General features: G+C 71.3%; 51 protein-coding genes, 4 tRNA genes and 2 pseudogenes (2 of these 57 running past the window's edge). 29 read left to right on the top strand and 28 right to left on the bottom strand.

Annotation, left to right across the window (positions count from 1 at the left end):
* Positions 1–428 carry the 5' end (the start) of a Nif3-like dinuclear metal center hexameric protein gene (locus tag ACFSL2_RS25460; RefSeq protein ID WP_377200515.1) on the bottom strand. It extends 538 nt beyond the left edge of the window, so only the first 428 of its 966 coding nucleotides appear in the window; its start codon is at positions 426–428; its stop codon lies off the left edge, out of view.
* Between the two features lie 69 nt (positions 429–497).
* On the opposite strand from ACFSL2_RS25460, the pseudogene ACFSL2_RS25455 reads away from it, so the two are divergent.
* Positions 498–947 (top strand): annotated as a pseudogene (locus tag ACFSL2_RS25455) (S-ribosylhomocysteine lyase); the annotation flags it as partial.
* Between the two features lie 92 nt (positions 948–1,039).
* On the top strand, positions 1,040–1,780 hold the full coding sequence (gene mtnN / locus ACFSL2_RS25450; RefSeq protein ID WP_377200514.1) for a 5'-methylthioadenosine/S-adenosylhomocysteine nucleosidase: 741 nt from the start codon (positions 1,040–1,042) through the stop codon (positions 1,778–1,780).
* A gap of 74 nt (positions 1,781–1,854) precedes the next feature.
* On the opposite strand, the gene ACFSL2_RS25445 is transcribed toward mtnN, so the two are convergent.
* A complete protein-coding gene (locus ACFSL2_RS25445; RefSeq protein ID WP_377200513.1) occupies positions 1,855–2,769 on the bottom strand; it encodes a LysR family transcriptional regulator in 915 nt (304 codons plus the stop codon).
* Between the two features lie 131 nt (positions 2,770–2,900).
* Here ACFSL2_RS25445 and ACFSL2_RS25440 point away from each other — a divergent pair, with 131 nt between their 5' ends.
* The gene (locus ACFSL2_RS25440) at positions 2,901–4,217 is read left to right on the top strand and encodes an aspartate aminotransferase family protein (RefSeq protein ID WP_377200512.1); all 1,317 of its coding nucleotides are present in this window, start codon (positions 2,901–2,903) and stop codon (positions 4,215–4,217) included.
* On the opposite strand, the gene ACFSL2_RS25435 is transcribed toward ACFSL2_RS25440, so the two are convergent.
* Entirely contained in the window at positions 4,196–6,100 is a 1,905-nt protein-coding gene (locus ACFSL2_RS25435) for a bifunctional 3'-5' exonuclease/DNA polymerase (protein ID WP_377200511.1), read from the bottom strand. The two genes, ACFSL2_RS25440 and ACFSL2_RS25435, sit on opposite strands and share 22 nt — an antisense overlap.
* 76 nt (positions 6,101–6,176) lie before the next feature.
* Here ACFSL2_RS25435 and ACFSL2_RS25430 point away from each other — a divergent pair, with 76 nt between their 5' ends.
* Entirely contained in the window at positions 6,177–6,683 is a 507-nt protein-coding gene (locus ACFSL2_RS25430) for a GNAT family N-acetyltransferase (protein WP_377200894.1), read from the top strand.
* Positions 6,684–6,823: 140 nt separating this feature from the next.
* On the opposite strand, the pseudogene aspS reads toward ACFSL2_RS25430, so the two are convergent.
* The 5 genes and pseudogenes from aspS to ACFSL2_RS25405 all read right to left on the bottom strand — a co-directional run bounded on the left by aspS (position 6,824) and on the right by ACFSL2_RS25405 (position 11,071).
* Positions 6,824–8,250, bottom strand: a pseudogene (gene aspS / locus ACFSL2_RS25425) (aspartate--tRNA(Asn) ligase).
* A gap of 299 nt (positions 8,251–8,549) precedes the next feature.
* Entirely contained in the window at positions 8,550–9,053 is a 504-nt protein-coding gene (locus ACFSL2_RS25420) for a hypothetical protein (protein ID WP_377200510.1), read from the bottom strand.
* A gap of 128 nt (positions 9,054–9,181) precedes the next feature.
* Positions 9,182–9,769 (bottom strand): NADPH-dependent F420 reductase, encoded by a 588-nt coding sequence (locus ACFSL2_RS25415; RefSeq protein WP_377200509.1) that lies wholly within the window; start codon positions 9,767–9,769, stop codon positions 9,182–9,184.
* A gap of 25 nt (positions 9,770–9,794) precedes the next feature.
* Entirely contained in the window at positions 9,795–10,691 is an 897-nt protein-coding gene (locus ACFSL2_RS25410; RefSeq protein WP_377200508.1) for an alpha/beta fold hydrolase, read from the bottom strand.
* A 50-nt stretch (positions 10,692–10,741) separates the two neighbouring features.
* The gene (locus ACFSL2_RS25405; RefSeq protein ID WP_377200507.1) at positions 10,742–11,071 is read right to left on the bottom strand and encodes an ArsR/SmtB family transcription factor; all 330 of its coding nucleotides are present in this window, start codon (positions 11,069–11,071) and stop codon (positions 10,742–10,744) included.
* Between the two features lie 113 nt (positions 11,072–11,184).
* Between ACFSL2_RS25405 and ACFSL2_RS25400 the strand changes: the two genes are divergently transcribed.
* Complete coding sequence (locus tag ACFSL2_RS25400) at positions 11,185–11,835, top strand: biliverdin-producing heme oxygenase (RefSeq protein WP_377200506.1); 651 nt, start codon at positions 11,185–11,187, stop codon at positions 11,833–11,835.
* 169 nt (positions 11,836–12,004) lie between these two features.
* Entirely contained in the window at positions 12,005–12,397 is a 393-nt protein-coding gene (locus tag ACFSL2_RS25395; RefSeq protein ID WP_377200505.1) for a DUF6223 family protein, read from the top strand.
* A 16-nt stretch (positions 12,398–12,413) separates the two neighbouring features.
* On the opposite strand, the gene ACFSL2_RS25390 is transcribed toward ACFSL2_RS25395, so the two are convergent.
* Together ACFSL2_RS25390 and ACFSL2_RS25385 are read right to left on the bottom strand one after the other, a co-directional pair.
* Positions 12,414–13,076, bottom strand: coding sequence for a response regulator (locus ACFSL2_RS25390; protein ID WP_377200504.1), 663 nt, complete (start codon positions 13,074–13,076; stop codon positions 12,414–12,416).
* Complete coding sequence (locus ACFSL2_RS25385; RefSeq protein WP_377200503.1) at positions 13,073–14,242, bottom strand: sensor histidine kinase; 1,170 nt, start codon at positions 14,240–14,242, stop codon at positions 13,073–13,075. The genes ACFSL2_RS25390 and ACFSL2_RS25385 overlap by 4 nt, the downstream gene beginning before the upstream one ends.
* Before the next feature lie 72 nt (positions 14,243–14,314).
* On the opposite strand from ACFSL2_RS25385, the gene ACFSL2_RS25380 reads away from it, so the two are divergent.
* Complete coding sequence (locus ACFSL2_RS25380) at positions 14,315–15,079, top strand: SDR family NAD(P)-dependent oxidoreductase (RefSeq protein ID WP_377200502.1); 765 nt, start codon at positions 14,315–14,317, stop codon at positions 15,077–15,079.
* A gap of 88 nt (positions 15,080–15,167) precedes the next feature.
* Positions 15,168–16,898 (top strand): L-aspartate oxidase, encoded by a 1,731-nt coding sequence (locus tag ACFSL2_RS25375; RefSeq protein WP_377200501.1) that lies wholly within the window; start codon positions 15,168–15,170, stop codon positions 16,896–16,898.
* A 52-nt stretch (positions 16,899–16,950) separates the two neighbouring features.
* Here the strand turns inward: ACFSL2_RS25375 and ACFSL2_RS25370 are convergent, their stop codons facing one another.
* A complete protein-coding gene (locus ACFSL2_RS25370) occupies positions 16,951–17,172 on the bottom strand; it encodes a hypothetical protein (RefSeq protein ID WP_377200500.1) in 222 nt (73 codons plus the stop codon).
* Between the two features lie 221 nt (positions 17,173–17,393).
* Here ACFSL2_RS25370 and gdhA point away from each other — a divergent pair, with 221 nt between their 5' ends.
* The gene (gene gdhA / locus ACFSL2_RS25365) at positions 17,394–18,731 is read left to right on the top strand and encodes an NADP-specific glutamate dehydrogenase (RefSeq protein WP_465264547.1); all 1,338 of its coding nucleotides are present in this window, start codon (positions 17,394–17,396) and stop codon (positions 18,729–18,731) included.
* A 181-nt stretch (positions 18,732–18,912) separates the two neighbouring features.
* Here gdhA and ACFSL2_RS25360 read toward each other — a convergent pair whose 3' ends face one another.
* A complete protein-coding gene (locus ACFSL2_RS25360; protein ID WP_377200498.1) occupies positions 18,913–19,905 on the bottom strand; it encodes a squalene cyclase in 993 nt (330 codons plus the stop codon).
* A gap of 97 nt (positions 19,906–20,002) precedes the next feature.
* Between ACFSL2_RS25360 and ACFSL2_RS25355 the strand changes: the two genes are divergently transcribed.
* From ACFSL2_RS25355 to ACFSL2_RS25345, 3 genes are all read left to right on the top strand, one after another.
* Positions 20,003–20,620 (top strand): VOC family protein, encoded by a 618-nt coding sequence (locus ACFSL2_RS25355; RefSeq protein WP_377200497.1) that lies wholly within the window; start codon positions 20,003–20,005, stop codon positions 20,618–20,620.
* Between the two features lie 105 nt (positions 20,621–20,725).
* Positions 20,726–21,106 (top strand): hypothetical protein, encoded by a 381-nt coding sequence (locus ACFSL2_RS25350; protein WP_377200496.1) that lies wholly within the window; start codon positions 20,726–20,728, stop codon positions 21,104–21,106.
* Positions 21,103–21,435: a hypothetical protein gene (locus ACFSL2_RS25345; protein WP_377200495.1), complete on the top strand. Its 333-nt coding sequence runs from the start codon at positions 21,103–21,105 to the stop codon at positions 21,433–21,435. The genes ACFSL2_RS25350 and ACFSL2_RS25345 overlap by 4 nt, the downstream gene beginning before the upstream one ends.
* 63 nt (positions 21,436–21,498) lie before the next feature.
* Here the strand turns inward: ACFSL2_RS25345 and ACFSL2_RS25340 are convergent, their stop codons facing one another.
* Positions 21,499–22,089 (bottom strand): uracil-DNA glycosylase family protein, encoded by a 591-nt coding sequence (locus tag ACFSL2_RS25340; RefSeq protein ID WP_377200494.1) that lies wholly within the window; start codon positions 22,087–22,089, stop codon positions 21,499–21,501.
* 178 nt (positions 22,090–22,267) lie between these two features.
* On the opposite strand from ACFSL2_RS25340, the gene ACFSL2_RS25335 reads away from it, so the two are divergent.
* Genes ACFSL2_RS25335 through ACFSL2_RS25325 form a run of 3 tightly spaced genes read left to right on the top strand, consistent with a single transcriptional unit; the run spans position 22,268 to position 24,926 of the window.
* Positions 22,268–23,101, top strand: coding sequence for a CPBP family intramembrane glutamic endopeptidase (locus ACFSL2_RS25335; protein WP_377200493.1), 834 nt, complete (start codon positions 22,268–22,270; stop codon positions 23,099–23,101).
* Entirely contained in the window at positions 23,098–24,273 is a 1,176-nt protein-coding gene (locus ACFSL2_RS25330) for a sensor histidine kinase (protein ID WP_377200492.1), read from the top strand. The genes ACFSL2_RS25335 and ACFSL2_RS25330 overlap by 4 nt, the downstream gene beginning before the upstream one ends.
* Before the next feature lie 2 nt (positions 24,274–24,275).
* Positions 24,276–24,926: a response regulator gene (locus ACFSL2_RS25325; protein ID WP_377200893.1), complete on the top strand. Its 651-nt coding sequence runs from the start codon at positions 24,276–24,278 to the stop codon at positions 24,924–24,926.
* A gap of 91 nt (positions 24,927–25,017) precedes the next feature.
* On the opposite strand, the gene ACFSL2_RS25320 is transcribed toward ACFSL2_RS25325, so the two are convergent.
* The 7 genes from ACFSL2_RS25320 to ACFSL2_RS25290 form a co-directional block, all read right to left on the bottom strand.
* Positions 25,018–26,247 (bottom strand): aminotransferase class V-fold PLP-dependent enzyme, encoded by a 1,230-nt coding sequence (locus tag ACFSL2_RS25320; RefSeq protein ID WP_377200491.1) that lies wholly within the window; start codon positions 26,245–26,247, stop codon positions 25,018–25,020.
* A 99-nt stretch (positions 26,248–26,346) separates the two neighbouring features.
* The gene (locus ACFSL2_RS25315; RefSeq protein WP_377200490.1) at positions 26,347–27,048 is read right to left on the bottom strand and encodes a LuxR C-terminal-related transcriptional regulator; all 702 of its coding nucleotides are present in this window, start codon (positions 27,046–27,048) and stop codon (positions 26,347–26,349) included.
* The gene (locus ACFSL2_RS25310) at positions 27,045–28,442 is read right to left on the bottom strand and encodes a sensor histidine kinase (RefSeq protein WP_377200489.1); all 1,398 of its coding nucleotides are present in this window, start codon (positions 28,440–28,442) and stop codon (positions 27,045–27,047) included. The genes ACFSL2_RS25315 and ACFSL2_RS25310 overlap by 4 nt, the downstream gene beginning before the upstream one ends.
* Before the next feature lie 104 nt (positions 28,443–28,546).
* Positions 28,547–29,782 carry an FAD-dependent monooxygenase gene (locus tag ACFSL2_RS25305; protein WP_377200488.1) on the bottom strand — a complete coding sequence of 412 codons (1,236 nt, stop codon included), beginning with the start codon at positions 29,780–29,782 and terminating at the stop codon, positions 28,547–28,549.
* Entirely contained in the window at positions 29,779–31,308 is a 1,530-nt protein-coding gene (locus ACFSL2_RS25300) for an MFS transporter (protein WP_377200487.1), read from the bottom strand. Before ACFSL2_RS25300 ends, ACFSL2_RS25305 begins: the two co-directional genes overlap by 4 nt.
* Before the next feature lie 166 nt (positions 31,309–31,474).
* A complete protein-coding gene (locus ACFSL2_RS25295; RefSeq protein ID WP_377200486.1) occupies positions 31,475–32,653 on the bottom strand; it encodes an NUDIX hydrolase in 1,179 nt (392 codons plus the stop codon).
* 163 nt (positions 32,654–32,816) lie between these two features.
* A tRNA-Met gene (locus ACFSL2_RS25290) sits at positions 32,817–32,890 on the bottom strand.
* Between the two features lie 180 nt (positions 32,891–33,070).
* Here ACFSL2_RS25290 and ACFSL2_RS25285 point away from each other — a divergent pair.
* Together ACFSL2_RS25285 and ACFSL2_RS25280 are read left to right on the top strand one after the other, a co-directional pair.
* Complete coding sequence (locus tag ACFSL2_RS25285; protein ID WP_377200485.1) at positions 33,071–33,658, top strand: N-acetyltransferase; 588 nt, start codon at positions 33,071–33,073, stop codon at positions 33,656–33,658.
* A 65-nt stretch (positions 33,659–33,723) separates the two neighbouring features.
* On the top strand, positions 33,724–36,546 hold the full coding sequence (locus ACFSL2_RS25280; protein ID WP_377200484.1) for a hypothetical protein: 2,823 nt from the start codon (positions 33,724–33,726) through the stop codon (positions 36,544–36,546).
* A 107-nt stretch (positions 36,547–36,653) separates the two neighbouring features.
* Here ACFSL2_RS25280 and ACFSL2_RS25275 read toward each other — a convergent pair.
* From ACFSL2_RS25275 to ACFSL2_RS25265, 3 genes are all read right to left on the bottom strand, one after another.
* A tRNA-Val gene (locus tag ACFSL2_RS25275) sits at positions 36,654–36,730 on the bottom strand.
* 77 nt (positions 36,731–36,807) lie between these two features.
* Positions 36,808–37,299: a peroxiredoxin gene (locus ACFSL2_RS25270; RefSeq protein ID WP_377200483.1), complete on the bottom strand. Its 492-nt coding sequence runs from the start codon at positions 37,297–37,299 to the stop codon at positions 36,808–36,810.
* 22 nt (positions 37,300–37,321) lie between these two features.
* The gene (locus ACFSL2_RS25265; protein WP_377200482.1) at positions 37,322–37,729 is read right to left on the bottom strand and encodes a DUF3052 domain-containing protein; all 408 of its coding nucleotides are present in this window, start codon (positions 37,727–37,729) and stop codon (positions 37,322–37,324) included.
* A 438-nt stretch (positions 37,730–38,167) separates the two neighbouring features.
* On the opposite strand from ACFSL2_RS25265, the gene aceE reads away from it, so the two are divergent.
* Positions 38,168–40,915: a pyruvate dehydrogenase (acetyl-transferring), homodimeric type gene (aceE, locus tag ACFSL2_RS25260; RefSeq protein ID WP_377200481.1), complete on the top strand. Its 2,748-nt coding sequence runs from the start codon at positions 38,168–38,170 to the stop codon at positions 40,913–40,915.
* 102 nt (positions 40,916–41,017) lie between these two features.
* On the opposite strand, the gene ACFSL2_RS25255 is transcribed toward aceE, so the two are convergent.
* A complete protein-coding gene (locus ACFSL2_RS25255; protein ID WP_377200480.1) occupies positions 41,018–41,710 on the bottom strand; it encodes a hypothetical protein in 693 nt (230 codons plus the stop codon).
* 99 nt (positions 41,711–41,809) lie between these two features.
* Here ACFSL2_RS25255 and ACFSL2_RS25250 point away from each other — a divergent pair, with 99 nt between their 5' ends.
* From ACFSL2_RS25250 to ACFSL2_RS25220, 7 genes are all read left to right on the top strand, one after another.
* Positions 41,810–43,159, top strand: a complete 1,350-nt coding sequence (locus ACFSL2_RS25250; protein ID WP_377200479.1) for a PucR family transcriptional regulator — start codon at positions 41,810–41,812, stop codon at positions 43,157–43,159.
* Positions 43,160–43,278: 119 nt separating this feature from the next.
* Positions 43,279–44,265 (top strand): ACP S-malonyltransferase, encoded by a 987-nt coding sequence (locus ACFSL2_RS25245; protein WP_377200478.1) that lies wholly within the window; start codon positions 43,279–43,281, stop codon positions 44,263–44,265.
* On the top strand, positions 44,262–45,263 hold the full coding sequence (locus ACFSL2_RS25240) for a beta-ketoacyl-ACP synthase III (RefSeq protein ID WP_377200477.1): 1,002 nt from the start codon (positions 44,262–44,264) through the stop codon (positions 45,261–45,263). Before ACFSL2_RS25245 ends, ACFSL2_RS25240 begins: the two co-directional genes overlap by 4 nt.
* 128 nt (positions 45,264–45,391) lie before the next feature.
* Positions 45,392–45,640 carry an acyl carrier protein gene (locus ACFSL2_RS25235; RefSeq protein WP_377200476.1) on the top strand — a complete coding sequence of 83 codons (249 nt, stop codon included), beginning with the start codon at positions 45,392–45,394 and terminating at the stop codon, positions 45,638–45,640.
* Positions 45,641–45,770: 130 nt separating this feature from the next.
* Positions 45,771–47,015, top strand: coding sequence for a beta-ketoacyl-ACP synthase II (gene fabF, locus ACFSL2_RS25230; protein WP_377200475.1), 1,245 nt, complete (start codon positions 45,771–45,773; stop codon positions 47,013–47,015).
* Positions 47,016–47,140: 125 nt separating this feature from the next.
* Positions 47,141–47,626 (top strand): peptide deformylase, encoded by a 486-nt coding sequence (gene def, locus ACFSL2_RS25225; RefSeq protein ID WP_377200474.1) that lies wholly within the window; start codon positions 47,141–47,143, stop codon positions 47,624–47,626.
* Between the two features lie 277 nt (positions 47,627–47,903).
* On the top strand, positions 47,904–48,401 hold the full coding sequence (locus ACFSL2_RS25220) for a DUF3145 domain-containing protein (protein ID WP_377200473.1): 498 nt from the start codon (positions 47,904–47,906) through the stop codon (positions 48,399–48,401).
* Between the two features lie 125 nt (positions 48,402–48,526).
* Here the strand turns inward: ACFSL2_RS25220 and ACFSL2_RS25215 are convergent, their stop codons facing one another.
* On the bottom strand, positions 48,527–49,765 hold the full coding sequence (locus ACFSL2_RS25215; RefSeq protein ID WP_377200472.1) for an RtcB family protein: 1,239 nt from the start codon (positions 49,763–49,765) through the stop codon (positions 48,527–48,529).
* A gap of 160 nt (positions 49,766–49,925) precedes the next feature.
* Here ACFSL2_RS25215 and ACFSL2_RS25210 point away from each other — a divergent pair.
* Positions 49,926–50,002 (top strand) — tRNA-Ile (locus ACFSL2_RS25210).
* A 129-nt stretch (positions 50,003–50,131) separates the two neighbouring features.
* On the opposite strand, the gene ACFSL2_RS25205 is transcribed toward ACFSL2_RS25210, so the two are convergent.
* Together ACFSL2_RS25205 and ACFSL2_RS25200 are read right to left on the bottom strand one after the other, a co-directional pair.
* Positions 50,132–52,855, bottom strand: coding sequence for a pectate lyase family protein (locus tag ACFSL2_RS25205; protein WP_377200471.1), 2,724 nt, complete (start codon positions 52,853–52,855; stop codon positions 50,132–50,134).
* Positions 52,856–53,112: 257 nt separating this feature from the next.
* A complete protein-coding gene (locus tag ACFSL2_RS25200; protein WP_377200470.1) occupies positions 53,113–54,234 on the bottom strand; it encodes a M15 family metallopeptidase in 1,122 nt (373 codons plus the stop codon).
* 215 nt (positions 54,235–54,449) lie between these two features.
* Between ACFSL2_RS25200 and ACFSL2_RS25195 the strand changes: the two genes are divergently transcribed.
* The 3 genes from ACFSL2_RS25195 (at position 54,450) to ACFSL2_RS25185 (ending at position 55,889) form a co-directional block, all read left to right on the top strand.
* On the top strand, positions 54,450–55,019 hold the full coding sequence (locus ACFSL2_RS25195; RefSeq protein ID WP_377200469.1) for a hypothetical protein: 570 nt from the start codon (positions 54,450–54,452) through the stop codon (positions 55,017–55,019).
* Between the two features lie 53 nt (positions 55,020–55,072).
* Positions 55,073–55,145: transfer RNA gene (locus ACFSL2_RS25190), tRNA-Asn, on the top strand.
* Between the two features lie 189 nt (positions 55,146–55,334).
* Positions 55,335–55,889, top strand: coding sequence for a GNAT family N-acetyltransferase (locus tag ACFSL2_RS25185; protein WP_377200468.1), 555 nt, complete (start codon positions 55,335–55,337; stop codon positions 55,887–55,889).
* Between the two features lie 42 nt (positions 55,890–55,931).
* Here ACFSL2_RS25185 and ACFSL2_RS25180 read toward each other — a convergent pair whose 3' ends face one another.
* A protein-coding gene (locus ACFSL2_RS25180; protein WP_377200467.1) for a hypothetical protein crosses the window boundary here: on the bottom strand, positions 55,932–56,191 show its 3' portion. Its footprint extends 25 nt past the window's final position; 260 of the gene's 285 nt are visible here — the last part of the coding sequence; the start codon falls outside the window, past its right edge — the gene reads right to left on this strand; its stop codon occupies positions 55,932–55,934.

The following is a 56,191-nucleotide window of genomic DNA, read 5'->3' as shown; positions in this document are numbered from 1 at the left end:
GTGATGCCGACGAGGTCGGCGAGGGCGTCCGCCACCCCGCGAGGGGCGGCGTCCGCGTTGGTGTGCGCGACGTGGAGCGCGCACCCGGCGGTCAGGAGCCGGTGCACCACCGAACCCTTGAACGTCGTGGCGGCCACGGAGCTCACGCCGCGCAGGAACAGCGGGTGGTGGGTGACCAGCAGGTCGGCGCCCCAGTCCAGGGCCTGGTCGACGACGGCGGTCACCGGGTCCACCGCGAACAGCACCTTGCGCACGGGTGCGGCCGGGTCGCCCGCCACCAGGCCGACGGCGTCCCAACCCTCCGCCGTCGACGGCGGGTAGAGGCGGTCGAGCGCGCCGACCACCTGCGCCAGCGTGGGGTGCGCGGCGGCATCGTGCGAGGCATCGTGCGGCGAGGTGTCGGGCGCGGGGGTGTCGCTGCTGCTCACGCGTTGCAGCGTAGTACGCGGGGCCGGTGGACGGCATAGGCTCGTACCGTGACCGAGTCAGCCCCCCGCATGAACGTCGAGTCGTTCAACCTGGACCACCGCGCCGTCGCCGCCCCGTACGTGCGGCTTGCCGACCGCAAGCAGCTCGCGGGCGGGGACGTGATCGTCAAGTACGACGTGCGGCTCACGCAGCCCAACGTCGCGCACCTGGAGATGCCGACGGTGCACTCCCTGGAGCACCTGTTCGCCGAGCACTCCCGCAACCATTCCGACGCCGTCCTGGACTTCTCCCCCATGGGCTGCCAGACCGGCTTCTACCTGATGCTGCAGGGCGAACCCGCCTACGAGGACGTGCTCCAGCTCGTCGAGGCGACGATGCGTGACATCGTCACGGCGGGCGAGGTGCCCGCCGCCAACGAGGTGCAGTGTGGCTGGGGCGCCAACCACACGCTGGTCGGCGCCCAGGAGGCGGCGTCCGTGTTCCTCTCGGCGCGCGGCGTGTGGTCCCAGGTGTACGCCGACGGAGCGCCGGGCGAGGCGTCCGCCAGCGACGCAGCGGCACGCGACGAAGCGGCACGCGACGCGGCAGCACGCGACGCGGCGTCCGAGCTGTGAGCGACCTGAGGCCCGTCGCCGTCGTGCTCGTCGCGATGGACGACGAGGCCGCGCCGTTCCTCGACCTGGCGTCCGAGGTGGGCGAGCCGGAACATGTCGGCCTCGCCGCCCACCGGCACGTCACGCTCGGGGGCCGGCCCGCCGTGCTGGTGCGCAGCGGTATCGGCTTCGTCAACGCGAGCGCCGCGGGAGCGAGCGCGATCCTGCGCTATGGCACGGACGTGCCGTTGATCAGCGCGGGCAGCGCCGGCGGGCTCGCGACGGGCATCGCGGTGGGCGACGTCGTGCTGGGCGTGCGCCTCGTGAACGCGGACGCCGACGCCCGCGCCTTCGGGTACGTGCTCGGTCAGGTCCCGGGCATGCCCGCGGCGTACGACGCGACCGGCGCGCTCACCGACGCCGTCCGGCAGGCAGCGGGCGAGGTCGAGGCGCGTGCGTCCGCCGACGGGTGGGAGCCCTGGGTGCTGCGCGAGGGCACCATCGGTTCCGGCGAGAAGTTCGCCACCAGTGACCTGGCGCTCCGGCTCCGCGCGGACTTCCCCGAGATGCTCGCGGTCGACATGGAGTCCGCGGCCCTGGCGCAGCTCTGCCACAACTTCGGCTCCGCGTTCGTGTCGGTGCGGGCCGTCTCGGACCTGTGCGCGCCCGACGGCACCGAGTTCCTCACCCATGTCGACGACGCGGCGCAGCGTTCGGCGCAGGTCGTCACGGCGGCGATCGGGCTCCTGGCGCGCTGAGCCGCTGGTCTGCCGGCCGGCTGCCTGCGAGCTCAGTCCCGCGGCCCAGTCCGGCGAGCCCCGTCCCGCGGGCCCTACGCGAGCATGCCGGACTCGTCGGCGCTGGCCCGCAGCTGCTCCACGGCGCACCTGACCAGCGCTGCCCGATGCCGGTCCCTGTTGGCGTAGGCGACGATGCGGCGCGAGACTCCGGGACGAACCAGGGGCTTCGCGACGGCCCCCGGGGGCAGGGACAGCCCGGAGACGGCCAGCCGCGGCAGCACGGTGACTCCGATCCCCGCTGCCACGAGCCGCAGCGCCGCCCGGTGGTCGTCGAGCCGGGCGGCGTAGCGCGGGGCGAACCCGGCAGCGCCGCACGCGCTCAGGACGATCCGCCCGATCGGGCTGTCATAGATGTCGTGGTCGACCCAGGGCTCTTCTGCCAGGTCGCGGAGACCGACCTCGGGCAGGCCGGCCAGCGGGTGCGCCGCAGGGAGCACGGCCACGAGGTCCTCGACGAGGAGCTCATGACGCGAGTAGCCGTCGAGGTGGAGGCCGACGCCGTCGGCCGGTTCGGTACGGATGTCGAGGTCCGGCTGCCGGCGTCCGCGACCGTCGACCGGTTCGTTGAGGCTGATCTCGACCGTGAGGTTCGGCTGGAGCCGCCGGACGGCCCGCACGACCGCCGGCATCCACTGCTCGGCCGCTGAGGCGAAGCAGGCGACAGCCAGGTGCTGCCCCTGTCCGGCCCGCAGGTCCGCCACTGCCCGTTCGAGGCGTCCGAAGTCGGCCAGGAGCACCTGTGCCTGGCCGGCCAGCTCCCGGGCGGCGTCGGTGGCCGTGATCCCGCGACCCTGCCTCTCGAAGAGGACCAGCCCGGTCTCCCGCGCGAGCGCGGCCATGTGCTGGCTGATCGTGGCAGGCGAATAGCTGAGGTTCCGGGCCGCGCCGTTGATCGACCCGGCGGCCAGCACCGCGCGCAAGATCTCGAGCCGTCGTGGGTTGAGCATGACGCCGACCGTAGGGCAGGCATGACCGTATGGCATCAGCGAACGGTCGACCGCTTTTGTGTGCTTGTCCTGACTCTTCCGGCCGGTCCAGGATGGCCGTGTCCGCAGTGTTTCCGCAGGGAGGGATGACCATGGACACGACGTTCTGGGACGATGCCGACCGGCTCCTGATCCGCTACGGACCGAGCTTCACTCCGCGGGTCATCGAGCGGGCCTCCGGCGCGTACGTCTTCGACCGCCAGGGGACGCCGATCCTCGACTTCACGTCGGGGCAGATGAGCTCCATCCTCGGCCACGCACACCCGGACATCGTGTCGACGGTCTCGTCGGCGGTGGCGTCGCTGGACCACCTCTTCAGCGGGATGCTCAGCGCTCCGGTGCTCGGGCTGGCCGGGCGGCTCGCCGAGACGCTACCGGCGCCGCTGGGCAAGACCATGCTGCTGAGCACGGGCGCCGAGGCGAACGAAGCAGCGATCAAGCTGGCCAAGCTCTTCACCGGCCGCTACGAGATCGTCTCGTTCGACCGCTCCTGGCACGGCATGACCCAGGGCGCGGCGTCGGCCACGTTCTCCGCCGGACGGCGGGGCTACGGCCCGCCCACGCCGGGCAATCTCGCCCTGCCGTCGCCCAACGCGTACCGGTCGCCGTTCCGGGCACCTGACGGGTCCTACGACTGGGAGGCCGAGCTGGCGTACGGCTTCGCGCTCGTCGACCAGCAGTCCGCGGGCAGCCTCGCCGCCTGCCTCGTCGAGCCGATCCTGTCCTCCGGCGGGATCCTCGAGCTGCCGCCCGGGTATCTGCGGCGGCTCAAGGAGATGTGCGAGGAGCGCGGGATGCTGCTCATCCTCGACGAGGCGCAGACGGGCCTCGGGCGTACCGGGGACATGTACGCGTTCGAACGGGACGGCGTCACCCCGGACATCCTGACCCTGTCGAAGACCCTCGGTGCCGGGCTGCCGTTGGCGGCGGTCGTCACCAGTGCCGAGATCGAGCAGATCTGCCACGACCGCGGATTCCTCTTCTACACGACGCACGTCTCGGACCCGCTGGCGGCTGCGGTCGGGCTGACCGTCCTCGACGTCATCGAGCGAGAGCGCCTCGTCGCGCGTGCGGCGCGGCTGGGCGCTCAGCTCACCGAGCGGCTGATGGCGCTCCGCGACAGCTACGACGTCGTCGGCGACATTCGCGGTCGCGGCCTTCTCCAAGGGCTCGAGCTCGTCACGGACAAGGAGACCAAGGCTCCCGCCGACGCGCTGGGCAACGCCGTCACCGCGGCCTGCCTCGAACGGGGCCTGCACATGAACATCGTGCAGCTGCCGGGGATGGGCGGCATCTTCCGCATCGCACCGCCGCTCACGATCGGCGAGGACGACCTGCACGCGGGGGTGGACATCCTGGAGGCGTCCCTCAAGGCGGTGCTGGACGGTCAGTCCTTCGCGTCCGCGTAGCTCTCCGTCACGGCGACGCTGAGCGGAAAGTCCACCGGGAAGTCGCCGAAGAGCAGGCGCCCGGCCTCCTCCGCGGCGGCCCGCACCTCCTGCGCGACGGCCTCCGCGAACGCCGCGGGGGCATGCACCACCACCTCGTCGTGCAGGAAGAACACCAGGTGCGGCCGCCGGTCGAACGGCGCCGGCGCCAGGCCGGGCGTGGAGCCGGTATCGATCTCGCCCAGCGCCCACAGCCGACGGCGGATGGACGCGATCCAGCACAGTGCCCACTCCGCGGCGGTGCCCTGGACGACGAAGTTCCGGGTGAACCGCCCCCACGACCGGGTCTGACTGCGGGCGCGTGACTGGACGTCCGCCCCGGCGTCCTCGTCGAACGCGGAACCCTGCGTGGCGGCCCACGACTCGCCCGGCAGCGGCGAGCTCCGGCCCAGGCGGGTGGTGACCTTCTCGCCCCGCTCCCCGGCACGGGCCGCCCGCTCGACCAGGTCGATGGCCTGCGGGAACGCACGGGCGAGCCGCGGCAGCACCTGTGCGCTGACACCCGTGGTGCCGCCGTACATGGCGCCGAGCATGCCCACCTTCGCGTGCTCTCGGGAGTCGACGGCGCCCGTCGCGACGATCCCGGCGTACATGTCGGTGTTCGCGCCGTCTTTGCTGCGGCCCGCCGCGGCCATACGTTCGTCGCGGGCCAGGGCGGCCAGCACGCGCGGCTCGAGCTGGGCGGCGTCGGCGACGACGAACGTCCAGCCCGGGTCCGCGACGACCGCGCGCCGGACGTTGTGGGGAAGCTGCAGGGCGCCGCCTCCGGTGCTCGCCCATCGCCCCGTCACCACGCCGCCCACCACGTACTCCATGCGGAACCGGCCGTCCGGTGCCCAGGTGTCGAGCCAGTTCCAGCCGTTGGCGGTGTAGAGGCGGTAGAGCCCCTTGTACTCCAGGAGCGGGGCGATCACCGGGTGGTCGAGCTTCTCCAGCTCCCACTTGCGCAGGCTGCGCGCGCCCACGCCCGCGTACTCCATGGCGCGGAGCAGATCCGGATGGGAGTCGGGGTTGAGAGTTGGCGGAGCGTCGATGGCGGCCCGGATCCGGTGGGCCAGGTCCTCGAGCTTCGCCGGCCGGGCGCCGGGCCGGGGCCGTGGGCCGAGCGCGTCGGTGAGGATCTGGTCGTGGATGTCGCCGCGCCACGGGAGCCCGGCGTGATGCATCTCGGCGGCCGCGAGCGCCCCGGCGGACTCGGCTGCGAGCAGGAGCCGGAGACGGCCGGGGCCGGTGCTGTCCTTGATCGCGAGCAGCTGGGCGGTCAGCTCCGCGGCGGGGTCGAGGTCGCCGGCGCCGAGGTACTCGTCGTCGCGGCCATGGTCGTGCCGGCCGCCGGGCTGGTCGTAGCCGTCGCTCTCGTCCGTCCTCCGCTCGCTGCCCGGGCCCGCGTCAGGGCGCCGGCGGTTCCCCGCGGCCCGGCCGGACGTCGTGGGCGCGGCGACCTCGCCGAGGTCGAAGAGAGGCTCGGAGCCCGGGTGCCGGTCGGGGCGGACCAGCGCGGCCGCCGTCGGGCCGCCCGGGGGCGGGACCGGGGCCAGGCGGTCCCAGGCTGTGAGGCCCGCCTCGGCGAGCGCGGTGCGGGCCGAGAGGACCGACGCGCGCAGGACCGCGTGCGCCAGCCGCAGGTCGTGTGCCCGGTCGACCCGGACGCCGTCAGCGAGGAGCGCCGGGTACCAGTTGTTGGTGTCGTCCCAGGCCCAGCGGACGTGAGTCGCCTCGTCGGCGGCCACCTCGCGGGCCAGGCCGGACGCCTCGACGACGCGCTGCTCCCCCGCCGGCGCGCCGGAGTCGGACACCGACCGTAGGCCGATGCCCGATCCCTCTGCTGAGACGACCGTGTGCATGGGCTCATCCTGCCGTGGACCACTGACACTGCGGTGCACGGCCTACCTCGGTCGTTACGCTGCCTCGGTGGCCAAGATGACCAAGGTGACTCCCGGTCCGACCGAACGCCTCCGCTTCCGCGAGATGCACGACGGCGATCTCGACGACCTTGCGGCCCTCCTCGGCGACCCCGAGGTGATGCGCTACTACTCCTCGCCCAAGACCCGCGAGCAGGCACAGGGTTGGATCGACTGGAACCTGCGCAACTATGCGGAGCATGGTTTCGGGCTGTGGATCGTCGAGACCCATGACGGCGAGTTCGTCGGGGACTGCGGCCTCACCTGGCAGGAGGTGGACGGTGTACGCGACGTCGAGGTCGGTTACCACGTGCGCACCGCACTGCAGGGTCAGGGGTTCGCGACCGAGGCCGCCGCGGCCTGCCGCGACGCCGCCCGGGAGGCCGGCGTCGAGCGACTGACCGCGAACGTCCGCGCGGACAACATCGCGTCGCAACGGGTGGCGCAGAAGATCGGGCTCACCGAGTGGACCCGCAGCACCGGGCACGGTGTGGACGTGGTGGTCTTCGGCGCCGCGCTGGCCTGACGATCTCGCCGGACCGATCACCATCGGGCGCGGCAGCGTGTGGTCGGCAAGAGGCCGGGTGGTCGGTAGAACGTCAGGTGATCGGCAACCCGAGTTGCCGACCACCTGACGTTCTACCGACCACCTACCGAGCTACCGCCCTACGGCACCAGGCGGTGCAGGTCTCGGGGGAACGGCGTCACCTCGCGAACGTTCGCCGCTCCCACCAGGCGCGCCACCCAGCGCTCCAGGCCGATCGCGAACCCGCCGTGCGGCGGCATCCCGTGCCGGAACGCCGCCAGGTACGACGCGTACGACGCCGGGTCCTCGCCCCGCGCCTCGATCGCCGACACGTAGTCGGCGTACCGGTGCAGGCGCTGTCCGCCCGTGACCAGCTCGAGCCCGCGGAACAGCAGGTCGAAGCTGTTGCTCCACCGCTCACCGCCCGGGCCTGGCCCGCCCGGGGCCGAGCCCGGCTCGGGGTGCGTGTAGAACGGCCGCTTCGCCATGGGGTAGCCCTCTACGGCGACGAGGTCGGACCCGTGCTCGGCCATCGCCCACTCCCCCAGCGCCCGTTCGTGCTCGGGCGCGAGGTCCGGCTCGTCCGGGGCCGCCCCGACCAGTGCGAGGGCGTCGGCGAAGTGGATCGCGGGGATCTCCGCCGGGATCTCCGGCACCTCGAGACCCAGCCGTTCCACGGCTGCCGAACCCCGCACCGCGTCAGCCATCCCGGCGAGCACGTCGCGCAGCACCGCCAGCACGTCACGATGGTCGCGCACGAACCCGAGCTCGACGTCGAGGGAGCGGTACTCCGCCAGGTGCCGCACCGTGTCGTGCGGTTCGGCCCGAACACCGGGCCTACCTCGTAGACCCGCTCGAACACGCCGACCATCTGCTGCTTGTAGAACTGGGGCGACTGCGCCAGGTAGGCGGGCCGGCCGAAGTAGTCCACCGAGAACACGTTGGCCCCCGACTCGGTAGCGGTGCCGACGAGCTTGGGCGTACAGATCTCGGTGAACCCCGCGGCGTCCAGCGTCGCGCGGAACCCGCGCAGGCTCGCCGCTGCGACCTCCCAGCGCGCCTTCTGCGCGGGGTGCCGCCAGGCGATCGCGGCATGGTCCAGCAGCGTCGGCAGGGCCGCCGTCAGGGTAGGCCGCCACAGCTCGACGGGCGGTGTCTCGGCTGCGTCCGTGAGCGGCGTGATCACGGGCTCGGTGACCTCCACCCCGCCTGGGGCCTGCGGGTTGGCGGTGACCGTGCCGGTCACCGCCACGGTGGTCTCCTCGGGCGGCACCTGCGGCGACGCCGGAGGCGGAGCCTGTCCGACGCCGGGGCCCGTGCGCACCACTACCTGGGCGAGGCCGGTGCGGTCGCGCAGCACCAGGAACGTCACCGTCGCGAGCTCACGCCGACGGTTGACCCAGCCCTGCAGCCGCACGACCGACCCGGGTGGAACGGCAGGAAGGTCGTGCGCCAGGGTTCGGACGGGGGCACCAGCCGGCCCCTCGGGCAGCGCGCCCGGCGGCGTGCTGGTCGTGGTCGGAGATGCGGCCGGAGATGTGGCCGGCGATTGCGAAGGTGGTCTCATCAGTCCTCCAGAGAGCGAAGGCCCTGGAGGAGCGGGCGGGGGCTAGGTCGCGGTGCCACCACTCCTTCGCCGGGAGACTCCGGCCTCTCGTCGGTACGCCGTACGCGCGGGCAGGGCGCTCGCCCGGTCGTCCGGGCCGAGGGTCGTCACGCCTCACGCTCGCCACCACCCACGGTATGCCCGACGCCGGGAGGGCCGCCACAGCATTTCCCGGAACCGGACCAGGAGGCACGGTGGACACGACGGCGGGGCCCCGGCCCTCGGTCAGGACCCCGCCGATCGTGCAGCCGTCGGGCCGCTCAGCCCCACCCCTGCTCGTTCTGCTGGTCATCACCCTGCTGCTGCGAGCCGTACTGGCCGCCCTGTCCTTCGGTGCCGAACTCGGACCCGGGCTCCGTGGTGCCCTCCGACTGCTCACCGGACTGTCCGTAGGACGAGCCCTCGCCCTGCCCGTACGACTCGCCCTGCGAGCCCTGCTGCTGCCCCTGCTGCGACTCGCCGTACGACGCACCCTGCGACTCCTCGCCCTGGCCGTAGGACGAACCCTGCGGCTCCCCGCCCTGGCCGTACGACTCCGTCGAACCGGACTGCCCGTACGACTCACCCTGCGAACCCTGCTGCCCCTGCTGCGACTCGCCGTAGGACGAACCCTCGCTGCTCTGCGACTGGCCCTGCGACCCGAAGTCCTCCGACTCCTCCTGCGAGCCGTAGCCCTCGGAGGTGTTCTCGCTCGAGCCGAACTCCGACGTCGGCTCCTGCCCGTACTGGCCGCCCTGCTCCGGCTGCCCATAGTTCTCGGTCATGACTGCTCCTCGCGTGCGCGCTGCGCGGAGGTGCCGAATTGCATCCCCCTGCGGGGCCGGGTGAAAAACCCGCACCCACAAGCAACGTACCCAGGCCGCTGGAGACACGCCACAGATGCCCGGACGAGTCAGCGCACCAGCGTGAAACCGCCGGTCCACGGCACGACGTCGCCCATCGCGAGGCTGAGCTGCAGGTATCCGGTGGCTTCCAGCTCCTCGGCGCGGGCCAGGGGGCCGACGTCGATCCCCTGCGCTCCCGAGGCGTCGACGGCGTCGATCAGGGCGGTCTTCGCGTCGGCGTCGTCCCCGGCGACGAGCACGGTCACGGGGACGGGCGGCGCCCCGTCCGCGGCCAGCTCACCGGAGGCGAGCGTGGCGGCGAACGTGGTGTTGAACGCCTTGAGCACCCGCGACTGCGGCAGGCGCGTGCTGAGCTCGGCGGCGGCGCTCCCCGCCTTGATCTCGCGGCGGCGCCCCTCCGGCAGGTCGACGGGGTTCGTGATGTCCACGACGATCTTGCCGGCCAGCTGGTCGGTGAACTGCGCGGCGACCTCGCCGAGCGCCTCGTACGGCACAGCGAGCACGACGACGTCCCCGGTGAAGGCGTCGACGTCGTCGCCGTGCGCCACGTTCTGCACCGGGACGCCGCCGCGCTCCGCCAGAGCCGTGATCGCGCCGCCCATGTTTCCCGTACCGATGATCGTGAAGCCGCTCATGCTCCCAGGCTCACACGCGAGGCCGTCACCCGCAGCCGTGCGCGGCGTCGTCGACCAGACCGTCGAGCCACTGCCGTACGGCCTGCCCGACGGCGGCGGTGTCCTCCAGGGGTGCGAGGTGTCCGCGCCCCTCGAACGCCACCACTTCTGGGTCGCCGGGGAGCACCGCCCGGAGACGCGCCGCCTGCTCGAACGGGATCCACGGGTCCTCGACGCCCCAGCCGATGCGGACCGGGCAGCGCACCTGGCCGAGCCGGTCCACGATCGGAGCGGTGTGGGTGGGTGAGAGTTGAGCGATCTGCCGGTAGAACGCGGCTTGTCCGGCCTGGTCGAGCCACGGTTCGGCGAGCGCCTCGACGGCGTCGTCGGCCAGGTGGTGGTTGGCTGCGCCGGCGATGTACTCGCGGACGAGGGCCGCGTGCAGCGGGCCGGGCACCGCCGCGAAGACCGGCTCGTGCTCGGCCACGAGCCGGAAGAACGGTGATCCCCACGGGTCCAGCGTCACGATGTCGAGCAGGAAGAGGCTCGCCATGTCGACGTCCTCCAGGAGGTGCGCGCCCAGCGCCACCGCTCCACCGATGTCGTGGGCGAGCACGTGCGGCCGGTCGAGCGACCAGTGCCGCAGCAGGGCCGCGAACCGATGCCGCTGGGCGACGAGGTCGACCGGGTACGCACGGTCCTTCGGCGATGCGCCGTATCCCGGCATGTCCCAGAGGAACACGCGGTGGTCCTGGCTCAGGGTCTGCGCCACCGGCGCCCACACGCGTGCCGACCACGGCGTGCCGTGGCAGAGCACCACGTCACCGACCGGCGTGCGCCCCTCCGGCTCGAGCAGGTAGGTGGCGACCGGAGCCCCGCCGACGTCGACGAGGACGGGGGCCGGCAGGACGGGCACGGCGGCTGGCGACCGATGAGCAGGCATGCGCCGACGGTAGGTGCGCCGGCCCCGCGGGTCCACCCTGGTGCGCGCGGCTACTTGAGACCTACCGGTGTCGCGTCCGCGGGCGCGGCACTGAGCAGCGCGGCGAGGAGCCCCGGAAAACACTCCTCCAGGTCGTCGGCCCGCAGACGTACGTAGCATCGCGTGCCCTCGTCGCGGGTCCGGGTCACGCCGGCGCTGCGGAGGGTCTTCATGTGGTGGCTCAGCGTCGACTTCGAGACAGGCGCGTCGAGCTCGCCCCACTGGCGTTCCTCACCGTCCGCCAGGAGGTAGACCACACCGAGGCGAAGCGGGTCGGCCAGGGCGGACAGCACCTTGGCCAGCTTCATCTCGCTGACACCAGGGTGGTCGGCGTTCCGCATGGCGCCATCGTAACCAGTCGGCAGTACCAGGTTAGGCCCACCTAACCCGGTTGCTATGCTCACCTCGTGATGACACATTGTCAGCACGTTGCGCCTGCGTCGGAGGAGAGTTCATGAGCCTGGCCGTCGAGGAAGACATCCCGCTGTCCGCCCTGCTCCGGGAGGGCACCCGCGCCGACCACGGTGCCGCCAACTCCGAGGACTTCATCGAGCAGCTCCTGTCCGGCGCACTGAACCGGGCGGCGTACGCGGACCTCTCGGCCCAGCTGCTCCTGGTCTACGAGGCGCTCGAAGCGGCGAGCGCCACGGTGCGCGACGACGAGCGCGGGGCCGGTCTCGTGTTCAACGAGCTCACGCGCGTTCCGGCGATCGAGCAGGACCTTGCCTACCTCTACGGACCGTCCTGGCGCGACGAGATCGAGACCCTGCCCGCGACCCGCGACTACGCGGACCGCATCCGGGCGGTCAGCGGCAGCCTTCCGCACTATGCCGCGCACTCGTACACGCGCTACCTGGGCGACCTGTCGGGCGGGCAGATCGTGCGGCGCATGATGAAGCAGCACTACGGACTGGACGGCGACGGAGTGGCCTTCTACACGTTCCCGGACATCCCGAAGATCAAGGTGTTCAAGGACGCGTACCGCAACCGGCTCGACAGCCTGGCCCTGGACCAGGACGAGGTGGACACCACGCTCACGGAGGCACACCACGCGTTCCACCTGAACCGCGTGGTCTTCACCGCGCTCGCCGAGATCCACTGCTGACGCCCTGACCGGGCTGACGCTCTGATCAGAGCCGACCCCGGTGGTACGACGCCGCGCGCCCGTACCACCGGGGTGGGTACCCCTGTCGCAACTCCGGTCCGACGACGGGAGGCCGCGCCGGTACCTAGCGTGCAGCGTGTACTCGTCACGCGAACGAAGGGAAACCATCATGCCCGTCCATCACCTGCTCGCAGGCGCCGTCCCAGCGGTCGCGCACGTCACGCTCGCGGCCCAGGGCGCCGACTCGTACGCCCTGACCTCCGGCCGCCTCTGGAGCATCGTGGCGATCGGGCTCGCGCTCGTCGGCGTGGTCATCGGCGGGCTGACACTGGCCCGCCCGGGCAGTCGGATCGGTACCGACACCGGTCGGCTCGGCGCCGTACTCACACTGGGCGCCGGACTGGCCGGCGCCGTCGCCGGCGCCCTGGTCGTGGCCACCTCCGGCGGTCAGCTCGGCACCGGCGGCGGGCTGGCCGGGGGCGTCATCGCCATCATGATCGGGCTGGTCGGTGCCGCCGTCGGCGGGCTGGCCCTGGCACGTGCCGGCCGCAGCACGACCTGACCGGCCCGACAGCCGGTCAGGATTCGGCGAGCCAGCCGGGGACCGTCAACCCGGACTCGTACGCGAGGATCACCAGCTGCGAGCGGTCCCGAACCTGAGCCTTGGTCATGATGCGGCTGACGTGCGTCTTCGCGGTGGCCGGGCTCAGCACCAGCCGCGCGGCGATCTCGGAGTTGGACAGGCCCTCCGCGACCAGCACCATCACCTCGCGCTCCCGCTGGGTGAGCGCGCTCAGCCGAGGCCTGGGATCGGGGTGCGTGACCCGGGCGGCGAACTCGGCGATCAGCCGTCGCGTGATCGCCGGCGCGATCAACGCGTCTCCCCGGGCCACGACCCGCACGCCGTGGATCAGCTCCGCCGGCTCGCTGTCCTTGACCAGGAACCCGCTGGCACCGGCCCGCAGTGCGCCGTAGACGTACTCGTCCAGGTCGAACGTGGTCAGAATGATCACGCGGACCCGGGTGTTCGCGGCGATCTCCCGGGTAGCGGCGAGGCCGTCCACCCCAGGCATCCGGATGTCCATCAGGACGACGTCCGGGCAGTGCTGCCGGGCAAGTCGGGCCGCCTCACCGCCGTCGGCCGCCTCGCCGACCACCTCGATACCCTCCTCGCCCTCCAGGATGGACCGGAACCCGGCGCGGACCAGCGCCTGGTCGTCCGCGAGCAGCACCCGGATCATGCCGGGCCGCCGGTCGCCGGCGCCGGGCCGGACGACGTCGGACCGGGCGACACCATGCCCTGCGCCGGCAGCCGGGCGTGCACCCGGAAGCCGCCGTCCCTCCGCGGGCCCGTGTCCAGCGACCCGCCCAGCGCCCGGGCGCGTTCCGCCATGCCGAGAATGCCGTTGCCCGGTTCACCCGGAGTGGCGGTGCCGTCGTCCTCGACCTGCACGAGCAGGTCGCCCGCGTCGGGCACGACCCGGACGACGGCGCCCGACGCCGCGGCGTGCCGGACCACGTTGGTGAGCGCCTCCTGGACGATCCGGTACGCCGCCGGTCCGGTCTCCGGCGGCAGCTGCCGGACCTCGGCGAACTCGGTGCGCACCCGCAGCCCAGAGGCTTCGGCGACGGCCACCAGGCCGCCGAGCTGCGCAAGGCCTGGCGCAGGAGCGGTCGACGGCTCTCCGTCCTGCCGCAGCACGCCGAGCGTCGCACGCAGCTCGCGCAGCGTCTCCTTGCTGGCCCGCTTGATCGCGATCAGCGCCTGCTCGGAACGCTCTGGGTCCGGACGGTGCAGCGCGGCGCTGGCCTGCACATTGATCAGCGAGAGGTGGTGGCCGAGCACGTCGTGCACCTCGCGCGCAATGCGCAGCCGTTCCTCGGTGGCCCGACGCAGGGCCTCCTCCTCGACACGCCGCTCGGCGGCGAGCGCCCGGGCCGCCGCCTCGGCGAGGTAGGCGCGGCGGTTGCGGGTCACACCGACGATCACCGCGATCAACCAGCCGGCGTGCAACAGCGTCGCACCGTTCGACCTCTCCCGGTCGAAGCCGTCCGCGAGTGCGAACGCGACGACGGACGCGACACCGAGCCCGATGGCGGTCGTGAGGTATCCCTCGTCGACGACCGTGTAGAGCGCGACGACGAACACCAGCATGATCGGGCCGGGCTGCTGCAGGAGCACTCCGTACGCGCTGACTGCGGCCAACGCCACCACACCCACCGGCACCGGGTACCGTCGGCGGACGTACAGCGCGGCCGAGGACGCCAGCACCACCACCAGCGCCGTCCACTCCCTACCGGTGCTGATGCTGCCTGCCTGCACCAGCAGGCCGATGACGGCCACCACGCCGACGGTGAGCACGAGACTCACCTCCGCCGTCCGGCCACGCCACCGCCACCTCGACATGCGGGAAGCCTACGTCCAGCTCATGCATGGTAATTTGTTCGATGTTCTACGAACATCGAACAAGGAGACGTGTTGACATCCCAGCTCTCTGAGGACCTTGCCGGCAAGGTAGTCATCGTCACCGGTGCCGGGTCAGGCATCGGCCGAGCGACCGCCCGCTCCTTCTCTCGCGCCGGAGCGCACGTGCTCGGCGTCGGACGCCGTGCACCTGCCCTGGCGGAGACGGCCGGCGGGCACCCGGGGATCGCCACGCTCTCGACCGACCTGCGCGCGCCGGAAGCGCCCCGGCAGGTCGTCGACGCCGCGACGGAGCGCTGGGGCCGCCTGGACGCGCTGGTCAACAACGCGGGCGCCACCGCGATGATGTCGCTGGCCGACACCACCACCGAGGGCATCGACGGGCTGTTCAGCCTCAACGTCACCGCGCCCAGCCTGCTCGCGAGCGCCGCCCTGCCGCACCTGCTCCGGTCCAAGGGGTCGATCGTCAACGTCTCCAGCACCTACGGGCACCGGCCGCTGCCCGGCGCCGCCCACTACGCGGCGTCCAAGGCCGCCCTCGAACAGCTGACCCGCAGCTGGGCGCTGGAGCTGGCCCCCGACGGCGTCCGTGTCAACGCCGTGGCACCCGGCCCTACCGAGAGCCAGGCGCTCACCGCCGCCGGGCTGCCCGCTGCCACCGTCGAGCAGATCAAGCGCGACGAGGCCGCCCGTATCCCGCTCGGCCGACGGGGCGAACCCGACGAGGTCGCCACCTGGATCGTGCGGCTGGCCGACCCGGCGGCGACCTGGCTCACCGGCCAGGTCCTCGCGGTCGACGGCGGCCTGCACCTCACCTGACGGCCTCCCTGATGACTCATCTCACATGTTGAGAATCCTCACAGCCTGAACCTGTCACGAATCCCGGCCGCCGGTGGTCGGATTGAGTATGAACACCACCGAACGTCGGATCTCAACGACAGTGCTGGTCATCGGAACGGGCGGGTCCGGTCTACGCGCCGCGATCGAGCTCGCGGAACAGGGCGTCGACGTGCTGGCCCTCGGCAAGCGGCCGCGCATGGACACCCACACCTCGCTCGCGGCAGGCGGGATCAATGCCGCACTCGGCACCATGGACGTGGAGGACAGCTGGCAGCAGCACGCCGCCGACACGATCAAGGAGAGCTACTTCCTGGCCAACCCCCACACGGCCGAGATCGTCGCCCAGGGCGCTGCCGGCGGCATCGCCGACCTCGAGCGGTACGGCATGGCCTTCGCCCGCGAGGACGACGGGCGCATCTCCCAGCGCTTCTTCGGCGCACACACCTACCGGCGCACAGCGTTCGCCGGCGACTACACCGGGCTCGAGATCCAGCGCTCCCTGGTCAACCGGGCGGCGCAGCTCGACATCCCGGTCCTCGACTCGGTCTACGTCACCCGCATCCTCACCCGCGACGGCGCGGTCTTCGGCGCCTACGGGTTCGACCTGACCGACGGGACGCCCTACCTGATCCACGCCGACGCCGTGATCCTCGCGGCGGGCGGGCACAACCGGATCTGGCGCCGCACGTCGTCCCGGCGCGACGAGAACACCGGCGACTCGTTCCGGCTGGCCGTCGAGGCCGGTGCACGGCTGCGCGACCCCGAGCTGGTCCAGTTCCACCCGTCCGGCATCCTCGAGCCCGAGAACGCGGCCGGCACCCTCGTCTCCGAGGCGGCGCGCGGTGAGGGCGGCATCCTGCGCAACGCGCTGGGCGAGCGGTTCATGGAGCGCTACGACCCCGAGCGGATGGAGCTGTCGACCCGCGACCGGGTTGCGCTCGCCGCGTACACGGAGATCAAGGAGGGCCGGGGCACCGAGAAGGGCGGCGTCTGGCTCGACGTGTCGCACCTGCCGCGGGAGACGATCATGTCCCGCCTGCCGCGCGTCTACCAGACGATGCTCGAGCTGCAGATGCTCGACATCACGGCCGAGCCCATCGAGATCGCACCGACCGCGCACTACTCGATGGGCGGAGTGTGGGTACGGCCCGAGGACCACAGCACCGAGGTCGACGGCCTCTACGCGATCGGCGAGGCGTCCAGCGGCCTGCACGGCGCCAACCGCCTCGGCGGCAACTCCCTGATCGAGCTGCTGGTCTTCGGCCGCATCGTCGGCCGGGCGGCCGCCGCCTACTCCGCCGGCCTGGAGGCGCAGCACCGGTCGCACGACGCCGAGGCGCAGGCCCGCGCGGAGGTGGCGGACCTGCTGGGCGCCGACGGGCACGAGAACGTGCGCGCCCTGCAGCGGGCCGTGCGCAACACGATGACCGAGCACGCCGGCGTCGTGCGCGACGAGCAGGGTCTGGTCGCAGGTCTGCGCGAGCTGGACGAGATCGAGGCCCGGACCCAGAACACCGGGGTGCACCCGGACATCGCGGGGTTCCAGGACCTGGCGCACGCCTTCGACCTCAAGGCCTCGCTCATCGCCGCCCGGGCCACGCTGGAGGCCGCACTCGAGCGCCGCGAGACCCGCGGGTGCCACAACCGTTCGGACTACCCGGACCTCGACCCCGCCCTGCAGGTGAACCTGGTCTGGTCCCCGCGCACCGGCGTGGTGCGTGAGGAGATCCCGCCGGTCCCGGACGAGCTCGCGGAGCTCGTCCAGGAGGTCTCCACGGCAGGCAAGCTGGTCGAGTAGCGGCGCGCGCGGGTCGCACCCGACCGGTCGGGTGCGGGGAGCCTCCTACTGTTCAGGACACGTCGGCGCGCGCCGTGCCGCTCCCCGCACCACCGGCCCCGACGTTCGTGGTGACCTCGACGTTCCCCGGGCCGGCGTCGCCGCGGCTGTAGCCGCCGCCACCGCCACCACCGTCTCCGCCTCCACCACAGCTCGTCGCGAGGAGCAGGACGGTCAGTCCCGCTCCGGCGACGAGCTTCGCTCCTCGTGAGATGGATCCTCGTAGTCCGGACATGGTCCCTCCTCGTGCTGGTTCGTACCATTCAAGTAAGCCAGACGCGTTCGGCGTCGGCACGGCGGGTGCACCAGCACGAACCCGACGAAGGCCGGACCCTGACCGTCGCCGGAGCTCCGCGCTGACGGCCGCACCGTGGGACGCCGGGGCCGCCGGCGGACGCCGGTGCGTATCGTGTCGCTGCCCCTGCACCGCCTGAACGGAGAAATCGCGTGCCCCACCTGGACGAGCGCCTCATCCCGGTCTTCGACGAGGTCATCACCCGCAACCCTGGGGAGACCGAGTTCCACCAGGCCGTTCGCGAGGTGCTGGAGAGTCTGGGCCCGGTCGTGGCCAAGCACCCCCAGTACACCGACGCTGAGGTGATCCGCCGGCTGTGCGAGCCGGAGCGGCAGATCATCTTCCGGGTGCCGTGGACCGACGACGCCGGGCGGGTGCAGCTGAACCGCGGCTTCCGGGTCGAGTTCAACTCGGCGCTCGGCCCGTACAAGGGCGGCCTGCGCTTCCACCCGTCCGTGTACCTGGGGATTGTGAAGTTCCTCGGCTTCGAGCAGATCTTCAAGAACTCCCTGAGCGGCCTGCCGATCGGCGGGGCCAAGGGCGGCAGCGACTTCGACCCCAAGGGGCGCAGCGAGGCCGAGATCATGCGGTTCTGCCAGTCGTTCATGACGGAGCTGTACCGGCACCTCGGTGAGTACACCGACGTCCCGGCCGGCGACATCGGCGTCGGCGAGCGCGAGGTCGGCTTCCTCTTCGGGCAGTACAAGCGCATCACCAACCGGTACGAGTCCGGCGTGCTCACCGGCAAGGGCCTGAGCTGGGGCGGGTCCCAGGTGCGCACGGAGGCCACCGGCTACGGCACGGTCTTCTTCGTCAACGAGATGCTGGCCCACACCGGGCAGTCCTTCGACGGCAAGCAGGTGGTCGTGTCGGGCTCCGGCAACGTCGCGATCTACGCGATCGAGAAGGCGCACCAGCTCGGCGCCCGGGTGATCGCGTGCTCGGACTCCGACGGCTACGTCGTGGACGAGGCCGGTATCGACCTCGAGCTGCTCAAGGAGATCAAGAACGGTCACCGCGGCCGGGTCGCCGACTACGCGGAACGGCGCAGCGGCGCGCGGTACGTCGCGGGCGGATCGATCTGGCAGGTGCCCTGCGACATCGCGCTGCCGTGCGCCACGCAGAACGAGCTGGACGGCACCGACGCGAAGAGCCTCGTCGAGAACGGCTGCCTGATCGTCGCGGAGGGCGCCAACATGCCGACCACGCCCGACGCGATCCGGTCCCTCCGGGAGGCAGGCGTGCGGTTCGCTCCCGGCAAGGCCGCGAACGCCGGCGGCGTCGCCACCAGCGCACTGGAGATGCAGCAGAACGCCTCGCGCGACTCGTGGACCTTCGAGCACACGGAGGCGCGTCTCGCCGAGATCATGCGCTCGGTCCACCACCGGACGCTGGCGACCGCCGACGAGTACGACGTGCCGGGCGACTACGTGGCCGGCGCGAACATCGCCGGCTTCATCCGCGTCGCGGACGCCATGCTCCACCTCGGGCTCATCTGACGCCGCGGACGACGACGCAGGCGACGCTGCCGGGCACCCGAGCTGGCCGGCGACGCCTGCAGACTTCGTCGCGGCCCCGCGCGTCGACTGCAGACTTCGTCGCGGCTCCCCGGCCCCTCACCGCAACCAGCTCTGCAGTCGGCACCAGCAGCCGCGACTGACGGCGGGCCGCGCCCACATCTCAGCCGGAAGATCCGCCCCGGATGCCGAGCCTGGACGGCTCGCCACCTGCGCGGTCCCACCAGTCGAGCACGCGGGTGCCGTAGAAGGTGAGCCACCTGGACGGATCCCCCTCCGGCACGTCCACCTCGAACCAGACCCGACCCGGGTGGCGGCCCTCCTGCACCCAGCTGCCGTCGGGTCGGCGGGCGGCGCGCACCACGTCGACGGCGTCGGAGAGCCGGGGATCGGGCTCGACGCCGTCGTGCAGGGCCGCCGCACGAAAGTAGTCCAGGGCGTTGAGCACGCTGAAGCCCCAGCGGAACGGGTAGCGAAACCGCGTCGCCCACGGGCCGACGAGCTCGCCCGTCGACAGGCTCCGGAGCAGCCGGCGCTCCAGGAGGTACTCCTCGCCGCTCCGCCGGGCGGCACGCAGCTCGTCGCTGCCGCCGGTGACGGCCTCGTGGTAGAGGAGTCCCTTCAGGACATTGAGCGTCGAGTGGAAGGAGGACCGGGTGGAGCCCTCGACCCACTCGCAGTTCCAGCCGCCGTCGGGCAGGCGGTGGTCCAGGAACCACCGTGCGATGACTGAGACGTCCACACCCAGCCATGCCCCGTTCGCGAGCGTGTAGCTGTTGATGCAGCAGTCGACCTCCCCGCCCCAGTAGGGCAGGTCGTCGTACTCCCAGCGGCTGTTCCCGGCGAGCAGCTCTGCCGTGCCGGCCAGCGCGGTGGCGTCGAGCCCCCAGTCCCGGAGGGTCGTGAGCGTCCAGGTGGTCGCGGTCCAGGGCTGACCGTCCTCGTCCCCCTGGAAGTCGGCCGGGAAGTAGGCGCCGCCGGCCCACTGCCCGTCGGGATCCTGCTCCGCGAGCAGCTCGGCCCCGAACCCCTCCGTGGCGACACGGGCCCGGGTGGCGCGCCAGACGCCCTCGGGCACACCCGCGAGGTCCCGTTCGACCTGCCAGCGCAGCGCTGGATCAGAGTCGAGCAGCCAGTCGAGCAGCCCCGGTGCCACAGGACCAGGCTACTTTTCGGCAGACCTGTCCGCGAGGGCGTCGGAGTGGTCAGGAATCGAGAAGCGGTCCGGAACCGCGGAATCTAGCGTGCTGGTTATGGCACACATCGACTCCGTCACCCTCGAGGTGAACGACCTCAGCACCGCGCGTTCCTTCTACGACGCCGCGTTCGACCTGGTCGACCGGCTCCACCTCCGCGAGACCGACGCGCCCACCAGCGGGTTCCGCGGGTATCACCTGTCCCTCATCTCTTCCCAGCCGGGGGACGTCAACGCTCTGTTCGACGCCGCGGTCGCGGCCGGGGCCACCGTGCTCAAGCCCGTGACCAAGTCCCTGTGGGGCCACGGCGGCGTGGTCCAGGCACCCGACGGCGCCATCTGGAAGCTCGCGACGTCCGCCAAGAAGGACTCCGCGCCGGTCTCTCACAAGATCGACGAGATCGTGCTCCTCATCGGGTCCGACGACGTGTCCGCGAGCAAGAAGTTCTACGTCGAGCGCGGCCTGACGGTTGGCAAGAGCTTCGGCTCGTACGTCGACTTCAAGATGGGCTCCAGCCCGATCGGGTTCGGCCTGTACAAGCGGTCCGCACTGGCCAAGGACGGCGGGGTGGCTCCGGAGGGAACCGGATCGCACCGGATCGCAGTGCACAGCGACCTCGGGGAGTTCACGGACCCGGACGGGTTCGCCTGGGAGCCGGCTCCGGTGAGCCGGTAGCGCGCGGGCTCATCCGTCGATTGACCGAGAAGCCGTCCAAGGGAAAACGGCTGGACCTGTCGGCCAGCCTTCCGGCCTGCGAGACAATGTAGTAGTTTCTACTACGTGAGCGACAGCGAGGAGACCAGTCCGGCGGAACCGGACTGGAAGCACCGAGGTGACTACATCCGGACCAGATCAGCCCGGAAGGAGTCCACTGGGGAGACGAACATCGAACCGGAGTGGGCGAACGAGGCGTTCGCCGATCCGGCTGCCGTTGTGTTTTCCCCGGACCCAGCAGCGAAAATGGGCTTGTCGGATCGAACTATCGGTTGGTCGGAGACCGCCGGGCTCCTCATTACGGTGATCACCGTGCGCGAAGGTGACACCCTCTGGGGCGCGAACGCGTGGAAGTCCAACGACGTCGACCAGCGCCATTACCAGCGCGCAGAACAGACCACCGGTGAGGACCAAGCCAGTGGCGATCGGAAGGACAAGAAGCCATGAACGAGAAGAGCATCGAAGAGCTGCTGACCGAGGTCTCGCAGGAGTCCGAGGCTCGACGCCATGACCCGCTGCCGGACGACGCCGTGGGCACCCGGCGAGATGACAAGCCCGCTCCAAAGGTCCTGTCCGTACGCTTGACTGCCGACCAGTACGACCGTCTGGCCACGATCGCCGCCGCCCGAGACCTGCCGGTCTCGACCATGGCACGCCTGGCGATCCTGGAGGCGCTCGACCAGCACGCACGACCGGCCTCGGGACCAATCGATCTGAACACCATGACCGCCGCACTGCGCGAGGTCATCCGCCCTGAATTCCTCAAGGCCGGCTGACCCTGGCAGACCATCGCGCTGCCGATCAGCACCTCTGACGTGCCTGACCAGGCCGGCTCGCCATCATGCTCCGTCCAGCGCCCCGGCCACCAGCGAGCGCAGCGCCGGTACCACCTCGTCCTCGAACCACGGGTTCTTGGCCTGCCAGCGGAAGTTCAGCGGCGAGGGATGCACCAGCGGGATCATCGCCGGCAGGTACTCCGTGTACGCGCGCACGGTCTCGGTCAGGCTCGGCCTCGCCCGGCCCGCCAGGTAGTACTTCTGGGCGTAGCCGCCCACCAGGACCGTGAGCCGGAGGTCCGGCAGCTCGGCCAGGATCCGCTGGTGCCACAGCCCGGCGAAGTCCTTGCGCGGCGGCAGGTCACCGGAGGCACCCTTGCCCGGGTAGTAGAAGTCCATCGGGAGCAGCGCGATCACGTTCGGGTCGTAGAACTGCTCGTCGTCGACACCGAGCCAGGACCGCAGCTTCACACCGCTGGCGTCGTTCCACGGCACGCCGCTCTCCTGGGCCTTCCGGCCGGGCGCTTGTCCGACGACGGCGATCCGGGCGCCCGGCGCGGCGGTGTAGAGCGGCTCGTAGCCGAGGTCACGCGCCCAGGCATTGGACTGGTGCGCGGTGATCTCGGCCCGGATCTGGTCGAGAGTGCTGGGCACGGCTCTCCTTCACGTCTGCTGAAGCTCGGGCAGGGCTGCCCCGTGCGGTCCAGTCTGTCCCCCGTGCGAGCTACCCACGAGTGTCCACCCCGCGGTGACGATTCCGGACACCAGGCTCCATAGCGTTCGGGGTAGCCCGCGGCGCTCCGGCCGCGGCTTCTCGAACAAAGGAGTCATCGTGCGTCTGGTGTGGCAGCTCATAGCGGTAATGGCGGTCGCCTTCGCCGGCAACCAGGGTTCCATGGCGGTCCAGGGCAACCACTGGCTGGAGCTCGTCGTCGGTGTGGCCACGGCCGTGCTCGCGTTGCTCGTCTACGCCTGGGTGGTGCGGCGGACCGAGCGCCGCGCGCCGGTGGAGGTGGAGCTCAAGGGCGCCGCCCCCGGCATCAGCTGGGGCACGCTGCTCGGCATCGGCCTGTTCGGCGCCGTCATCCTGAACATCACCTTCCTCGGGGACTACACGGTCAACGGGCTCGGCACGACGTCGGGCGCGATCGGCCTGCTCGGCTTCATGGCCGCGGCCGCCGTCACGGAGGAGCTGATCTTCCGCGGCGTCCTGTTCCGCATCATCGAGGGCTGGACCGGCACCTGGATCGCCCTGACGCTGACCAGCGTGCTGTTCGGTGCTGCGCACCTCTTCAACCCCCACGCCACCCTGTGGGGCGCGCTCGCCATCGCCATCGAGGCCGGCGGCATGCTCACGGCCGCTTACGTCGCGACCCGCAAGCTGTGGGTGCCGATCGGTCTGCACTTCGGCTGGAACATCGCGGGGAGCGCGATCTTCAGCACCGAGGTCTCCGGCAACGACACCCCGCAGGGCCTGCTGGACGCCACGATGTCGGGCCCGATGCTGGTCACCGGCGGGGACTTCGGCCCAGAGGGAAGCGTGTACGCCGTGGGGTTCTGCGTGCTGGCGGCCGGGGTGTTCATGTGGCTGGCCCACCGGCGTGGCCACCTGGTCCCCCTCCGGCGCAGCGCGCGGTCGGGCATGGCCGCTACGCTCCCCCGGTGATCGATCTCCAGCAGGTCCTGGACCGGTGGCACCGGCTCGACGTCACGGTCCGGGACCTGCCGCTCGCGCTCGGGCTGGCCGGTGCGGCCTTCATGCCGATGCTGCGGGACTACGGGACGCAGGTCGGTGAGCTGCCCGCTCGTCCCCTCGACGGGTGGGCGGTCCTGGTGATCGCGCTCGAATGCCTTCCGCTCGCGGTGCGCCGGAGATGGCCGGCCGTGTGCATCGTGCTGGTGTCGCTCGGCTTCGCTGCCGGCCAGGTCCTGGGGTACCACACGTTCGCCGGTAACGCGCTGGGGATAACCCTGGTCAGCACCGGCGCCCACCTGGCGCAGCGGCGACGGCTGTTCGCCGTAGTCCTCTCCGTGGCCTACGTGGCGCTGGCGGTGGCGCTGGACCGGCTGGGCGGGGCCGAGCGGGTGGACGAGTACGTGACGTTCTTCCTGGCGATGGCTCTCGCCTGGGGTATCGGCTCGTGGCTGCGCTCCACCCGCGCGGCCGAGGCCGAACGCCGGCTCCGGGTCGCCGAGGAGACGCGCACCGCCGAGCGCACGCGGATCGCCCGCGAGCTGCACGACGTGGTGACCCACCACGTGACGGCGATGGTGGTGCAGACGGAGTCCGCCCGCTATCTGACCGGCGCTCCGGACCGCCTCGACGAGACCCTCGGTGCGGTCGCCGACACGGGCCGGCGGGCCATCGGCGACCTGCGACACCTCCTGGACCTGCTGGATCCCGGACATGACGACGCCGCCGTCGGCACGCCGTCCCTCCGGGAGCTGCGCACGCTCGTCGAGCAGAGCCGGCGGTCCGGGCAGCCCGTCGAGCTCACGGAGGAGGGCACGCCGTCGGAGTCGGCCGGGAGCGCCGAGCTGGTCGCGCACCGGGTGGTGCAGGAGGCCCTCACGAACGCGCTCAAGCATGCGCACGGCAGCCCGACGGCGGTGGGCGTGCGCTACGACGAACGGGAGATCACCGTGGAGGTCACGACGGCCGGGGCGGCGGCTGGACAGCAGGCGGGGCGCCCCGCGCCCGCGCCCGGCGGCAGCGGCCGGGGACTCGTAGGTCTCCGCGACCGGGTGGACGCTCTGGGCGGTGAGTTCGGCACGGACCACCGGGCCGACGGCGGGTTCGTCGTCCGGGCGCGCATCCCGACCGGGGGCACGACGTGAGCCTGGCGACCCGGGTCCTGGTGTGCGACGACCAGGCGCTGATCCGTACCGGGTTCGCGACGATCATCGATGCCCAGCCCGACCTCGAGGTGGTGGGCGAGTGCGGCGACGGGCGAGCCGCCGTCGACCTCGCCGGCCGGCTGGACCCCGACGTCGTGGTGATGGACGTCCGGATGCCCGTGCTCGACGGCATCGAGGCGACGCGCCTGCTCGCCGGCGCCGGCGTGGAGCACCCCGTCAAGGTGCTCGTGGTGACGACGTTCAACCTGGACGAGTACGTCTACGAGGCGCTGCGCGCGGGGGCCAGCGGGTTCCTGCTCAAGGACGCTCCGGCGGGGCAGCTGTTGCACGGCATCCGCACCGTCGCGGCCGGGGCCGCGCTGCTGGCGCCCGAGGTGACCAGGCAGCTCGTCGGCAGGTACGCGGCGCGGATCCGACCCACCGGACACCACGTCGACACCGCGCTGACGCCGCGGGAGCTGGAGGTGCTGCGCCTGATCGCCAACGGCCTGTCGAACGGTGAGATCGCCGCGACCCTGGTGATCAGCCAGGAGACGGTCAAGACGTACGTGTCCCGGCTCCTGGCCAAGCTCAACCTGCGGGACCGCGTGCAGGCGGTGGTCTACGCCTACCGCAACGGTCTGGTGACCTGAGACCGGTGCCGCTCGGCCGGCTGCCGCTCCTCAGGGCCGCGGCGCCCGGTCAGCGGCGCCCGGTCAGCGGCGCCCGGTCAGCGGCGCCCGGTCAGCGGCGCCGGCGTTCGTCGGCGAACGCGAGGATCTGGGGAACCGCCCGCTCGACGAACGCGTCGAAGTCGCGCGGCTCGGTGTACAGGTGCACCGACAGGCGCAGGTAGCCCACGCCCCCGATGCTCGTGAAGGCCGACTCGACGCCGGCCAGGTCGAGCAGGCGCCGGCGTAGCTCGTCGGCGTCCCTGCGGTCCCGGCCGAGCCCCTCGGGCAGGCGCAGCAGCCGCATCGACACGACGGGCAGGCCGACGTCGGTGGCGACCGGGGCGTCCACGTGGGGCTGAAGGGCCGCGCCGATGACGGCGGCGCCGTGGTCGGCGAGCGCTGCCATGGTCTCGCGTGTCCGCGCCCAGCCGTACTCCCGCTCGATGAACTCGATCGCGCGCGGGGAGGCGATGTAGCTGGTCGTGTCCAGGGTGCCCTGGCGGTCGAACCGCTCGGGGTAGCGCTCCTCGGCACCCCAGGAGTCGATGAGCGGCCACAGGTCGTCGCGGTCGGTGGCCTCGGTGACGAGCAGCGCGGTGCCGCGGGGCGCACAGGGCCACTTGTGCAGGTTGCCGAACCACCAGTCCGCGCCCGCGACGGCCGCGGCGTCCTCGACGAGGCCCGCGGCGTGCGCGCCGTCCACCAGCACGCGGGCGCCGCGCTCGTGCGCGAGCTCGGTGATCCGTGCGGTGGGGAGCAGGCGCGCCGTGGGCGAGGTGATCTGGTCGACGACGACCAGGCGCACGGCGTCGGTCAGCTCGGCCCGGAACTGGTCGACCACCTCGTCGGCCGTGGCGGCGAGCGGGACGGAGACCGTGCGCACCCGGGCGCCGAAGCGGCGCGCGAGCCGGTGGGCGCCCATGGTGATGGCGCCGTACCCGTGGTCGCTGACGAGGATCTCGTCGCCGGGCTCCAGGCGCAGCGCGTTGAGCACCACCGTCGCTGCCGCCGAGGCGTTCGGCACGAAGGCCGTGTGCTCGGCCCGGGCGCCGACGAAGGGTGCCACCTCGTGCCGGGCGGCGGCGACGAGCTCGGGAGCACGGGGGAACCACGCCACGGGGCTCAGGTCCGCCTGCCGGCGCAGCTCGTCCTGGTGGCGCACCACCTCGGTGGGCACCGCACCGAACGAGCCGTGGTTGAGGTGCACGATCTTCTGGTCCAGCGGCCAGGCGTCGCGGGCCGGCCCGCCGGATGCCAGGCGTACGGGCAGTGGGACCGGCGCCGTGCGGGTCGGATCCATCAACGCTCCTTCGGTGGTCGTCGGACAACCATGGCAGGTGACCGTACCGGGAGCCCCGCACGTCTCACGGCTGCCGCGCACACCGCTCACGCAGGCGCCTCACGCGCGTCCGTCCGCCGGTCCCAGGTAGCGGAGCACGGCCAGCACCCGGCGGTGGTCCGCGGCGTCATGCGGCAGCCCCAGCTTCTGGAAGATCGCGGCGACGTTCTTCTCCACCGTCTTCTGGGAGAGGAACAGCGTCTCCGCGATGCCGCCGTTGGAGCGGCCCTGCGCCATGAGGGCGAGCACCTCCCGCTCCCGGGACGTCAGCCGTGCCGGCCCGGTGTGCCGGTCCGCCGCGCCCATGAGCTGCGAGACCACCTCCGGGTCGAGCACCGTCTCGCCCCCCGCCACCCGGGCGAGCGCCACGGTGAACTCCCCCACGTCGACCACCCGGTCCTTGAGCAGGTAGCCCACGCCGCGGGCATCGCCGGCGAGCAGCACGTTGACGTACCTCGTCTCCACGTACTGGGAGAACAGCAGCACGGGCAGCCGCGGGTACCGGTCCCGCAGGGCGACCGCCGACCGCAGGCCCTCGTCGGTGAACGTCGGCGGCATGCGGATGTCCGCCACGACGATGTCGGGCGGCGTCTCCTGCCCCGTGAGGCGCTCGACCTCGCGCTCCAGGCTCTCGCCGTCCGCCACCGCGGTCACCTCGTGCCCGCGTCGCCCCAGCAGCGCGGCGAGCCCGTCGCGCAGGATCGCGGAGTCCTCCGCGAGCACCACCCGCAGGCCGCCCGCCGCCGCGTCCGACCCGGTCATGCGGTGACGCCGCGGTCGGTGGACGTGGTCGTCGCACCGGTCGCCGGAGCGGTACGGGCGCGGGACGCCCGGGTCGCCGGCAGCGTGATGGTCACGAGGGTCGGGCCACCGGGAGGGCTGGACAGGTCGAGCGTGCCGTCGACCGACCGGACCCGCTCGGTCAGACCGGTCAGGCCGGAGCGCAGCCCGGAACCGTCGGGCGGCACCACGGACGCGCCACCGCGGCCGTCGTCGCGCACGCGGATCCGCAGCACCCCGGTCTCACCACGGGTGCCCGTGTCGACCTGCACCTCGACACCCGAGGCGCGGGAGTGCTTGGCCGCGTTGGTGACCAGCTCGGCGATCGAGAAGTAGACGATCGACTCGATCGCCGGTGCGAGGCGGCCCGGCGCCTCCACACCCGGGTCGACCTGCACCCTGACCGGCAGCGGAGCCCGTGCGGCGAGGGTCTCCAGCGCCACCACCAGACCGCTGTCCAGGGCCGGCGGGTGGATACCGCGCGCCAGCTCACGGAGCTCGGCCAGCGCGTCCTTGGTCGAGGAGTGCGCGACCTCGAGCAGCTCGGCGACCGCGTCCGTCCCACCGCTGACCAGCTGCTCGCGCGCCTCGCCGAGCTGCATGCCGACGGCGACCAGGCGGGCCTGCGTGCCGTCGTGCAGGTCCCGTTCGATACGGCGCAGGCGGGCGTCGGCGTCCTCCACCGCGCCCGCGCGGGAACCCTCCAGCTCCGCGATCCGCAGGCTCGCCGACGTCGGCCCGAGCAGCGCCGTGGCCAGGATCTTCAGCAGGGTGACGGACAGCCACTGCACCCACGGCCACAGGAGCAGGCCGAGCAGGCCGCCGCCCGCGACCAGGACGAGGCCGGGCAGGGTGTGCCAGAAGTCGTCCATGGCCAGCTCCGCCGGCAGGAGGCGGAACCACGACCAGTACGTCACGCTGCCGAGCCCCAGGACCAGGAACGCGGTGCTCGCGACGAGCCCGGCGAGCGACACCGGGAGCGACACGACCATGAACAGCAGAGCTCGCCAGCCCGCGGCGTCGCCGAGGAGACCGCCGAGCGTGCGCCAGAAGCCGCTGTGCGACCGGCGGGGCAGTGGCGCGCGCACGTCGGTGTCGAGGAGGTCGCGCAGCAGCCCACGGTAGGTGGCGCCCCAGCTGCGCCCGCCCACCACGAGCCAGCCGGCGCTGAACAGCCCGACGACGGTCACCGCCGTCACCGCCGTGAAGGCGATGGTGAAGAGCACGTACGCGAACGCGAAGGGCGCCAGCAGCAGCATGAGCCACAGGTAGCCGTAGGCGCGCCACGTGGCGGACGAGAGCGGCGCGGTCAGGAGCCACGTCCTGCCCGGAGGGACGCCGTGCCGTGAGGACCGGTCGAGGGTCATGGTCGTCATGGTGCCAGGCTCCCCGCTGCCGCGCCGTCGGACCAGGGTGTTCACCCTCCCCGGCGGTAGGGCTGTCCCCCGTACCGCCCCGGAGGGCGGTACGGGGGCGGCGGTCAGCTCCCGACGTGCGGAGGCAGGGTGAGAGCGGTGTGCGCCGGGCGACCGGTCCTCGGGGGCGAGCCGGCCGCGCTCGCGGCGGCGAGGCCGCGAAGCCGGGCGTTACGCCGTTCGAGCGCTTCGGCGGTGGTCGGGAAGAGCGCCGCGTCGCCCGCGCCGACCTGTGCCTGGTTGAGCTCGACGAAGTCGCGCACGTCACGTTCGTAGGCGGCGAAGGCGCTGGTGTGGTCGCCGTGGTCGGCGAGCGAGCGGGCGAGCAGGTAGCCGCCGACGAGGGCGAGGCTGGACCCTTGCCCGGTCAGGAACGACGGGGCGTACGCGGCGTCACCGAGCAGCGCGACCCGGCCGCTGTGCCAGCGCGGCATGCGGATCTGGCTCACGGTGTCGAAGAACGCGTCGTCCGCCGTGCCCAGGGCGGCCACCATGGCCGGGATCTCCCAGCCGTCACCGGCGAAGGCCGACGCGACGAGGTGACGGAGCGCCTCGGGGTCCCGGCGCACCTCGTCCGCCGGTTCCGGGTGAGCGACGTTGAGGAAGGCGTGCAGCTCGTCACCGTCCCCGACCGCGTAGAGCGCCGCCGCCCTTCCGGGAGCGTTCCACAGCACGACCTCGCGGGAGAGCCCCCACGTGTTGGGCACCGTGAAGATGGCGAAGCAGTACCCCAGGTAGTGGTGGAACTGCTCCTCGCGGCCGAAGACGAGCTCCCGGGTACGAGAGTGCAGCCCGTCCGCACCCAGGACCACGTCGAAGCTGCGCCGGGCGCCGCTGCGGAAGGTGACGTCGACGCCGTGCTCCAGGTCCGCGAGCGCCTCGACGGAGTCGTCGAAGAGGAACTCCACGTCGTCACGGACCGTGCCGTACAGGAGCTCGGTCAGGTGCCCACGCGGCACCTCGACGTCGTGGCCCTCCGCTCCCCCGGCCACCGCCTGCGGAGGGACCACCGCCGCCGTGCTGCCGTCGGCGTCGAGGAACGTCATGCGGCGCGACGCGATGTCCGCCGCCCGGAGCCCGGGCAGGATCCCGGTCCGGCGGGCCACCTCCACGGCGGTGCCACGTACGTCGATCGGGTAGCCGCCGCTCCGGGGTGCTGCTGCCTTCTCCACCACCGTCACCGCGAAGCCGTACCGGTGCAGCCAGGAGGCCACGGTGAGGCCGGCGATGCTCGCACCGGACACCAGGACGGTGCCCTTGGCGGGGGTGCTGGTCGTTCGTGGGGCGATGCGCGGGTTCATTCGTGGGCTCCTTCGTCGATGCGGTGACGTTCGGGGGACGGCGTCGAGGGTGACGGCGTCGGAGAGAGGGGTGCCGGCGGCGTCGGGACGCGGCGCGCGTGGGTGGTCCGGACGAGCGTGCCGGCCAGCACCGCGGCGACCGCGAACGCGCCGCAGGCGGTGGCGATGTAGCCGAACACGCCCGTGGCCGAGTTGGCCGCCTCGCCGGCCACGTCGACAGTGGTCGAGGAGAGCACGGCGGCGCCCACGAAGTTGAAGACCACGGCGCCGACCGAGACCATCACCATGACGAGGCTCGAGACGATGCCCTGTCGTTCGGGGGACGCGACGCTGCCCGCCATGTTGAAGCCGGACGTCCCGAGCGCCCCGACAGTGATCCCCAGCAGGAATCCGCAGCAGAGCGCGACGGGCAGCCAGGAGGCCCCGAGGAACATCCCGGCGGTCGCTGCCGTCCCGAGGAGGACCGCCCCGGCCAGCGTCGGCGCCGGACCGAGGCGGGTGGCCAGCCATCCGGACACCGGGCCGCCGAGCGTGACGCCGATGCCCGGCGCCGCGAGCAGCAGAGCCACCGAGCCCTGGTCGGCCAGGCCGTAGCCGAGCCCCTGGCCGGCCGAGACGTCGGTGATGAGGGGAATGAGCTGCAGCATGCTCTGGTACGAGCCGGCGGCGAGGAACACCACGAGGAGCGTGAGCACCAGGGGACCGCTGAGGTCCCGGACGTCGATCAGCGGGTCGGGCTTGCGGCTCGACACCAGGAACCACCTGGTCAGGGCGGCCACGCCGCCGAGGAGGAGCGCCAGCGGGCCGACGGCGAGCCAGCCGAGGTCGGAGCCCAGGCTGACGTAGCCGAGCACCCCGGCGAGCCCTCCGCCGAGCAGCAGTGCCCCGCCGATGTCGATCCTGCCCGGGGTCCGGATCAGCGACTCGGGAACGAGGTGGCGCACGCAGATCGCCATCGCCGCCGCGACGGCTGCCCCGATGACGAACAGGATCTGGAAGCCGAACTCCACGGCGAGCTGCTCGATGAGGAAGCGGGACGCGATGTTGAGGACCGCGGCGCCCGAGGTCACGACGCCCACGATGATCATCGCGATGCGCGGTTCGCAGACGCTCCGGACGATGGCGACGGACAGGAACATGGCCGCCAGGGCCGCTCCCTGGAGCAGGCGGCCTGCCACGAACACCACGAGGTTGGGCGCCAGCGCACACACGACGGCGCCCGCGCAGCTGATGAGCAGCGTCAGCACGAGCACCTTGCGCTTGCCGTAGATGTCGGCGCTCTTGCCGAGCAGGGGCGCCCACATCACGCCCGCCAGCATCGTGGTGGCGTTGAGCCACGCCGCCTGGTCGGTGTCGAAGTGGTCGAGCATCTCCGGGAGCACGACCAGCGGCGCGGTGATGGCCGAGTCGACCACGAAGTTCACCAGGGCGAGGACGGCCACCAGGCCGATGAGCCGCGCGTTCCATCTCGTGTGCAGGGCAGGTCCGGGTTCGGGGCCGGTACGGTCGAGGGTTCTCGTCGTCATGCCGTCAGGCTCCCGCGGGGCCGAACGGGTGGGACAGGGTGTGCACCCTCGTCAGGGGTAGGGGGTTCCCTCCTGCTGTTCCCGGCCTGCTGTTCCCGGCCTGCTGTTCCCGGTCTCCGGGAGGCGGGCCGGCCCGGCATGCCCGAGCGTGCGGGTGACCGCCCGCTCAATACATCCCGGCTTCGCCGAGCAGGGCGTCGCGGTTGGTCCGGACGAACGCCTTCAGCGCGGCGGGCACCAGGTCGATGTGGGCGAGCGCACCGTCGTCGTGCAGGTCCACGTGCTCCACGTCGTAGGTGCCGCGAACCGGCTCCTGGAACTCCGGGCCGCACCGCAGGCCCAGGTCCATCGACACGAGCCGCGTCAGAAAGTAGTGGTGCACCGCGATCCCGGTGTCCTTGGGCTGGGACGCCAGGAACACCTGCCGGACGATCTTCGCCGTGGCGCCGAGCTCCTCGAACAGCTCCCGGTGCAGCCCGTCCTCGACCGAGGTGTCCCCCCGCTCGACACCGCCACCTGGTGTCACCCAGTAGGGGGCGCGTCCCCGGACCGTCCGCTTGATCACCACGAGCCGCCCGGCGTCGTCCAGCAGGATCGCTCGCGCCGTGCGCCGCACCACGACCGGCGGGACGGTCGAGACCGCCGGGACCTCGTCGACGACCGGCGCCTGGCGCAGGTAGCCCTCGAACAGCGGGCCGCCCGCCGCGTCGAGCGTCGCGCGCGCCACGGCGACCATGGTCCGGTCGTCGTGCCGGGCGGCCACCCATCGGGCGGCGTACCCGGGATCCCAGTCCCGCAGCTCACGCAGCAGCCACTTACCGCCGCCGTCCCACCTCCCGGCCGCAGCCAGGGCCAGGTGTCCGACCCGTTCCCACAGCACCGACCGCACCACGTCCGCCTCGCCGCCGTCCCGCGCGTACGCGAGGTCGTCCAGCAGGTCCGTCACGCCGTACCGGCCGTCCTCCAGCGCGGTGTCCGACGCCGGCCCCGGGCCCGCGTCCAGCAGTGCCTGGCACTCTGCCTTCAGCGCGGTGACGTCGGCGTCCCCCGCCACGTGCACGCCGGTGGCGATCATCCGTGCCAGCGTGGGCTTGCGACGCGCCGTCTCCTGCTCGATGAACCACCGGTGCCCCGCCTCGCCGTTGACGAACAGCTCCACCGGCCAGCCGCGCCAACGCACCGAGTCGCGGTGCCCGACGGCGTCGTCGGGCACGCACACCACGATGTCCAGGTCCGACCCGGCCGTCCGAGCGCCCGGATCGAGGACGCTGCCGGCCAGCAGCGCCCATCGCGCCTCGGGGTAACGGTCGGCGACGAGCGCGGCGGCATCGGCGATGGGGTCCACGGCAGCCATCCTCGGGTACCGGAGCGAACGGACCTATACGTCACCGTGAACTCGCGGCCTCCGCTGCGGGACGGCGCTCCCCGGACGCGTCCCGACATGACGATGGCCCGAACCCACGTCTCGTGAGTTCGGGCCATCTCGATGTCCTGCGACATCCCACACGTAGCGGGGACAGGATTTGAACCTGTGACCTCTGGGTTATGAGCCCAGCGAGCTACCGAGCTGCTCCACCCCGCGATGACACCCTCGGGTGCGGACCAAAGGTACCACGCACGAGCCCTCGGACCGTTACCTCTGGTACCGGTCGGCGCCGCGAACGGTGCGCGTTGCCTGTCGGACCACCTCAAATCACCTGGTGTCACGACTGCCCCCGTGACACGCTCGGTGACGCAAAGACGCCCTTACGAGGAGGCAGGTGTGTTGAAGCTGCACGAGCCGGTGCCTGCCGAGCTGCGCACCAGCGAGTTCGCCCTACGCCCGATCACGGCGGAGGACGCCGCGATGGATCATGACGCCGTCATGGAGACGCGGGAACACCTGCGGTTGTGGGAGCAGTCGTCGTGGCCGGAGGACGACTTCACCGTCGAGGCGAACCGCGCGGACGTCCTCGACCTCGAGCAGCGCCACGCGGCGGGGCGCGCGTACACGTACACGGTGCTCGACCCGCTCGGCACCGAGTGCTTGGGCTGCGTCTACGTCTTTTCCACGGACGCCACCTTCCTCACCAGGGCGGCGGTGACGCCGGTCGCCGACGACGCGTGGGCGGACGTCCAGGCGGTCATCTATTTCTGGGCGCGACGGTCGCGCATGGAGACCGGCCTGGACGGGCGCCTGCTCTCCGCCCTGCGCACCTGGTTCGCCGAGGCGTGGCAGCTCGACCGCACCGTGTACGTCACCAACGAACAGTTCACGCAGCAGGTCGGTCTCATCGAGCGCACGGGTCTGACGCGCCGGTTCGAGCTGGTCGAGCCGAACAAGTCCGGTACCTACCTCGCGTTCGGCTGAGCCCGCCCCATCCCCCGATCACAGTGCTCCGTTGACCGCCGCTCCCGCATCGCTATATTGACGACGTGCCTGATGGCGGCTATGACGCGTTCATCTCCTACAACCACGAGGCGGACGGCCCGGTCGGGCCTGCCCTGCGCGATGGGCTGCACCTCTTCGCCCGGCCGTGGAACCGGCTGCGGGCGCTGCGCGTGTTCTGCGACCGGCGGGCGATGGACCCGGCCGAAGGGCTGTGGACCACGATCCGGCAGGCGCTGGACGCCTCCCGCTTCCTGATCCTGGTGGCGTCGCCGGGAGCCGCCGGCTCCAGCTGGGTCGGACGCGAGGTCGACCACTGGCGGCAGACCGGGCCGCGCCGTCCGATCCTCATCGTGCGGACCGCCGGGGAGATCGTCTGGGACCCGGCCGCAGGGGATTTCGACTGGGAACGGACGACGGCCCTCCCCCGTGCACTCAGTGGCTGGTTCACCGAGGAGCCGCAGTGGGTGGACCTGCCGTCCGGTAGCGGTGGCCTGAGCCTGCGCGATCCGGCCTTCCAGGACGCGGTCGCGACGCTCGCTGCGTCGCTGCATGGCCGGCCCAAGGAGGATCTGCTCGGCGAGGACGTGCGCCAGCACCGCAGTGCGCAGAGCTTCCGGCGGGCGATGTGGGCGGCGCTGTCGGTCGTCGCGCTGGTCGCCGTCGGGGCTGCCGTCTGGGCCTCTGCCGAGCGCTCGAACGCCATCGGCCAGCGCGACAAGGCACTGGCGAGCTCCCTCGTCTCCGAGGCGCGCACCGTGCAGGACACACAGCCGGGCCTTGCCCGTCAGCTCCTCGCGACCGCGCACGATCTCGCGCCGACACCGCAGGCGAAGTCGGCGGTGGTGGCCGCCGACGAGATACCTCGCGAGCTCACCATGCAGGCGAGTGCGCTCGCGTACGACGCGGACGGCACCGTGCTCGCCGTCGCACGCTCGGGACGTAGCGAGTCGGGACCGTACCCCGAGATCGTCTCGCACGTCTGGCTCTACGACGCGGAGACCCTTGAGGTGCTGCACGACTGGTCCCTGGAAAGCCACGAGGACATCCCGGAGCTGCAGTTCGCGGCGGACGGGCTGCTCGTCCTGTCACACGGTGACGACATCCTGGTCATGGATGTGTCCGACCTACGAGCGCCCGTCGAGCACACCCGCTACTCCGCGCCGTCGGTCCTGGGGAACGTGCTGGACGTCGCCCCTGACGGGCAGACGCTCGCCGCCGGGTCGAGGGACGGGACGATCCGCCTGTGGTCGCTCGCGAACCCGGCCGACGAGCCGCTGGTGGTCTCGTCCCCGTGCACTGCCGAGGACGGGGTGCACCAGGTGCGGTTCGCACGCTCGGGAAGTCTTCTCGCGACCGGGTGTGGCCTCGGTCCGGACGCCACCTTGAAACTCTGGGACGTCGGCGATCCGCGCCCGATCGCGCAGGCGTCCGCGACGGTGGACGGGATCCGCAGCTTCGAGATGGGGCCGGACGGGCGAGGGCTGGTCGCGGAGACGGACGACGGACTCGTGCACTGGGGCATCGCCTCGTCGGGTGACCTGCGCGAGCCCAGGCGGCTGCCGCTGCCGTTGGGGTATGGCGGTTACGTCTCCGACCTTGCCTATGGGGAGCGCGGCCGGGTCGCCGCTGTCAGCGACGGCGGGTTTGCTCGGGTATGGGACGTCGCGGACGATCCGGCGCTGCTCGCCGAGCTCCCGCTGCCGGACTTCGACTCCGCCAACTCCGACGCCATGGTCTTCGCCCCCGGCGCCCGTGCGCTGGTGGTGGGCTCGCGGGGGTCCAACGCCGGACCGGATGCCGCCCCGGGCGACGGTACGGTCCGCATCTGGCACGTGGCGGACCCGCTGGAGCGGCGGGCCCGGGCGTCGATCCCTGCCTCGGACGCAGGGCTCGCGGTCGGCCCGGACGGACGCACCCTTGCGGGCTTTGTCGACAGCTCCGTGTACGTCGCCGACGTCTCCGACCCGCTGCGCCCCGAACCCCTGGCAGGAGACGCGGTCGACGTCGGGCCGGGCGAGAGCGCCTCCCTTGCCGAGGCGGTCTCGGCGATCAGCCCGGACGGCGACACCTTGGCCATCGCTCGGGAGGGCACTGTCGACGTCGTCGACATCTCCGACCGTGCGCATCCTCGGCACGTCGTCGAGTGGCCGGCCGGCATCCCGCAGTCCGTGGCGTTCCGACCTGACGGCGATCTGCTCGCCGTCGGGACGTTCAACGGCGCGGTCCACCTCTACGATCTGACGGCCCCCGACCAGCCTCAGCCCGCGGGTCAGATCCCGACGGTCGGGTTCTCCCTCGCGTTCCTGCCCGACCGGCCGGTCGTGGCGGTCTCCGGTGGGTTCTCCTCCCGGATCGAGCTCTGGGACGTGTCCTCAACCGGGTCGCCACGGAAGCTCTCGGACGACCGGAGCCACACTTACCAGGTCTCCGAGATCGACGCCGCCCGCGACGGGCTGCTCGCCAGCGCTGCCCGGGACAGCAGCGTCCGCACATGGCGTGTCGACGGCGACCGGCTCATCGAGCAGTCGGTCGTCACCGACTCCGGCGACGTCAACGACCTGGTTCTCTCCGCGGGCGGCACACGGCTGGCCACCCTCGGTCGCGACGAGACCCTGCGGGTCTACAGGCTGGACGACGGCGTACCGACGCTCGACCTCAGCCTCCCTGTGGCGGGCACGGCCGAGGACCTTGTCGGGTTCGTCGGCGAGAACGCGCTCGCTGTCCAGACGACGCACGGAGCGGTCGACATCTGGGACCTCGACCTGTCCTCCGCGCTCGAACGACTCTGCTCCGGGACCGGGAAGACGATCACCGAGCAGCAGTGGAACCGCGTCCTGCCGGATATCTCCTACGATCCGCCCTGCTGACCCGACGACGGCGGCCGTCGTCGCCGACCAGGGTGGATCACACCTTCGAACTTCCCCGATATAACGATGACGCGAGACATCTATCAACGATGTCCCGCGTCATCACATGGTGGGCCCGGAGGGATTCGAACCCCCGACATCCACGGTGTAAACGTGGCGCTCTAACCAACTGAGCTACGAGCCCCGGCAGCGGACCACAATACCCGGCCCACGACCCGAACCAAGCCTACTTTTCCGACCTGGTCCGTATCGCCGGCCAGGTCAGATCTCCGCGACCGCCCGGCGGTAGTCGTCCAGGTGGCGTGCCTGCCCCCGTGGGTTGACGACGCACCACCGGATGATCCCGTCCTCGTCGATCAGGAACGACCCGCGCAGCGCGTGCCCGGCACCCTCGTCGAGCACGCCGTAGTCGCGCGCCACCTCGCCGTGCGGCCAGAAGTCCGACAGCAGGTCGAACTGGTAGCCCTCCGCCGCCTGCCACGCCTTGAGCGTGAACACGGCGTCGGTGGACACCACGAGCAGACGTACCCCGGCCGTCTCGAAGTCCTCGATGTTGTCGCGCAGCTCGCACAGCTCACTGGTGCAGGTGCCCGAGAACGCGAACGGGACGAAGACCACGAGCACCGGCGCTCCACGCAGGTCCGACAGCGTGGTCGGGGTGCCGTGCGTGTCGGGCAGCGTGAAGTCGGGTGCGGGGTCACCCGGCTTCAGCGTCACCGCTGGAGCGTTCGGTGTGGCGGCGGACTCAGTCATGGCTCCCCAAGCTGTCAGACCCTCACTTGCCGCGGCCCCGGTAGGCGAGCCGCGTTGCCGACCAGTCCGGCGCGATCGCGAACGTGCTGGTGGTCTGCAGGCCGGCGGTGGTAGCCGCCTCCTGGATGTCGCTGTGACCCACCTCGCCGTCGCGCCCGGGCTTGGGCGTGAGGATCCAGATGAGACCGCCGTCGTCCAGGACGGTCAGTACATCGACCAGCGCGTCGGTGAGGTCGCCGTCGTCCTCCCGCCACCAGAGGATGACGCCGTCGGTCACGTCACCGAAGTCCTCGTCCTCCAGCTCGCTGCCGATGATCTTTTCGATGTCGGCCCGGAGTGCTTCGTCGACGTCGTCGCCCCAGCCGAACTCCTGCACCACCTGGCCGGCCTCGAAACCGAGGCGCCCCGCGCCCTGGGTGTCCGTGCTCACTTGGTTGATCGTCCCTCTCTCTGTCCGGCACTGTCTGCCGGGTCGTATGCCTGTTCTGTCGGTCCTGCGGCGGACCCTCCGTCGCCAAAGGTAGTGCACGCACCCCGGCCATGCCTCGCAACCAGGTCGCGTGGTGTCTTTTTGATGAATCGATGAGACCTGGGCAACGAGCAAGTCATGCACTGAGTCTCAGTATTGCGATACCCCGTATCAATACTGGTGCGAACTGGTACAGACGTAACGCAGATCACGCACTCTTGACCGCCCTATGGTGTGAGCGCACGCTGTGAGGGGACAGAATGGCTAGGACCACCTGTGCGTGGGCGTGCACAGTCGCAACCCCAGCTGTGGCGACGCTACGCCGACGCGACGGGTCCTGACGAGGCGGCGGGGAGCGCGAACCGCGACCGCGCCGCGCGACACCGAGAGAGGTTGCTGGTGGCTTCGTTTGACGAGACCGGACCGCTGATCAACGGTCTGCTCAGCGCCGTACCTGATATCGACCCGGCCGAGACCGATGAATGGGTCGAGTCATTTGACGGGCTGATCGACGACAAGGGCGGACCCCGCGCCCGGTACGTCATGCTCAACCTGTTGCGGCGGGCGCGAGAGCGGAATGTGAGCATCCCCGCGTCGATGGCGACGCCCTACGTGAACTCCATCGGAGTGCACGAGGAACCGTACTTCCCGGGTGATGAGGCCATGGAGCGCCGCTATCGCTCGTGGATCCGCTGGAACGCAGCGGTCATGGTGACCCGCGCCCAGCGCGAGGGCCTCAGCGTCGGCGGGCACATCTCCTCGTACGCGTCGGTTGCGACGCTCTACGAGGTGGGGCTGAACCACTTCTTCCGGGGGAAGGACCATCCCGGCGGTGGTGACCAGATCTACTTCCAGGGCCACGCCTCCCCCGGCGTCTACGCCCGGGCGTACCTCGAGGGCCGCATGTCCGCGGACCAACTCGACGGTTTCCGCCAGGAGAAGTCGCACCCGGGTGGCGGCCTGCCGTCCTACCCGCACCCGCGGCTCATGCAGGACTTCTGGGAGTTCCCGACCGTCAGCATGGGCCTCGGCCCGGCGTCGGCCATCTACCAGGCCTGGACCAACAAGTACCTGCACAACCGCGGGATCAAGGACACGAGCCAGCAGGACGTCTGGGCCTTCCTCGGCGACGGCGAGATGGACGAGCCGGAGAGCCGCGGCATGATCCAGCACGCCGCCCAGCAGCAGCTGGACAACCTGACGTTCGTCGTGAACTGCAACCTGCAGCGCCTCGACGGGCCGGTCCGCGGCAACGGCAAGATCGTGCAGGAGCTGGAGGCCCAGTTCAAGGGCGCCGGCTGGAACGTCATCAAGGTCGTGTGGGGCCGCGAGTGGGACGCCCTGCTCAACGCCGACAAGGACCGTGCGCTGGTCAACCTCATGAACGTCACCCCTGACGGTGACTACCAGACCTACCGCGCGGAGTCCGGCGCGTTCATCCGCGAGCACTTCTTCGGGCGCGACCCGCGCACGAAGGCCCTCGTCGAGAACATGACCGACGAGGACATCTGGAACATGAAGCGCGGCGGGCACGACTACCGCAAGCTCTACGCCGCGTACTCCGCGGCGCGCGCGCACACGGGCCAGCCGACGATCATCCTCGCGCACACCGTGAAGGGCTACGGCCTGGGCTCGGGCTTCGCCGGCCGCAACGCGACGCACCAGATGAAGAAGCTCAAGGGCGACGACCTCAAGACGCTGCGCGACTCGCTCCGCATCCCGATCTCGGACGCCGAGCTCGAGGCAGACCCGTACCTGCCGCCGTACTACCACCCCGGACAGGACTCGCCGGAGATCCAGTACATGCTGGAGCGGCGCCGTCAGCTCGGCGGGTTCGTGCCAGAGCGCCGCACCGCGAAGAAGACGCTCCCGCTGCCGGAGGACAAGACGTACGAGCTGCTGAAGAAGGGCTCCGGCACGCAGCAGGTCGCCACCACCATGGCGTTCGTGCGGCTGCTCAAGGACCTCTTCAAGGCGAAGGACTTCGGCAACCGCATCGTGCCGATCATCCCGGACGAGGCTCGCACCTTCGGTCTGGACTCGATCTTCCCGAGCGCGAAGATCTTCAACACGCTGGGTCACAACTACCTGGCCGTGGACCGTGAGCTCATGCTGAGCTACAAGGAGTCCGAGCAGGGCCAGATGATGCACACCGGCATCAACGAGGCCGGTTCGGCCGCCGCGTTCCAGGCGGTGGGCACGTCGTACGCGACGCACGGCGAGCCGATGATCCCGTTCTACATCTTCTACTCGATGTTCGGGTTCCAGCGCACGGGCGACCAGTTCTGGGCGGCCGGCGACCAGATGACGCGCGGCTTCATCATCGGCGCCACCGCGGGCCGCACCACGCTGACCGGCGAGGGCCTGCAGCACGCCGACGGCCACTCGCCGCTCATCGCGGGTACCAACACCGCCGTCGTGCAGTACGACCCGGCGTACGGGTACGAGATCCGGCACATCGTGCGGGACGGCATCGAGCGCATGTACGGCGACGGGTCCGACGGCCGGGACCAGGACGTCATGTACTACCTCACGGTGTACAACGAGCCGATGGTGCAGCCGGTCGAGCCGGAGGACGTCGACATCGAGGGCATCAAGCGCGGCATCCACCGCGTCTCGGTGTCCGACGCCGACGGCCCCAAGGCCCAGCTCCTCGCCTCCGGCGTGGGCGTGCCGTGGGCGCTCGAGGCGCAGCAGCTCCTCAAGGAGGACTGGGGTGTCTCGGCCGACGTATGGTCGGTGACCAGCTGGAACGAGCTGCGTCGCGACGCGCTGGCCGCGGAGCACGACTCGCTCATCGACCCGGCGGCGCCGATGCGTACGCCGTACCTCACCGAGAAGCTGTCCGGTGCCCAGGGTCCGTTCGTCGCCACCAGCGACTACGACCACCTGGTGCCCGACCAGATCCGCGCGTGGGTCCCCGGCGACTACGCGGTGCTCGGTGCCGACGGCTTCGGCTTCTCGGACACCCGTGCCGCCGCACGGCGTCACTTCCTCATCGACGGCCCGTCGATGGTGGTCCGGACGCTGCAGGTGCTCGCCCGGCGCGGCGAGGTCCCGGCCGAGGTCGTGACCAAGGCGGTCGAGAAGTACCGCCTGCTGGACGTCACGGCCGGCACGTCCGGCGTAGCGGGCGGCGACAGCTGACCGTCTGACCAGAAGTCTCTACCCAGCGATCGGGCCCGAAACTCGCAGGAGTTTCGGGCCCGATCGCTGGGTAGCGGCGCACTTCGCGCCCCGCGGCTCGGGTCAGGGCGTCGGCTTCGCCTGCTCGGCCGCGGCGATCGCCTTCTCCAGCTCGTCCCGCAGCGGCTTGACCGCCTTCGCGTCCGGGTGCATCTCCAGGGCCCGCAGGTGCTGCCGGGCCTCGAAGACGCGGTCCGCCTCGAGCGCGGCCAGCACCAGGTGCTTGCCGACCACGGGCGAGTGCTCCCGCACCCGCCAGTGCCCCACGCCGAGCCCCAGTGCCTCTACCGGCATCCCCGCGTCCCGCAGGATGGCCAGGCCCTCCGCCAGCGCACGGCCGTCCGGGTCCCGCTCGGCGGCGGTGATGAGTCGCCGGACGGCGCCGTCCGGGTCGTCGGCCAGCGACAGCCGGCCCAGCTCGATCAGCGGGTACCAGCCCCGCGGGTGCCCGGCCAGCTCCTCGGCGAGGGACCAGACCGCCAGGTCGGCGTCGTGCTGCTTGGACTCGGGAATCTCGTCGGAGTCCCGCAACGGGTCCTCCAGCGTCGGGTCCTCGGCGGCCCGACGGCGAACGATCTCTGCCAGTGCGCCGAAAGCCTCCTCGTTGTTGGGATCGTCGGTCAGCTGGGCGCGCAGCGCGTCCTCCTGTCCCGCGTCCCCTCGTCGGGGCGCCGACGGCGACTCACGGCGAGCGCCGACCGTGGACGCAGACAGGGGCCGACGGATGAGGCGGCGGAGCCGATGCATCAGGGCCATGCCTCGACCCTACAGTTTTCCGCACCGCAGCACTGGAATGGCGCTGTCGTGAAAGTCCGTTTGTGGACTCCCCACAACTCGGGCTCGTATGCTGCCGGTGTGCCAGCAACACGACGGGCCGCGCGAGCGGGCGCCCACAAGACCGAGCCGAAGGCCGGGTCGGCAACCGACCGCGGCGCCGGCCAGGACGCCGTTCCGGCCCCCGGCGACGCCGGCCACGGCGGTCGGGCCCGCAAGAAGCCCGCCACCGCGACGCCCGCGGATGCCTCGGATCCCGGCGCAGCGACCGGCGACCTCGACCCCGCCGGCTTTCCGATGAACCTCCAACGTGTCCGTGAGGCCAGCGGACTCCTCACCGCCGCCGCGATGCGCCGGCTGGACGAGGACCTCACCTGGTACCGCGACCTGCCCGCCGAGGACCGCTCGTACGTCGGTCTCGTCGCCCAGGCAGGGATCAACGCCTTCACGTCCTGGTTCACCGACCCCGACCGGCCGCCCCACGGCGTCAGCGAGATCTTCGCCGCTGCCCCCACGGAGCTGACGCGGTCCATCTCCCTGCAGCACACCCTGCAGCTGGTCCGCGTGGTCGTCGACGTGGTCGAGACCCACTCCGACCGCATCGCCGCCCCCGGCGGCGAGCGCGACCTGCGCGAGGCCGTCCTGCGCTACTCCCGCGAGGTCGCGTTCTCGGCGGCCGAGGTCTACGCCCGCGCGGCCGAGTGGCGCGGCGCCTGGGACGCCCGGCTGGAGGCGCTCGTGGTCGACGCGCTCGTCCGCGGGGACGGCGACGACTCCCTGCGCTCCCGCATCTCGGCACTCGGCTGGAGCGGACGCGGCAACGCGCTGGTCGTCGTCGGGCTCGCCACCGAGGAGCTCGACGAGATCCGCACCGCCGAGATCCGCCGGGTCGCCCGCCGTGCCGCGGGCGACGCCCTCGTCGGCATCCACGGCGACCGCCTGGTGCTGGTGCTGGGCGGCGAGGGCGACCTCGTGGCCGCCGCCACCTCGCTCCTCGGCCGCTTCGGCACCGGTCCCGTGGTGATCGGCACCCAGGTGCCGAGCCTGACCGACGCCGCCCGCTCCGCCCGGTCGGCGCTCGCCGGCCTGACCGCGGCCCCGGCCTGGCCGCAGGCGCCTCGCCCGGTCATGGCCGACGACCTCCTGCCCGAGCGGGTCCTCACGGGCGACTACACGGCCCGCGCCACGCTGATCGCCCAGGCGTTCACCCCGCTCCAGGACGCGGGCGGGGCCGTGCTGGAGACCCTGTCGGCCTATCTCGGCACCGGCCGTTCGCTGGAGGCCGCCGCACGGCATCTGTACGTTCACCCCAACACCGTGCGCTACCGGCTCCGCAAGGTCTCGGAGATCACGGGCTGGGACCCGCTCGACGCCCGGGAGTCGTTCGTGCTGCAGGTGGCGCTGGCGCTGGGTCAGCTGGGCCGGGGCTGACCCACTCGCACTAGCTCTTCACCGAGGTCAGCGCCTTGTAGGTTCTCCACAAGGGCCCGGTATGAGGTTGGTACGGGTCGCGACGTCCTGCAGGCGCCGCGGGTTGGCAGAGTGGACGCGTGCTCGCCGTCGTCTGCCCTGGACAGGGCTCTCAGACCCCCGGGATGCTCAGCGACTGGCTCGAGCTGCCCGGTACCGAACAACGCCTCGCCGCAGCATCCGAGGCCTCGAACCTGGACCTGGTGGCGCACGGCACCACCTCGGACGCCGACACGATCCGTGACACCGCGGTGGCCCAGCCCCTGATCGTCACCACCTCGTTGCTCGCGCTCCGCACCCTGCTGGACGGGCGCGCCGCGGCAGACGTCGTCGACGTCACGGCCGGGCACTCCGTCGGCGAGCTCTCCGCGGCCGCGGTCGCCGGAGCCCTGTCCGACGACGGCGCGGCCGGCCTGGTCGCACGCCGCGCCCGGGCGATGGCCACGGCGGCAGCTGCCGCCCCGTCGGGCATGAGCGCCGTCGTCGGCGGCGACCCGGACGAGGTGCTGGCCGCCATCGAGGCGGCGGGCCTGTGGCCCGCCAATGTCAACGGCGCCGGGCAGACGGTGGCCGCCGGCGCACTGGAGGACCTCGCCAAGCTCGCGGAGAACCCCCCGACGCGCGCCCGCGTGATCCCGCTGCAGGTCGCCGGCGCGTTCCACACGCCGTTCATGGACGCGGCCCGCGCCGAGTTCGAGCCCGTGGCCCTCGGCTGGGACGCCACCGACCCGACCCTGCCGTTCCTCGCCGACCTCGACGGGACCGCCTACACCGGCGGCGCCCACGGCCACGGCACCGGAGCCGACGTGCTAGGCAACCTCGCCCGCCAGGTGACGGCCCCCGTGCGCTGGGACCTGATCATGACCGACCTCGCCGAGCGGGGCGTCACCGGCCTGCTCGAGCTCGCCCCCGGCGGCGTCCTCACCGGTCTCGCCAAGCGCGGCCTCAAGGGCGTCGAGACGGTGGCGGTGAAGTCGCCGGCCGACCTGGACGCGGCCCGCGCCCTCATCGAGGCGCACAGCAACGCACTTTCCAGCGGCACGAGCGCGACCGGAGCAGACCAGTGACCACCCTGCAGCAGGCCCAGCCCACGCAGTTCTCGCGGATCCTCGCGATCGGCGCGGAGCGGGGCGAGATCGTCGTCACGAACGACGACATCGCGGGCCCGATCGACTCGTCGGACGAGTGGATCCGCCAGCGCACCGGCATCGTCACCCGGCGCCGGGCCGGCGCGGACAAGGACGTGCTCGACCTGGCCGAGGCCGCGGCGAACAAGACGCTCCACGCGGCGGGGCTCGTCGGTGCCGACATCGACGCGGTCATCATCTCGACGATCACGCACATGCACATGACGCCGTCGGCCGCCGCCGTCCTGGCCGAGCGCATCGGCGCGACGCCGGCCGCCGCCTACGACGTGTCGGCGGCCTGCGCCGGCTACGCGTACGGCATCGGCCAGGCGGACGCGCTGGTCCGTGCGGGCCTCGCCCGGCACGTGCTGGTGATCGGCGCCGAGAAGCTCAGCGAGATCATCGACCCGACCGACCGCTCCATCTCGTTCCTGCTGGGCGACGGCGCGGGCGCCGCGATCGTCGGCCCCTCGGACACCCCGGGCATCGGCCCGACGGTCTGGGGCTCGGACGGCGCCAAGGCGACCGCGATCCGCCAGACGCACTCGTGGACCGAGCTGCGCGAGGACCCCTCGCTCGGCTGGCCGACGCTGCGCCAGGACGGCCCCACGGTGTTCAAGTGGGCCGGCTTCCAGATGGCACCGATCGCCGAGAAGGCCATGGCGGAAGCTGGCGTGACGGCCGAGGACATCCAGGTCTTCATCCCGCACCAGGCCAACATGCGGATCATCGACCAGATGAAGAAGCAGCTGGGTCTGCCGGATACCGTGGTCATAGCGCGCGACATCGCCGAGACCGGCAACACGTCCGCGGCGTCGATCCCGCTGGCCGCCGAGCGCCTCCTGACGGAGGGGCAGGCCAAGTCGGGCGACCTCGCCCTCCAGATCGGGTTCGGTGCGGGCCTCGTCTACGCCGCACAGGTAGTGGTGCTGCCGTAGCAGGGCACGCGACGGCGTCGCAGAGTGACCCCGTCGTGCATTCCGGTCGCGGGATGCGCCAAGATCTGACCAGCAAGACTCCGGTGCCCGACGGCGCCGGTGACCGTTACGAAAGATAAGGAAGTCCCATGGCCAACACGGACCAGGAGATCCTCGAGGGCCTCGCCGAGATCGTCGCCGAGGAGACGGGCCTCGACCAGGCCGACGTCCTGCTCGAGAAGTCCTTCACGGACGACCTCGACATCGACTCCCTGTCGATGATGACCATCGTCACGCACGCCGAGGACAAGTTCGGGGTTCGTATCCCGGACGAGGAGGTCAAGAACCTCGCGACCGTCGGCGACGCCGTGAGCTTCATCAAGAGCGCCCAGGACTGAGCCGCCCCCGACGGCGGCAGCGTGGACCGGTCCGAGACACGGGCCCGCGCCGCCGTCGGGCACTCGCTGCCCACCAGGCAGCACCTTTAGCACCTGCCCCCTTCGTCCCACCACCCTCGGGAGCATCATCATGACCTCCGCACGCGAAGTCGTCGTCACCGGCCTCGGCGCCACCACACCGCTCGGTGGAGACGTGGCATCCACGTGGGAGGCCGCTCTCGCAGGCGAATCGGGGGCGCGCACCCTCGAGAACGACTGGGCCGAGCAGTACGGCCTGCCCGTCACCTTCGCGGCCACCATCAAGGTGAACCCCGCCGAGGTGCTCTCCCGCCCCGAGACCAAGCGCATGGACCCGTCCGCGCAGTACGCCATCGTCGCAGCACGCGAGGCCTGGGCCGACGCGGGCAGCCCGGAGATCGACGGCGACCGGCTCGGTGCCGTCGTGTCGTCGGGCATCGGTGGCATCCAGACCATCCTGGACGGCTGGGACACGCTCCGGGAGCGCGGTGCCCGCCGCATGCTGCCGATGACGGTGCCCATGCTCATGCCGAACTCGCCGGCCGCCTACGTGTCGCTCGAGCTGGGCGCCCGCGCCGGCACCCACGCCCAGGTGTCCGCCTGCGCCTCGGGCGCCGAGGCCGTCGGCTACGCGATGGACATGATCCGTTCCGGACGCGCCGACATCGTCGTGGCCGGCGGTACCGAGGCCGCGATCCACCCCATGCCGCTCGGCGCGTTCGCCGCGTCCCGCACCCTGTCGCTGCGCAACGACGACCCGCAGCGCGCGTCCCGCCCGTACGACATCGACCGGGACGGGTTCGTGCTCGGTGAGGGCGCCGCCGTCCTCGTGCTGGAGAGTGCCGAGCACGCGGCGGCCCGCGGCGCCCGCGTCTACGCGAAGGTCGGCGGCGTGGGCATGTCGTCCGACGCGTACCACATCACCTCCCCCGACCCCGAGGGCACGGGCCAGGTGGCCGCCATGCGGTTCGCGATCCAGGACGCCGGGGTCACGCCCGCCGACATCGTGCACGTCAACGCGCACGCCACCTCCACCAAGGTGGGCGACCTCACCGAGACCGCGTCCATCCGCAAGCTGTTCGGGGCGGACGCCGACCACGTGCAGCTCTCGGCGACGAAGTCCATGACCGGCCACCTCCTGGGCGGTGCCGGCGCCATCGAGTCGCTGTTCGCGGTCAAGGCCGTCGCCGAGCGCCTGGCGCCGCCGACGATCAACGTCGAGAACCCCGACCCGGAGCTCCAGGTGCCGCTCGTGCGCGACGAGCCGTTCAAGCTGGCGGGCGGCGACATCGCCGCGATCAACAACTCGTTCGGCTTCGGCGGGCACAACGTCGCCCTGGTGATCCAGAGCCACTGACCGGCCCGGCGGCCGCCGCCGGCCACACCCCCGCACGTGTCAGACGCTCAGGTCACGCCGGTGACCTGAGCGTCTGACACGTGTCCGGCCCGCTACACCTCGTTCTGACATGGGAGAATATCCGCATGGCAATGCGTGAGATCCGTGTGGTTCCCGACCCAGTGCTGCGCACCCCGTGCGACACCGTGACGACGATCGACGACCGCGTCCGCGGCCTGGTCGCCGACCTGGTCGAGACGGTGGACGACGAAGGGCGTGCCGGACTGGCCGCCAACCAGATCGGCGTCTCCCTACGGGCCTTCTCATGGAACATCGAGGGCGACATCGGCTACGTGCTCAACCCGCGCATCGTCGAGCTCGGCGAGGAGCTGCAGGACGGCGGCGAGGGCTGCCTGTCCGTGCCTGGGCTCTGGTACCCCACGCTGCGTGCGAACTACGCCAAGGTCGAGGGCATCAACCTCGACGGCGAACCGATCACCGTGGAGGGCACCGGGATCATGGCCCGCTGCCTGCAGCACGAGTGCGACCACCTCGACGGCATGGTCTACCTCGACCGCCTCCAGAAGGAGACGCGCCGCGAGGCGATGCGGGAGCTTCGCGCCCGCCTTTGAGGGTCTGACCACCGCATTTCGTACGCGCCACCCCTGTGGGATCAATCTCAAGAAAGTCCTCAGGGGTACTGGTCGTGCCGCAACGTTCTAGGCAAGAATGTGCCGCACGAACTCGTCGTACGTGGTGATTCTTTCGACGCCTGCGCGCCGTTTCGCCTCGCATCTCGTCGACGAATCGGGCAGGATGTGGTCCGAAGCACCGCTGTGCAGCCGACCACAGCGTCACCGCCCTGGTGAGGACGTAGGGGAAGACGTACCTCGAACCAGGGAGGAAGACATGGCCGGTGTCATCACGCGGGGTGTGCTTTTTGTGCATTCGGCGCCTCGTGCCCTGTGCCCCCACATCGAGTGGGCAGCGGGGAACGTTCTTGGCGTGCGCGTATCCATGGACTGGATCGCGCAGCCTGCAGGGCGTGGTCTGTACCGTGCCGAGTACTCGTGGCAGGGTCCGCAGGGCATGGGCGCCAAGCTGGCGTCCGCCCTGCGCGGCTGGTCCCACCTGCGGTACGAGGTCACCGAGGATGCGAGCAACGGGGCCGACGGCGCCCGCTGGTCGCACACCCCCGATCTCGGCATCTTCCATGCCATGACCGACGTGCACGGCAACGTGGTGGTCCAGGAGGACCGTGTCCGCGCCGCCCTGGAGCTCGCCGACCCACGTGCCATGCGGGACGCACTCGACCTCGCGCTGGGGGCCGCCTGGGACGACGAGCTCGAGCCGTTCCGGCACGCGGGTCTCGGTGCCCCGGTCCGCTGGCTGCACCAGGTGGGCTGACCCGGCGCTCCCGGCTACCCAGCGATTCGGCCGGGCCGCCGGCGAGCGCATCCGGCTACCCAGCGATTGGGTCCGAAATCCTCGGGGTTTCGGGCCCGATCGCTGGGTAGCGCGCCCTGCGTGGGTCAGCCCTTGACGCAGAGGATCGTCCGGAGGCGCGCCACTACCTCCACCAGGTCGGACTGCGCCGCGATCATCGCGTCGAGGTCCTTGTACGCGCCAGGGATCTCGTCGAGCACTCCGCGGTCCTTACGGCACTCCACGCCCGCGGTCTGCGCGGCGAGGTCGTCGACCGTGAACTCCTTCTTGGCCCGGGTACGAGACATGCGCCGCCCCGCACCGTGCGATGCCGACCAGTACGACGCCGGGTTGCCCAAACCGCGCACCACGTACGAGCCGGTGCCCATCGATCCGGGGATGAGCCCCAGGTCGCCCTGGCCCGCCCGGATCGCGCCCTTGCGGGTCACGATCAGCTCCTCGCCGTCGACCTGCTCGCGCGCCACGTAGTTGTGGTGCACGTTCACGCCCTCGTCGAAGGTGATCGTCCGGCCGCCGTCGGCCATCCCCGCGAACTCGTCCCGGACCGCCTGGACGGTGAGCGCCATCATGACCGCCCGCGACCGGGCCGCGTACTCCTGCGCCCACCAGAGGTCGTTGAGGTACCCGTCCATCTGGGGCGTGCCCGCGAGGAACACGGCGAGCTCGCGGTCCACGAGACCCACGTTGTGCTCGAGGCGCTTCGCGATGCCGACGTGGTGCTCGGCGAGCTCCTTGCCGATGTTGCGGGAGCCGGAGTGGAGCTGGAGCCAGACCTGGCCGTCCTGGTCCAGGCACAGCTCCACGAAGTGGTTGCCGCCACCCAGCGACCCGAGCTGCTTGCGCGCCCGCTTCTCGAGCTGCCGCACCTTCGGGTCCAGAGTCTCGAACCTGCCCCAGAACGCCTGCTCGCCGCGCAGGCGGTCCTGCCCGCCAGACCCCCGCACGGGCCGCAGCCGACGCAGGTCCACCGGCTCGTCGTGCGCGTGGAAACCCACCGGGATGGCGGCCCCGATGCGTGCACGCAGGCGCGAGAGGTCGTCGGGCAGGTCGTCAGCGGTCAGCGAGGTTCGGACGCCGATCATGCCGCAGCCGATGTCGACGCCCACGGCGTTCGGCGACACCGCGTCACGCATGGCGATGACCGAACCGACTGTCGCGCCCTTGCCGAGGTGGACGTCGGGCATCACCCGTACGCCGGCGACCCACGGCAGGGCCGAGATGTTCCGCAGCTGGTTCAGTGCCGCGTGGTCGACGTCGTGCTCGTGCGCCCACATGAGGGTCTGCGCCCGGGCGCCCGACAGGGCGACCGGGAAGGTCAAGGACATGGGAGTGCTCCACTTCTGCGAGGGGATGGTTCGCAGAACCTAAGGGCAGCCGCACACAGCACGCCAGGACAATTCAGGGCAGCCGCCGTCCGGCGGGTGCGTGGGCAGCCGGTATTCCCTGCCCGAGGCAGTAAGATCCTCCCGCGGCTACCTGCCGCGAGCCCCGTTAGCTCAGCTGGTCAGAGCAGGAGACTCATAATCTCTCGGTCACAGGTTCAAGTCCTGTACGGGGCACCAGAGGCCCGGAATCCCGCCGATTCCGGGCCTCTCTGCTTTCAAGGTCGCTCAGTGACCACCTTGTCGTCGCTCGCGGGAGCACGACGGCCCAGGCCCACACGTCGTGGACCCGGGCCGCCGTGGTTGGTGTCAGAGGTCGACCACGTTCCCCCCGATCGTCACGACCAGGCGCCCGTCGGACGCGAAGGACCAGTCCAGGGACCCGGAGTACTGCCCGCACCGGGAGCCGTTGGATCCGGTGTCCCACTGGTTGCCGCCGGCGTCGTCGCCGATGATCCGGTCGTTCGAACCGCTGTCGCAGGACGTGTTGCCGCTGAACGTCGAGCTGCCGCCGTCGAAGTTGTAGTTGCGTTCCTCGTTGCGGATGCTCAGGTTGTCCTCGATGGTCATCGACCCGAGGTTGCGGTTGTAGGTGAGGCCGTGCTTGCCGTTGTCCACGGCGATGCTGCGCCGCACGGTGTGGTCCACGCCGATGTCCTCGCCGCCGAGCTTGTAGCCGTTGCGGTCACCGTTGCCGGCCTGTGAGCCGTCGGAGAGGGTCCCGTTCTCGTACGAGAGGGAGTCCTCGATGGTGACCGCCCCGATCGGGCCGGTGTCGGACTTGGTGTACAGGTCCCAGCCGTCGTCGATGTTGTTGTGGGCCACGGTGTACCGGAAGACGTTGCCGGGACCGACCGTGAGCTTGGGTGCGAACCCGTCGGCGTCCTCACCGTCGGAGTCGGCGTTGTCGTGCGACTCCGAGGAGACGACGAGGTTGTTCGACGGCCACTCGCTGCTCGGCGCACCCGCGGTGTACCGGGAGAGCTGGAGCCCCGTGTCGTGGTTGAACCGCGTCACGACCCGCTCGATGATGTTGTTGTCCCCGCCGAGCAGGATCCCGTTGTCACCGGCGTGCTCGATGATGATGCCGCGCAGGTGCCACCAGTCGCCCCCGATGGCGAGGCCGCGGTTGGACGAGCTCTCGCTCTGTGCCGAGAAGTTCAGCACCGGAGTCTCACCGGGGTAGGCGAACATCTCCGTGCGGTTGCCCGACGTGCCGCTGTTGCCCGGCTCGATGTGGACGGTCTGCGAGAGGTTGTACGTGCCCCCGCGCAGCGAGATGGTGCCGCCGGGCTCGATCCGGTCGATCGCCGCGGGGAGCGTCGTCGGGTCCGACTCCGTGCCCGCGGCACCGGCGCTACCGCCCGGCGCCACGTAGAGCGCGTCGGCGCCCGGCTGCTCGCCCGGGTCACCATCGCCGGGGTCACCATCGCCCGGGTCACCGCCGTCCGACGGCGTGCCGGCGTAGGTCTCGAACTCGGCGACCCGGGGCGTGCCGTTCGAGCTCGTGATCTCGAAGTCGATCTTGCGCAGCGCCGTCGCGGCGAACGAGATGACGCCGGCCCCGCTGCCGGTGGTCAGGACGGCACCGCTGTCGTGGTCGACGACGCGCCACGACCCGATGTTGCCCACGGCGCCGGCGGCCTCACGGATGTTGATGCTCGACACCGTGCGGTCGGAGTCCCACTTGACCGAGATGCGGCCCGTCGAGCTGCTCGGCGACCAGTAGGTGCTCATGGAGCCGTCCACCACGTTGCCGTAGCTGGTCCCGCTGGCCTTGCTGGAGCCGTCGGCCCCCGCGCCCACGCTCAGGTTCTCACCGGCGGGCGGGTCGGTCGGGTCCGTGGGGTCGGTCGGGTCCGTGGGGTCGGTCGGGTCCGTCGGGTCGGTCGGATCCGTGGGGTCCGTCGGGTCGGTGGGGTCCGTCGGGGTGCAGCTGCCGTCCGAGACCCGCAGGCCGTTGTTCGCGCCCGCCGTCTCGCTGACGACGCCCGGCACGCAGCTCGCGTCGTCCATGGGGTACGAGTACGGGATGCTGACCGAGGTGTTCGACGTCGGGTTCGGCCCGGCCGGGTAGTTCTCGCTGCCCTCGCTCGACCAGGTCACGTTGTCGAAGATGTTGCCGCCGACCTGCCAGGAACCTCGCTCGTTGGTGTAGAAGGTGCCCAGGACGTCCTTGGAGTCCTCGAAGTAGTTGTTGTCGACCTTCGCGCTCGCCCCGGCGCGTGAGTTGATGCCGGACTCGACGAGGCCCCGGTAGTGGTTGTTGTACATGTGGGCGATGCCGCCACGCAGCAGCGGCGTGCGCGAGTTCAGGTTCGAGTAGAGGTTGTGGTGGAACGTGACGAAGCCGTTCGACCGGTCGCTCTCGCTGGAGCCGATGAGGCCGCCGCGCTCGGAGTTGCGCAGGATGCTGTACGACAGGGTCACGTACTTGGTGTCGTTCTTCATGTCGAACAGTCCGTCGTAGCCCTCGTCCTCGCCGCCCGAGGCCTCCAGGGTGAGGTGGTCGGCCCAGACGTTGCGGACGGTGCTCTCCATGCCGATGGCGTCGCCGCCGTTGGAGGTGGGCGACCCGGACTTCTTCACGTTCCGGACGGTGACGTTCTGGATGATGATGTTGCTGGCCTCGCGGAGGTGGATGCCGATCTGGTCGAACACCGCACCGCTGCCGACGCCGACCAGCGTGACGTTGCTGATCTGCTTGAGCTCGATGACGTCGTCGGCCGTGCTGCAGCTGCCCGACACCTTGCTGGTGTTGCCGTGGTTGATGGTGCCCTCGACCTCGATGATGATCGGGGTGCTGTTGCTGGCTCGGGAGCACAGGGCCGTGTGGATCGCCGTACCGGTCGTGGCGCGCACCGTCTGACCGCCCGCGCCGCCCGTGGTTCCTCCGTTCTGGGTGGCGAACCCGGTCGCGGACCCGGTGGCCGCCGCAGCCTCCGGGATGGACTGAGCGGTCACCCCGATCGTGACCGCGAGGGTCACCGCCGCCACTGCCGAGAAGATCTGCATGGCTCTTGGTCGTCTCATCGTCATTGCCTCACGTTCGTCGTTGAATGCGGGACATTGCTGTGGTTCCTCGTGCGTGCGGGGTCGACAAGTCACGTCCGCGCCGACGTCGACGCGAGCCGACCGGATGATTTCCGCCCCCGCGGGTAACCGGTTTCTCGGATCCTAGTAACCGGTTTCTCGGATGGCAACCCCCTTGCGCGTTGAATGCGCGAACCAGGGCGAAACGGATACGGCGCGGGCCGGAGGGCCGCGCCGGCGGGCGGGACGGCCCGGTACTACGAGCCCGAGCGCGCGAGCACGGACTCCCAGTGCCAGGGCTCCGGAACGCGGCCGCCCGGCTCGGCGAACTCGGGGTGGGTCCAGCCGTACTCCTCGGCATGGGCCTTGAGCCACTCGTACTGCTCGGTCCCGAAGGCCTCCACACCGCCGCCGATGTCGACCGCGAGCCCCAGACCGTGGTTGGAGCAGCCGGGCGGGGCGGCGATCGGCGACGAGGGGTCGTAGATCGACTTCTGCGCGTCGTACGAGCGGTACGAGGAGTTGATCGTCAGGTGCACGCCGAATGCCTCCTGATAGGCGGCGTCGAGCGCGATCAGGGTGTCCAGCACATCGGCACGCACGAGGTGGTCGTCCACCCACGGGATCGGCGCCAGCGCGTCGTCCGGCACCTTGCCGCTGTCGGGGTCCCACGTCTGGTCGGGCGCCGGGCAGGTGATCGCGTCCTGTGCGTCGGACAGGGCAGAGGTCGCCTGTGTGACGACGGAGCGGTTGCTGCTCAGCTCGTTCGCGGCCTGCTCCAGCGCTGCCAGGTCCTCGCCACCGACGCTGCTGCTCGCGGCGGCGTCGACAGCGGCCAGTGCGTCCAGCGCGGACTGCAGACGAGCCCGCGTGCCGTCCTCGACCCCCTGCCCCTCCGTCGCGGCAAAGACCTTCTCCGCGCGGGCCTGGGCCGACGCCAGGCTCTTGCGAGCCGTCTCGACCTGGCCGCGCGCGAACTCCACCATGGAGCCCTGCACGGCGTCGGCCGCCGCGCCGAGCGACTCCCGGGCGTCGCCAGTCCCGGTGATGACCCGCGTGAGAGCAGACTCGGCCAGTACCGCTTCCGCCTGGGTGATCTGCGTGGAGAGCGTGACCCGCGTCGTCTGCTCCGCGACCTTGCCGTCGGAGGTCGCGAGCAAACGCTTGGCAGTGGTGCTCTGTGTGGCGAGCGCATCGGTCTCCGACGTGACCCACCAGGCGACCCCGCCGCCCCCGAGGACGACGACGACCACCAGCGCCGCGACGACCACCCGCAGCGTGCGCCGACGACGACTCTTGGCCTCGCGGCGCTCTCTTGCCGTGCCGCCGCCCTTCCTGCCAGGGGGACCGACAGCAGGCATGGTGTTGGTCGAGGTCACGAGCCCAGAACCTACGGCACCGGGCACGTCCCGGCCGACCTCTCAGCGGGTGAACTCCGCACGCCGGACGACCATCTCCGACGGGACTCCGCCCTCAGCCCTGGGGCGTGCCCGCGCCCGCCTCGTCGTCGAACGTCGCGACGACGGCGGAGGCCGCGGGGGACACGGGATCGACCTCGTTCACTCCCCCCAGTCCGCGGCACTACGGTGGGGACATGGGGTTCCTACCGTGGTCCAGGCACCGTCCGCAGAAGGCGGTGCGCCGTGCCGTGCGCTCGCACCGTACCGACTCGCTGCTGACCCAGGCCCCGCTGGTCACGTCGACGGGCGAGGCGTGGGCGTTCGCGACCCGCGCCGAGCTCCTGCTGATCTCGGCGCCCGAGGTGCCCAGCGGCCACGACGACGGCGAGTCGCGGGGCGCACCCTCCGTCGTCGTGCACCGGGAGTGGTCCGACGTCGACCGGGCGACCTACGACCAGGAGTCCAACGTCATCCGGGTGCACTGGGTCGACGGCGACGAGCCGACGCCGCTCCCCCTCGACGGCCGGGGCTCCGTGCTGCCCCAGGTGCTGCGCGAGCGGGTGCAGTGGTCCGTGGTCCTGGCGGAGCCCGTCAAGCTGCCCGGCGGCCGTTCCGCCCGCGTGGCGGTCCGACGACGCGCGGACGGCGAGCTGTTCTCCCAGGTGATCGGCCAGGGCGACCTGGACGTCAACGATCCGGACATAGCGGGTGTGATCGACGCCGCTGAGGCTCGAGTTCGAAATGCGGCAGGACTACCCGCCTGAACCTGTTAGAGTTTTCACCGGTCGCCCAAACCGGCACGGTGGGGCGAACGCGATCCCGCGTAGCTCAGCTGGCAGAGCATCCGACTGTTAATCGGACGGTCGTTGGTTCAAGTCCAACCGCGGGAGCATCTCAGAGGCCTCGAAGCCCCAGTTGATCTGGGGATTCGGGGCCTTGTTGCTTCGGTGACGGCCCCTGTAGGACCGGACCCCGCTAAACGCAGGTTCACCCCACCACCCTCGGGAGCATCTCGGAGACCTCGAAGCCCCAGTTGATCTGGGGATCAGCCGTGGCACCAGGGTCGATAGTCTGCGTGGATGGCAGACCTGGGACCCGTCGCTTGGCCGCCCGCGCCGATCAGAACCGAGCGACTCCTGCTCCGTGAGCCCACGGCCCAGGACCGCGCGGTGGCCATCGAGCTGAACACCTCGCCCGAGGTGAGCGCCTACATCGGTGGTGCTCAACCGCGTGACGAGGTCGAACGCGCGATTCCCGCGGTACCGCGAGGGCGCCCCGGCCAGTTCGTGGTCGATCTCGACGGAGCGATGATCGGGTTGGTGCAGCTCGACCGACGCGACGCGCAGTACGACGTTCGTCCGGCTGTCGGGAAGGTCGAGCTCGGGTACCTGTTCCTGCCCGAGGTGTGGGGCCACGGATTCGCCGCCGAGGCGTGCGCGGCGGCACTGGACTGGTTCGCTGGTGCGCTTCCGGACGAGCCAGCCGTGCTCGTCACCCAGACCGCCAACGAGCGCTCGATGCGTCTCGCGGCGAGGCTGGGGTTCACCGAGGTGGAACGGCTTGAGGCATACGGCGCCGAGCAGTGGTTCGGCATGCGGCTGCCCCGACAACGCTCAGACGAGATCCCCGGTTGATCTGGGACTCGGGGCCTTGTTGCTTGCTGCGGTCGCCCCTGTTCAGATGCGGGTGAGCAGGAAACGCCGCATTGCCTCCGTGGGCTCGTAGAAGCCCCAGACAGCATTCGAGAGCTCACCGGCCGCGAAGAAGACTGCCGGGTCGACTCCCGAGAGCTGGTAGACGCTCATCGAGTGCTGCTGGGCGGGATGAGCGGGATGGGCAACCACCACTCTCCCCATCCGCACTGGCTCCCACTGCACGTGCCATAGATCGACGCCAGCGATGACGACAGGGCTGCCCTCAACCACGACCGCTCGGA

Origin of the sequence: Promicromonospora aerolata (genome assembly GCF_042682255.1) — a bacterium.
GTDB lineage: Bacteria > Actinomycetota > Actinomycetes > Actinomycetales > Cellulomonadaceae > Promicromonospora > Promicromonospora aerolata.
The sequence above is the reverse complement of the archived record's forward strand: the minus strand, read 5'-3'. Positions and strand labels throughout refer to the sequence as shown.

Excerpts from the sequence above, each read along its gene's own strand:
- ACFSL2_RS25445 (WP_377200513.1), bottom strand. The coding sequence starts at position 2,769 with ATGCTCAACCCACGACGGCTCGAGATCTTGCGCGCGGTGCTGGCCGCC.
- ACFSL2_RS25440 (WP_377200512.1), top strand. The coding sequence starts at position 2,901 with ATGGACACGACGTTCTGGGACGATGCCGACCGGCTCCTGATCCGCTAC.
- ACFSL2_RS25435 (WP_377200511.1), bottom strand. The coding sequence starts at position 6,100 with ATGCACACGGTCGTCTCAGCAGAGGGATCGGGCATCGGCCTACGGTCG.
- ACFSL2_RS25430 (WP_377200894.1), top strand. The coding sequence starts at position 6,177 with ATGACCAAGGTGACTCCCGGTCCGACCGAACGCCTCCGCTTCCGCGAG.
- ACFSL2_RS25420 (WP_377200510.1), bottom strand. The coding sequence starts at position 9,053 with ATGACCGAGAACTATGGGCAGCCGGAGCAGGGCGGCCAGTACGGGCAG.
- ACFSL2_RS25415 (WP_377200509.1), bottom strand. The coding sequence starts at position 9,769 with ATGAGCGGCTTCACGATCATCGGTACGGGAAACATGGGCGGCGCGATC.
- ACFSL2_RS25410 (WP_377200508.1), bottom strand. The coding sequence starts at position 10,691 with ATGCCTGCTCATCGGTCGCCAGCCGCCGTGCCCGTCCTGCCGGCCCCC.
- ACFSL2_RS25405 (WP_377200507.1), bottom strand. The coding sequence starts at position 11,071 with ATGCGGAACGCCGACCACCCTGGTGTCAGCGAGATGAAGCTGGCCAAG.
- ACFSL2_RS25400 (WP_377200506.1), top strand. The coding sequence starts at position 11,185 with ATGAGCCTGGCCGTCGAGGAAGACATCCCGCTGTCCGCCCTGCTCCGG.
- ACFSL2_RS25395 (WP_377200505.1), top strand. The coding sequence starts at position 12,005 with ATGCCCGTCCATCACCTGCTCGCAGGCGCCGTCCCAGCGGTCGCGCAC.
- ACFSL2_RS25390 (WP_377200504.1), bottom strand. The coding sequence starts at position 13,076 with ATGATCCGGGTGCTGCTCGCGGACGACCAGGCGCTGGTCCGCGCCGGG.
- ACFSL2_RS25385 (WP_377200503.1), bottom strand. The coding sequence starts at position 14,242 with ATGTCGAGGTGGCGGTGGCGTGGCCGGACGGCGGAGGTGAGTCTCGTG.
- ACFSL2_RS25375 (WP_377200501.1), top strand. The coding sequence starts at position 15,168 with ATGAACACCACCGAACGTCGGATCTCAACGACAGTGCTGGTCATCGGA.
- ACFSL2_RS25370 (WP_377200500.1), bottom strand. The coding sequence starts at position 17,172 with ATGTCCGGACTACGAGGATCCATCTCACGAGGAGCGAAGCTCGTCGCC.
- ACFSL2_RS25355 (WP_377200497.1), top strand. The coding sequence starts at position 20,003 with ATGGCACACATCGACTCCGTCACCCTCGAGGTGAACGACCTCAGCACC.
- ACFSL2_RS25345 (WP_377200495.1), top strand. The coding sequence starts at position 21,103 with ATGAACGAGAAGAGCATCGAAGAGCTGCTGACCGAGGTCTCGCAGGAG.
- ACFSL2_RS25320 (WP_377200491.1), bottom strand. The coding sequence starts at position 26,247 with ATGGATCCGACCCGCACGGCGCCGGTCCCACTGCCCGTACGCCTGGCA.
- ACFSL2_RS25315 (WP_377200490.1), bottom strand. The coding sequence starts at position 27,048 with ATGACCGGGTCGGACGCGGCGGCGGGCGGCCTGCGGGTGGTGCTCGCG.
- ACFSL2_RS25310 (WP_377200489.1), bottom strand. The coding sequence starts at position 28,442 with ATGACGACCATGACCCTCGACCGGTCCTCACGGCACGGCGTCCCTCCG.
- ACFSL2_RS25305 (WP_377200488.1), bottom strand. The coding sequence starts at position 29,782 with ATGAACCCGCGCATCGCCCCACGAACGACCAGCACCCCCGCCAAGGGC.
- ACFSL2_RS25300 (WP_377200487.1), bottom strand. The coding sequence starts at position 31,308 with ATGACGACGAGAACCCTCGACCGTACCGGCCCCGAACCCGGACCTGCC.
- ACFSL2_RS25270 (WP_377200483.1), bottom strand. The coding sequence starts at position 37,299 with ATGACTGAGTCCGCCGCCACACCGAACGCTCCAGCGGTGACGCTGAAG.
- ACFSL2_RS25255 (WP_377200480.1), bottom strand. The coding sequence starts at position 41,710 with ATGGCCCTGATGCATCGGCTCCGCCGCCTCATCCGTCGGCCCCTGTCT.
- ACFSL2_RS25235 (WP_377200476.1), top strand. The coding sequence starts at position 45,392 with ATGGCCAACACGGACCAGGAGATCCTCGAGGGCCTCGCCGAGATCGTC.
- fabF (WP_377200475.1), top strand. The coding sequence starts at position 45,771 with ATGACCTCCGCACGCGAAGTCGTCGTCACCGGCCTCGGCGCCACCACA.
- def (WP_377200474.1), top strand. The coding sequence starts at position 47,141 with ATGGCAATGCGTGAGATCCGTGTGGTTCCCGACCCAGTGCTGCGCACC.
- ACFSL2_RS25220 (WP_377200473.1), top strand. The coding sequence starts at position 47,904 with ATGGCCGGTGTCATCACGCGGGGTGTGCTTTTTGTGCATTCGGCGCCT.
- ACFSL2_RS25215 (WP_377200472.1), bottom strand. The coding sequence starts at position 49,765 with ATGTCCTTGACCTTCCCGGTCGCCCTGTCGGGCGCCCGGGCGCAGACC.
- ACFSL2_RS25205 (WP_377200471.1), bottom strand. The coding sequence starts at position 52,855 with ATGAGACGACCAAGAGCCATGCAGATCTTCTCGGCAGTGGCGGCGGTG.
- ACFSL2_RS25195 (WP_377200469.1), top strand. The coding sequence starts at position 54,450 with ATGGGGTTCCTACCGTGGTCCAGGCACCGTCCGCAGAAGGCGGTGCGC.
- ACFSL2_RS25185 (WP_377200468.1), top strand. The coding sequence starts at position 55,335 with ATGGCAGACCTGGGACCCGTCGCTTGGCCGCCCGCGCCGATCAGAACC.